This window comes from Anaerosporobacter mobilis DSM 15930 (assembly GCF_900142955.1).
In the GTDB taxonomy this organism is placed as follows: Bacteria; Bacillota; Clostridia; order Lachnospirales; family Lachnospiraceae; genus Anaerosporobacter; species Anaerosporobacter mobilis.
The window spans coordinates 173,014-230,684 of sequence record NZ_FRCP01000006.1 but is presented as its reverse complement, the minus strand read 5'-3'; the positions used below and the strand labels follow the sequence as shown (position 1 = coordinate 230,684).

The following is a 57,671-nucleotide window of genomic DNA, read 5'->3' as shown; positions in this document are numbered from 1 at the left end:
TCAAGAAAGAAACAATTGATACCACCATTAATGATGACATTACAGCAAGATAACAACTAAGCTTGGAGGAGAATTCTTTAATGAACAATAAGATACTACGTAATACAGCCTATTGTGTCATGATGGTTGTATTTGTCGGGATTATTTTAAGGATAGGGTTTCTACAGGTAACAGAATCAAAGGTTCCGAAGAAATTCACAGAGTCCACGATCTCGCTTGCGGACGTAGAAGAGAATGTAGCTTCACTAAACATGGTATTAACACATGTTAAGAATATCGGGAATACCATTCACAGTGCTGGAACAGCTGAGAATGGAGTAGTAAAAGATTATATTACGTCTGTGCTTGATAAGCAGCAGATTCCTTATGAAGTGCAACCCTTTACATTTGATGTAGAGAGTTATGCAAGGGAATCTAAGAAAACTTATGATGAAGCAATGAGTCAATATCCAGAGATAGTGGAGAAAAACAATGCCTTCTTAGCGGAGAAGGGATATGATGATTTTATTGATTACGCCAAAGATATTATCGGGTTACGTGATGAAACTACGGTAACAATGAATAATATTTTGGTTGAATTTGATGCACCTGATACCGAGGATGCTATAGTTTTCGTAACACATTATGATAGTAGACCAGATGTGGCTGGTTCGACTGGTTCTGCATTAGGGGTATCAGCATTCTTAGAGGCGGCCCGCTTATTGTCAAGTAGTGGTGAGTTGACAAATGATATCTATTTCCTATTCACAGATGGAAAAGAGATTGATTTGTTAGGAACAAAAGAGTTTGTAAGTAAACAAGAAGAGTTGATGAAGCATGTGAAAGTGGTCCTCAACTTTGATTCCCAAGGAACGGAAGGGGCACTTACGCTATATGAAACTTCTAACAATGATTATAACGTAGTTAAGCAATATAAGGAGGCTGTATCAAAGAATTCGGGATACTCTTTCTTAGCAAGTACTTGTAAGTTGTTACCTCATGATACTGATTTTAGGGTGTTTTCAGAAGCTGGGGTTTCAGCAATGAATTTCTCGGTATTAGAGGGAGCGAATGAGTATAGTCGTTCCATTGATACTTCTGAAAACGTAAATCGTGGTAGTGCATATGAATATATGAATACGATTAATGAGTTGATTTCTTATTATTCAACGAATAAGATACCGGTTGTAGAGAAGGAGCAAAGTGCTGTATTCTTTACCTTCTTACGTGGTAATATTGTTGTTCTACCAAGTGGTGTTGTTGGTTTTGTAACTTATATAACAAGTATGTTGGCGATTGGCGTACTTGTGTTCTTTAAGCTTAGAAAGAAGATTCGGTTCCGTTTTGTAGCGAGAAGTACAATCTTCTCAATCCTTGCTATGATTGTAACAGGGTTAGGTTCCGCAGTGGTATTAGCACCATCATTAAAGGCGCTTTCCTCAATAGATACGAAGGCAGAATGGAATGAATCGCGATTAATATTTTTAATTAGTATTGGAATGGCATTCTTATTTGTGGGTATATTTACATTTGTATCCATGAAGAGAAACAAGCATCAATTGTCTACGCTTATGGGGCAACTGCCTATACTATTAACAATGGGATTAATTATGGGGAATGATTTTATATCCCTATCCTATGTGTTTACGGTAGCGATTTGGATGGTGTTCCTCGCTATTATTGTGTGCATTGCACTAGAGAAGAAACCTGATATTCAAAAATGGTGTTATGTAGGAATGCTAGTTGTATTTGGAGTAATTCTGTCTATTTTATTCACACCAATTATTTATATGGCATATGTAAGTTTATCGATTCAGATAATCATAATTATGGCAATGATTAGTTGCATACCAATCTCATTATTATTTGTTTTGATAATTACTATATGGAAGGAATTGGTTGGTAAATAAAGTCAATAAGGTCAAGGCGCTAATGCGTATCTGTTTGGATTTTTATTAGTGCCGTTAGCCTGTTTAAAATGCATAAATTGGTAGGTTTTCAAATCTAAAAATATGTGATATATTGATATAAAGAGCCTATTCTTTTTTAGCTTAGAATTTTACAAAATATAGCAAGTGTGATGGTTTTATCAGTGCTTTATGATAAATAGTTGACTAAAATGGTAGGGTTTGTTATAATGCATCCGGTTGGGCACTTGTTAAATATTTAAAGGAGAATACAATGGAAAAACGAATTGTAGTTGTTGGTGCAGGATACGCAGGAATTCTGACCGCGAAAAAATTAGCGAAGAAATTTAAAAAACATGAGGATGTTAGTGTTACCATTATTGACAAGAATCCTTTTCATACCATGCTTACTGAGCTTCATGAAGTTGCAGCAAATCGTGTTGATGAGGATAGTATCAAGATTAGCTTAAAAAAAGTATTTGCAGGTAGAAAAGTAGACATAAAGCTTGATACCGTTACTACAATTGACTATGATAAAAAAGCGGTTGTAGGTAATCAAGAAACATACCAATATGATATTCTAGTTATGTCAGCAGGTTCTAAACCTACTTTTTATGGAGTTCCTGGTGCAGAAGAGTATTCACATCAGCTTTGGTCCTATGAGGATGCTGTTGAGTTAAGAGAACATATACATAATATGTTTAGAAAAGCGTCTTGCGAACCTGATGCTACAAACCGTAAAAAAATGTTGACTTTTTATGTAGTTGGTGCTGGTTTTACTGGTGTAGAGATGGTTGGTGAATTGGCGGAATATGTTCCTTTTCTTTGTGAAAAATATGACATAGAAAAATCAGAAGTAACTATGTATAACGTAGATGGACTTAGTAGACCAATCCCTAATCTACCAGAAAAATTATCAAATAAGGTAACGAGAAGATTGGAAAAAATGGGTGTTAAACTTTTGTTAAACACAACCGTTTCTGCTATAGGTGCTGATTTTATTGAACTTAAGAATGGAGACAAGATAGATCACCATGAGGCTTCAACAATAATTTGGGCAGCGGGTATTCAAAGTTCAGATATTACCCAAGCATCTGGCGAAAAGTTGGAATTAAATCGTGGTGGACGAATTCAAGTAGATACGTACCTTCGTTCTACAAAAGACGAAAATGTCTATGTTGTTGGGGATAATATGTATTATATACCTGAAGGAGAAGAACGTCCGGTTCCTCAGATGGTAGAGAATGCAGAACAATCTGCTGCTACAGCTGCAAATAATATATTCTGTGCTATAACAGGAATAGGTGAGATGAAAGAATATAAGCCTTCTTTCCATGGAGTTATGGTTTGCATCGGTGGTCGCTATGGTGTAGCACATGTAGGTTTACCAAACCACATGTTCAGTTTGCCTTCTTTCTTAGCAATGTTTGCAAAGCATTTCATTAATATTGTTTATTTTATTCAAGTATTAGGCTGGAATAAGATATTTAGTTATATAAAACATGAGTTCTTCACTATTAGAAATTGTAGAAGTTTTGTGGGTGGACATTTTTCAAACAGAACTCCAAGCTTTTTATTAGTGCCATTAAGAGTATGGCTTGGTGCAATCTGGTTATTTGAAGGAATTATGAAGATCGTTGAAGGATGGTTTACATCTCCAAAATTAACAGGCTTCTTTGGTGGAGCTAACGCTTGGTATGACAGTATTCTTAATGCTACAGCTGGTGGAGCTTCAGACGCAGTTACTGCGGCAACAGGAGCGGCAGCAACTGCCCCTGTAGCAGATGCTGTTTCATCAGCTACAGGAGTTGTAGCAGATGCAGCGAACACGGTTGCAGGAGCTATTGGACACGTGTTAATTAATTTTGATTTCCTAGGTATCTTTAGAGTAATTTTTGTTTCTGGTAAGGAACTTGCTGAGTCAACAATTAGTGACTTTGCGTTTAAACTTGATGTACCATTTATGAACTGGTTTATTGATAAGTTGATTTTACCAAGTGACACTGTTCAACTTGTTATGCAGATTTTCATTGTAGTAGCAGAGATTTTAATAGGCCTTGCCTTGATAGGTGGATTATTTACTACTCCTGCTTCCGGTGTATCTTTAGCATTACAATTTATGTTTGTATGTTCAACAGGTTTGTATCTAAGTACGTTCTGGATGATTTTCGCTGGAATAGCAGTGCTAATTGGTGCTGGTAGAACGATAGGACTTGATTACTATGCAATGCCTGCACTTAAAAAAGGTTGGAAACGATTACTAATAGTTAGAAAGTTGTATATTTATAATGATTAATAACAAAAAGAAAATAAAAGATAATACCAAACTTGTAAAGTTTGATGAGGCATTAGAACTTGTTAGAAGTGAAGTGGATAATTCATTATCCGCTTCACCACTTATTATTCGAGGTTATACAAAACATTTAACGGAATCTAAGGGCAAATTTATACGCGCAGTATCTGTATTAATATGTGCCGAGGATAAAGATGGACTTATTCACCCGAATGCTATAAAAGTAGCTGCATCGATTGAGATTCTACATTTAGCTACGTTGGTTCATGATGATGTAATTGATAATGCCGACCTGCGTAGGGGTGATGTTACACTACAAAAGAAATATGGAAGAAAGACTGCAGTTATATGTGGAGATTATCTGTTTTGTGTAGCTCTTAATTTAGCTACGAATATTACAGATAAAGAAGACTACTTAGATGTAGATATGCCAAACTACATGGGTAAGATTTGTTTAGGCGAGTTAAATCAACACCTGAATAATGGCAATTTGAATTTAAGTATGTACCAGTATCTTAAGATTATTTCTGGAAAAACAGCAGCATTGTTTGAAGCTTCCTTTTTTGCAGGAGCTATATTCGCTGGATGTAAAGAAGCTGAATGTAAAAAATACAAACAACTGGGACATTATATAGGAATGATATTCCAATTGATTGATGACTGTATTGATTTTGAAAATACAGTTGATGAAGCCAAAAAACCTGTTCAATCGGATTATGAACAAGGAGTTATTACATTACCGCTAATTAAAGCATTTGAAGATGTGTCTGATTTAAAAGAAAAAGCAAGTAGTGATCAGATGACGCGAGAGGATATTAATGAAGCAGTTGCTAAAGCAGGGGGATTGTCCTTTACCCATAGACTAGTAAAGAAATATCATTCGAAATCTATGAAAATTATTAGGGAATTAGAATTAACAGAAAATAAAAAAGCCAACTTAATTGAGATTTTGAATAAGGCTTCTCATTTATCTTAGGCGTTTATGACTCGTATATATGATAGAGTATAGAAAAATTGTAATAGAAAGAAAGATCAAGATATGGTTAAGCGATTTTTAGACTATGTAGAAATTAGGACTAAGATTACAAGCACGTTTGCATTTATAATGACAATTGCACTACTTGTTTATCATAAACAGAGCATTGATTGGAAACTAACATTAGTATTTTTTGCATCTATGTTCTTGTTTGATTTAACGACTACAGCTATTAACAATTATATTGATACGAAAACGAATAATCAAACGCTACAATTTAAGCGAAAGACAGCACTTATTATTATCTTAGTTTTATTTGGTATAAGTACTGTATTAGGTTTATATTTGGCTTATATGTCGGATATTGTAATATTCTTGATTGGTGGATTGTGTTTTTTATGTGGGGTATTTTACACCTTTGGACCATTACCAATCTCTAGAATGCCTTTAGGTGAATTTTTCTCTGGATTGTTTTATGGTTTCTTCATACCATTTATTATCTTGTATTTGAATACACCAAAAGGAACATTTTTATCGTTTGATATTAATAGCCAGTCAGTTTCTGTGGAACTAATGATTTGGCCAATAGCATCGTTATTGCTATTTGCAATTATACCTTTTTGTACAACAGCTAATATTATGCTTGCTAACAATATGTGTGATCTTAAGAAAGATATTCTTGTTAAAAGACATACATTACCTTATTATGTAGGAAAAAAATCAATTTACCTCTATGCGGGTATCTATTATATGACTTACTTGGCGACGATTGTTATGGTAGTGGTAGGAATATTATCACCGATATGTTTGTTATCATTATTCACAATCTTAATTGTACAGAAGAATATTAAACAATTTATGAAAAAACAAGATAAGGCCACTACGTTTATATTGTCAATAAAGAATTATGTTATCATCATGGGTGTTAACACGTTATTGATTTTTATTAGTGCTTTATTTAATTAATAGCTTCTATATTGACATAGGTTAACATGAGTGACAATACCGTAGAAAACATCATGTGGCAAGTTGGGTGTAGGTAGAAGTCATTGAGGGATACATTACCGAACTAGAAAGGCAATGGTTTAAATGAAGTTTGTTAAAAAAACGGATATGATTATTATAGGCGTAATTTTAGTCTTTGCTGTTTTATTCATGGTACTTTACCGTACCAAGTTTTCGGATCAGCCAGCAGTGGCAGAGATCTATTATTACTCAGATTTAGTTGAAACAGTAAAGTTAGATAAAAAAGTGGATAAGATTTTTTCAATTCCGCAAAATAGCCACGTAGTTTTTCATCTATATGAAGACGGAACCCTACGATTTGAAGAATCAGATTGCCCTGATAAGGTGTGTATCAATACTGGAAAGATTGGCATGGTGGGGCAAAGTGCAGCATGCCTGCCTAATGGAATAGTAGTAAAAATCGTTCAAAAATCAGGACGTACAGAGGATACTGTTGATATTATAGTTGGAAAATAGAAAGGTCTGTTATGGACAACAAGTTATATGAAGATCAGGCAACACGGAATTTAAAAAAAACACAAGGATTAGTTTTAACTGGATTATTATTTGCCATTGCCATGGTACTTTCTGTAGTTGAAAGCTCCTTTCCACCTATAATGGCAGCAGTGCCTGGAGTAAAGATGGGGCTATCTAACATTGCAGTGATGTACGCCTTGTTCTTTTTGAATAAACGGCAGGCTTATACGATTGCAATCTTAAAAGCTGGTTTTGTATTTCTTACAAGAGGTGCAGCATCAAGTTTATTAAGCCTATGTGGCGGATTATTATCCCTAACCATCATGGCGATTTTAATGATTGTCTTTAAGAAAAGGATATCTTATTTGATTTTAAGTATATTTGGTGCGGTTTTCCATAATGTTGGACAGCTGATTGCCATTTCCTTTATCTTTACATCAGTTTATATATGGGCGTACCTCCCAGTACTCTTATTTAGTGGGATATTGGCTGGTATTGCAACATCGATATTACTTAGGTTTATTCTACCAGCCTTACAAAGGGTTGGTTTGAAATAAAAAAAATTATTTAGTGGAGGAAAGTTATGAAAAAGAAAATAGCTTTAGTACTTAGTTTAGCATTAGTTCTTACAATGGCTACTGCATGTGGCAAGAAAAACACAAACACAAATGGTGGAGAAACTAAACAAGAAGAAACAACTCAAGAGGGTACAACTCAAGAAGAAACTACTCAAGAAGAAACTACTCAAGCAGGAGCAAAAACAGGTCTTGCAGTAATCACTTCAATTGGATCATCAGCAGATGCGACAGCTGACGCAGAAGGTTTAGCTCAAGTTGATTCAACAATCGTTGCAGTTTTAGTTGGAGAAGATGGTAAAATCTTAGATTGTGCTATTGATGCAGCTCAAACTAAAATCAACTTTTCTACAGAAGGTAAAATCACAACAGATTTAGCTACAGAATTCAAGTCAAAACAAGAATTAGGAACTGATTATGGAATGGCTAAAGCATCTTCAATCGGTAAAGAATGGTCTGAACAAGCAAATGCATTTGCTGACTATGTAGTTGGTAAAACTGTTGAAGAAGTAAAAGGTATTGCATTAACAGAAGGAGTACCTTCCGATGCAGATTTAACATCTTCAGTTACACTTCACGTTTCAGATTTCATCAATGGTGTTGAAAAAGCTGTTAATAATGCAAAAGCATTAGGCGCTAATGCTGATGACAAGCTTGGTCTTGGTGTAGCAACTAACATCGCTAAATCTACTGATGCTGGTGAAGAAGATGGTGTTGCTCAAGCATACACTAACTATTCAGTAGTTACAACAGATAAAGATGGTAAGATCACAAGCTCTATAATTGATGCTTCTCAAAGTGATGTAAAATTCTCAGCTGCTGGTGCTATCACTTCTGACTTAGCTGTTGCACCACAAACAAAGCAAGAATTAGGTGCTGATTATGGAATGGCAAAAGCATCTTCAATCGGTAAAGAATGGTTTGAACAAGCAGATGCACTTGCTCAATATGTTGTAGGAAAAACAGTTGACGAAGTAAAAGGAATTGCAGTTACAGAAGAAGGAGTACCTTCCGATGCTGATTTAGCAAGTTCAGTAACAATTCATATTGGTGATTATACTTCAGTTATTGATAAAGCTGTAGCAAATGCCAAATAATAACTACGTAAGTAGATTAGTCGTTTAGTAATCAAAGGATGATACTCTATTCATCATTTTGGTATATTGAGGGAGGTAGATTGCTACCTCCCTATTTTAAAGAGGTAATAAGAGTGAAAAAAAGAATACTAGCAGTTATACTAATGATAGTAACAATGTGTGTTAATCTCTCGGCTTGTAGCTTTAACAAAGAGAAACGATATGAGGCGGAATTTTTACTTCTCTTTGATACAGTAACTCAGATTGTTGGATATGCTAATACCAAAGAAGATTTTTCTGAATATGCCCAGGTGGTATATGATAATTTGAAAGAATATCACGAACTTTACGATATCTATAATGATTACGATGGAAAAAATAATATTAAAACAATTAATGATAATGCAGGAATCAAACCAGTTAAAGTGGATAAGAAAATTATAGATTTATTACTTTTCTCTAAAGATGCCTATGAATTAACAGACGGTAAAGTGAATGTTGCCTTTGGGGCAGTATTAGAAGTTTGGCATCAATATCGAGAAGAAGGAACAGAAAATCCTGACAAGGCTGCTTTACCGCCTATGGATATATTAGAAGAAAAAGCGATGCATACCGACATTAATAAAGTTATTATTAATGAGGCAGATTCTACGGTGTATCTAGAAGATCCGGAGATGTTACTTGACGTTGGTGCCATTGCAAAAGGCTATGCTACAGAGATGGTAAGCAACATTGCTTATGAACAAGGATATAAAAATGGAATGATAAGTGTTGGCGGAAACGTACGTACAACGGGTAGCAAAGGAAATAACAAACAAGATTGGAAGGTTGGTATTCAGAATCCCGATTTAGAGGATGAGAATAATCAGCTATATATCTTAAGTTTCAAAGACGATTCTCTTGTTACAAGTGGAGTTTATCAAAGATATTATACGGTAGATGGAAAACAGTATCATCATATCATTGATCCAGTGACCTTAATGCCATCCGATTATTTTACTGCTGTAACCATCCTGTGCAAGAATTCAGGAATGGCTGATGCACTATCTACAGCCGTATTTAATATGCCTTATGAAAAAGGAAAAGAATTTGTTGAGAGCTTACCAGATACAGAGGCACTATGGGTTTTTAAGGATGGTGAAGAAAAGTCTAGTTCAGGTTTTCAGGATTACATTGCAAAATGATAGAAAAAACCAAATTATATAGAATTGACCCTGTGGGTTAGGCACTTATGAAAAAGTGTCTAATCTGCAGGGTTATTTTTTATAGTTAAGGATTATTTAATAATTGTGATGTTAGAATTACCTCATGAAATGAGAGGAGTGAGGTATGTGTTCTTTAAGATATTGAAGAAAGATATGAAAAGAAAGAAAGTCATGAATATCATCTTGTTGTTATTTCTGATATTAGCATCTGCATTAATTGGTTCAAGCCTAAGTGTATTCTATTCAACGGTTTCAGCGATTGATTATACGATGGATAAATCAAATGTTGCGGACCTAATACAGCTAAACAGTGATTTCAATGAGGGAGAGGAGTTTATTAATAATATAAATCAATTAGAGAATCCACTTTTTGATGAGGTGATAGAGGAACCATATATAGTAGTATATGATTCAGATATTATAACCAATAAGAAGGAAAGAACGCTAGATCAAAGTGGCATATGGCTGTCAAACTGGTTACAGAAGATTCCCACAAGATATAATAAAGTATTTGATGAGAGGGATAGGCCACTTGTATTGAAGCAAGGGGAAATTGCAATACCTAGAACTGCTCATGATCGTAGAGATATTAAAATAGGGGATAATATACAAATTAGTTTAAATGGTCAAAAGTATGATTTTGTGGTAGCTCATATTGTTAAAGATGTTGCCTTTGGGTCAGATATGTTAAGTGTGAAGAGATATTTTATATCAGATGAGGATTATGAAGGTATTGATGGTAAAACGGAAAATGCGAATAGAGGATACCTATCTAGTTTGATAGCGAAAGAGGGATATAGTGATAATGATCTTTTGCAGCAAATAACGAATATGGATCTTGTAGCTACGCAAGGTTTTAATTTTACAAAATCGCTAGTGAGTTTAGAATATATCTTCAATATGTTGATTGCTGGAATTATGGTAATGGTTAGTATTATATTGATTGCCATAGCGTTCATGATTCTTAGATTTACAATATTATTTACATTACAAGAAGAGTATAAGGAAATCGGAATCATGAAAGCGATTGGTATTAAGAACAGGGCTATTCGTAAGATTTACCTTGTGAAGTACTTCTTTCTTGCATTACTTGGAGGTGGTATTGGTCTAGTGCTTAGTGTACCATTATCGTCGCTTATGTCCACCACAATAGAAGGGTATCTGATATTAGGGGATGGAAGGTTGAGGTTATTACTATCGACATTAGGGGTAATATTGGTGATTTTCTTGACAATAATATTCTGCTATCGTTGTACAGGTAAGATACGTAAGTTTTCTGCAATGGATGCCATACGTCAAGGAAGTACAGGAGAACGATTTAAAGGAATTAAGAGATTTCCGAGTCTTCGGAAAACAAAGATGCGTATACCAATATTCTTGGGAGTAAGTGATATATTTGCAGACATTAGGAAATTTCTTGTACTTACTATAACCTTTATTCTTGGAACTGTAATTATGATTATACCAATTAATGCAACTAACACTTTGAAATCAGATAATATGATGGAGATGTTAGGCCTTGCACGAATGGATAGTTGCATTAAGTTAAGTGATTATGATGAATCTGATGTGGAAGGATTTATAAAAGATATGAAAAATCAGATTAATGAAGTAGTACCGAATACAGACTTCTGGGCTGATTACAGTATTAACGTCAAACTAGCAAATGTATCCGATACGAAATCAAAAAGAGTAACAGGGTATCGAAGTGTCGGGAAAAAGGCTAGTGAATATAACTACTTAGAGGGAGTTGCTCCAGATCTTGAGAATGAAATTGCAATTACAAGGAGGTTAGCAACGTACCTTAATGTTGGGATTGGAGATACCGTTATAGTAAGTATCGATGGTAAGGAACATGAATTCATTGTAAGTGCATTGTATCAGACTGTAATGAATATGGGGGATGGATTCCGCCTATCTGAAAAGATGAGTATGAATATGCCTATTTCAAAAGCCTTTCTTTGGGCATGTAAATTCAATGCTAGTAATGACAACATTAGTGATAACATAGAGAAGTTAAAAGAAGCATTTCCTGCAATAGAATTCCAAACAACGCAGAAATTCTTATCCTCTATGTTAGGGAGTATACTAGATTCCATAGATGATATGATTTTAATATGCATAGTGATTATTGGTGGTGTAGTTTTCTTAATTACTTGCCTTTTGGTTAAGATGTTACTAACAAAAGAAATTCCGGAGGTTGCATTATTAAAAAGTTTAGGTTTCCGTAACTGTTCCATCAAGACATGGCAAATTAGTAGAATCCTAATCGTCTTGCTGGTATCCGTTATACTAGGAACTATAATAGCCAATACAGGCGGTAATTATCTGATAGGGCTAGTATTCAAGATGATGGGTGCGGATAAAGTAATGATGGAAACGAAAGTGTTGCAAGTCTATGTCGTTGTACCATTATTCTTGCTTGTTATTACAACGATAGCGGCACTATGCAGTATTGGACAGATTAAGAAAACAAAGATTTGGGAAATTAATAATCAGGATTAGTATAGAAAGTGAGGGAGTGAATTCATATGGATACAGTTATGAAAGTTAAAAATATTTGTAAAACATATATAACGAATAAGACACAGAATAACGTACTTACAAATGTAAACTTTGATTTGAACAATGGCGAGTTTATTGCTGTTATGGGACCTTCTGGATCAGGGAAGTCAACTTTGTTATATACGATAAGTGGTATGGACCGAATGACTGCTGGGAAAGTTGAGTTTAGTGGTAGAGATGTAAGTAATTTCAAAGATAATGAATTAGCAGACTTAAGATTGAATGACATGGGATTTGTGTTCCAACAGATGCATATGCTTAGAAATCTTTCCATCTTAGATAATATACTGGTCTCGGCATATAACTCGAAGAATGGTAGAACGAAGGAACAGAGAAAGAAAATCAAAGAGACAGCAATTGCATTAATGAAGAAGCTAGATATCATTGATATTGCAGATCACGATATTACAGAGGTATCAGGTGGAGAGCTACAAAGAGCTTGTATATGCAGAGCGTTAATTAATAATCCTAAGGTTCTCTTTGCTGATGAACCGACAGGAGCATTGAATTCCAAATCTGCGAAGGAAGTAATGAGACAGTTTAATCAAATCAATCAGTTAGGAACAACAATTCTGTTAGTTACCCATGATGTGAAAGTGGCAGCTAAGACGAATAAGGTGTTATATATGGAAGATGGGAATATACAGGGGGAATATGAACTGGGTAGATTCACCGATGAGTCAACCAGTAAAGAACGAGAACGTATGTTAACTAGTTGGCTCATGGATAGGGGTTGGTAGAAGAAGTTATATCGATTAGTATGTAAAGCCTATATATTATATTAATCCTAATATTCGTAATAAGTACACCCACATAGTTAGTGTAACCGATGAGAATAGAGTTGCAGTTACGACTATACTAGAGGATAATACCGCATCATTATGCATGTTCTTAGCCATTATGTAACAGGTAACGGTGGTTGGAGAGGCAAGCATGACTAAGATAGCAACCATCTTACTATCTCTAAAACCAAAGAGGTAAGCAAGCGGAAGGAACAAAACAGGTAGAAGAATCAATTTGATAAACGTAGCAAGTGCCGTTGGTTTGATTTTACTAATCGCTTTTTTTCCTTCAAAGGTTGCACCAACAACAAGTAGGGCAAGTGGAGTTGCAGTTGCAGCAACATTACTAACCGTTTTTAGCGCCATATCAGGAATAGGAATCTCTAGTAGAGCCACCACTAATGCCGCGAATATAGCGATAATAATAGGATTCTTTAAGATATTAATACATGCGGTTTTAATCATGTTTGTGTCCTTCGTAGCTTCGTTCGAATGGAAGGTAAGGATGATAACAGAGAAGATATTATATAGAGGAACAGATGCAACAATCATCATAGGGGCCATGCCGGAACTACCATAGATATTCTGAACGAATGCAATTCCAAGAACAGCGCTACTACCACGTACACTTGCTTGTATGAAAGCACCTACCATGGATTTATCTTTCATGAAGAGAGCGGTTAATAACCAGGTTGTAAGAAATATGATAGTGGTTACAATCATGCAAAAGAGCACGAATGTTAGATCAAAGGTTTCTTTTATGTTTGCAGTAGCAATATCTTTAAAAAGTAAGCAGGGGAGTGCAATTTTAAATACAAATTTATCAGAGACAGAGGCGAATTCTTTAGTTAACATATGTCTTTGCCTGAGAATCCAACCTAATAAAATAACAAGAAAAATAGGAACAGTTGCGTTCAAACTAAAAATAAAATTATTCATTCGTACCTCCAGTATGGTATATTGTATATATTAGTACCACGAAATAGTAATAAAGTCAAATTAAGGATTATCATGGAGGGGCATATGACACACTACATGGGCAATAAGGATTGGTGGGATAACCGATTTGTGGGACGTGAGAAGAAATTGCTGAAACCAGAAGCTAAGCTAGTTGAATGGGAGCGTTCATTTATCAAGGGAAATGTGCTTGATATAGCTTGTGGAGAGGGAAGGAATGCGTTATATCTGGCTAGTTTAGGATATGAGGTTACGGCTGTTGATTTTAGCGAAGTAGCGCTAACACATCTGAAAGAGTTCGCAGAGGAGTATCAATTGGATATTACAACAAAGCAGCTGGATTGCAAGAAAGCAGATGTATTTAGAGAGTTTGGATTGTTTCATACAATTATCGTGAATCACTATCTCTTGTCTTCTGAGGTGTTGGAAGAGTTGTTATTACATCTAAATCCACAAGGATACATATGGTTGAATGGATTTGTTACATGTCCAGAGAACAATCCGAATATAACTAAGAGCGATTTGTTACAACTGAATCAGTATAGAGAGTTAAGAGAGAGAGGATATGAAGTGGTGGCTGCGGAATATGAGACAGAGTTAGGTGCATTTGCGTGTGTCGTTATTTGTCAACGTGAAGATGCTACGAATGAAAGTAGATTAACCGACAAAAGTATATATGTCAAATAGGAGGAATTTCATGGTTGACATACTAATTATTGAAGACAACATAGAATTAGGAACGTTATTGAAAGATTTCCTTAAGAGAGAGGGATATACCACCTATCATGCACAATCTGGTGAAGAGGGGATGCGATCTCTCTCTCTCGAGTCGGTTAAACTTGTTTTGCTCGATATTATGCTACCGAACCTAGATGGGTTCGGCGTGTGCCGGATGATTCGAGAGAAGGGAAATACACCAATTATTATAATGAGCGCTAAAATAGATAAAGAAGATAAGTTAGCAGGGTTAGAATTAGGCGCAGACGACTATATAGATAAGCCATTTGATATCGACATTCTCCTAGCAAAGATTAGGGGATTGTTATGGAGAAGTTATGGCGCGAAAGAGCAACAGCAGATCTTAAACGATGGTAATATTGAGATAAACAAGGCTGCCATGTCGGTGAAAAAAGATGGTGAGAAGCTTACAATGACATTAAAAGAGTATGAACTGTTGGTTTTGTTTCTTGAGAATGCGGGTAAAACATTACAAAAAGATTGGCTGTTTAATAAAGTTTGGGGTCTTGATAGCTTTAGTGAACCCTCCACGTTAACGGTTCATATCAACAAATTAAGAGATAAAATCGAAGTAAATCCTAAAAAACCAGAACGTATCGTTACCGTATGGGGAGTGGGGTACAAGTATGAGAAGGTATCATAGAATTGTATTCTGGGTAATTGGTATTTGGTTGTTATTAACGGTAGCAGGAACGGTGTTCTTAGGTAATTATTATCAAGCATCACAAGGAAAACCATATCAAGTTGAGATGAATCGAATTAATTATACCTTTGCGAATACTGATTTAAAGAAGATACAGTCACAAGAGATAGATCTAGAGAAGTATCAATATGTTACAGACGTAAGATATCTCTCTGTAGATGTCCCAGAAAGTGAATTAGCTGCATTCTTAGGGGCTACGACAGGGAAGAGAGAGACAGAGTACATAATTAGACCCATTATTGGGGGAGGAAAAATTGTAGGATATTTACGTTATGAAGTCCTTATGTGGAAGGAATATAGTAATAGGTTTATCATTCGATTATGGTTAATAACAATTACACTAATCATGTTTGCAATAGATGTTTTGTTATGCTATATCAAGCGAGAAATTATACAACCTTTTAAGAATCTAACGGACATGCCCTATGATTTAGCAAAAGGACGTCTTAAGTCGGAGGTTAAGGAAAGTAAATATCGTTACTTTGGTAAATTCTTATGGGGTATTAATATGCTGAGAGAAACGCTTGAAAAGCATAAGCAAAGAGAGATGCAACTAGAGAAGGAGAAGAAAACCCTATTAGTATCCTTAGCCCATGATATTAAGACCCCACTTAGTATGATTATGTTATATGCACAAGCATTAAGAGAAAAGTTATATGATACAGAAGAGAAGAAGGAAGAGGCTATAGACCAAATTCTAGGTAAGGCGAATGCAATAGAAAACTATGTATCAGAGATTATTCATGTCTCTAAGAATGATATTTTCAATCTAGAAGTAAAAGAAGAAACATTTTACCTTAATGAGATTATGGATTCTATACGAGATAGTTATACGGAGAAATGTAAGCGACTCTATATTGATTTTACCATAGAAGCATACGAGAACAAATTGTTGGCTGGTGATTGCGGTAAGTTAATTGAAGTATTAGAAAATATTATGGAGAATGCTGTAAAGTACGGAGATAAGGGCTTTATTAAAATTACATGTTACGAAGAGGACTATTGTCAATTAATTAAGATTACAAATAGTGGAGAACCGATACCAAGCACCGATTTTGTACATATGTTTGAGAGTTTTTGGCGTGGTGAGAATGCGCATGAAAAACAAGGTTATGGCCTTGGTTTATATATCTGTAAGGGTATTATGCATCAGATGAAGGGAGAAATATTCGTAGAGAACACAGATGCTTCTATGAGTCTTGTGATTGTAGTGAGGGAAGTATAGATATGCAAGGACCTAGTAAATACATATACTAGGTCCTTGCCCATCCATATTCATAATAATCTACTCACTAGTATCAAACCATAATCCATTAAAATCACGTTCAAGAAAAACAATTTTCGGATTTTTATCCTTCTTGTTTACAATAAAGTAGGCATATCCTTCTTGTTTATTGTTAGGATACATGGTTGTTAATTTAGGTTCTAATCCGGAAACTGTAATAAAAGTATCATATTTGATTCCATCTTCGCTAACTAATTCAAAGTTAGCTGCGCTAATTTCAATCTTAGAATCATCGAGGGATTCTAGAGCGTCTACTTCAAACTTAGCAAGCAGGTATTCCTGATCCTCCTTGGGTATCTGGTTTAGGTTATTTGCATTTGCAATAATATTCAATGCAGTATCTCCACGAATTACTTCTTTTAACGTAATGTTTGCTTTGTACGTATCGAATAAAGTTTCCATACCATCAAAAGTTACGGTTGTTCCCACTGGATGAGGGTTTAATCTGGAGCCTAAAGCTGCATTCGTGGTATCTGGACTAGGAATGTTTTCTGCAGGAACATAAACGGTGCTACCATCCTCTAATTTAGCATTTGGGTCTGTTGAGAACCAGAGTCCATTATTATTACGTTCTAGGAAAACAATAGAAGGTTTTTTATCATCTTTATCTACCTCAAAACAAGCGTATCCTTCTTGAGAACCACCTGCATACATTTCTCTTAGAGTAGGTTGAATTCCACTAATCGTAGTAAAAGAATCATATGTCTTACCCTTTTCACTGACAAGCGTGAAAGAAGAGTTATTGATATCAATCTTTACATCATTTTCAGAGGACAAAGCTCGGATTCTAAATCTGGCTAAGAGGTACTCTTTTCCTTCGGCTGGTTCGGTATTGAATTGATTAGCATCTACTGCTATAGCGAGTGCATCAGAACCCCGAATGACATCTAATAAAGTAATCTCTACCTTATACGTATCATACATGGTGCTACCAGTACCATTGGTACCACCAGTACCATCATAGAGGATTGTGGTGTTGAAAGGGAGAGGATTATCCCTTGTGCCTATAGAGACAGAGTCCTCCTCTTTAGGAAGTGTTTCTGTAGGCGTGATATTGTTGGTAGAATTTAACTGATTATTATTATCTGTATTGGGGGTTATATTCGTTTTTCCATCGTTATTATTTATTCCATTGTCTTTATCTGTATTAGAACAAGAGCAAAGGGAGAATAATAAGAACATAAAAAAAAGGATACAATAACATTTCTTCCGAATCTTCATAGATTTCCTCCTCAAACTTTATCGTTTGTTATAGTCATCTACGGTTATTGTATCCATATATAGTTTGAATTATCAAAGAAATTGTGTTTAAAGACTATCCCATTTTAAATTTAATTTGAATAGGTGTACGAAGATTTTTTCCACCCTTTGATTGTACTTTTGTCGTCACATTAAGGGTATATGTTTCGGTTGATGAATAAGGCTCTAATGGTTCAACTTCAATGGTATTATTGGCTGCGTCATAACGTATCGAAGAACGTAACATCATTTGACTTTGGTTAGTAACGAAAAGGTTTACATTATTCACGGTTTTGGGATTTAAAGGGGAGTTAAACTTTACTTTCCATACAAACATATTGGTACGGAAACGAATGTCCTGACGAATTTTTCTCTGAAGATCTTCAGAGTTTGTCTCGATTTCTAAATAATTGGAAGCCATGGCATCACCTCTTTATATAAAAATTTATGTAAAAATGTATTATTGTGTGTTAAAATAGTTAATAAAATTGTAAGCTTTTTGAATTGAAAAGTCAATCGAATATAAGATTTAAAAGTAATTCATGAGTTTTAGTAAAAGATGAGAATTGGTTGAAAAATATTTTTTTCAACTGGAAATATGTATAAGCATACAACTCTTGTCTTAAGGAAGGAGCATGTTAGGGAATATGTCAAAAGAAGTTTGGAAAGCGGGAAATATGCTTTATCCACTCCCAGTAGTAATGGTAAGTTGTAAAGATGGGGAGGAAAAACCGAATATTATTACAGTTGCTTGGGCAGGTACCGTATGTACGAATCCACCTATGGTATCTATATCAGTACGCCCTGAGCGTCATTCGTATGCAATTATAGAACAGTCAAAGGAATTTGTTATTAATCTAACAACTAAGGACTTAGTAAGAGCCACAGACTACTGTGGTGTACGCTCTGGTAGAGAGGTAGATAAGTTTAAAGAAATGGGATTAACACCTCAGGAAAGTAGTAAGGTTCGTGCACCTGGAATTAAAGAAAGCCCAGTTAACATAGAATGTAGATTGAAGGAGATAATCAAATTAGGATCTCACGATATGTTTTTAGCTAATGTTGAGGCAATCCAAATTGATTCTTCATTATTGAATGAAAAAGGAAAGCTAGAACTTAGCAAATCAAATCCAATCGTATATTCCCATGGGGAGTATTATGATTTAGGTAATTTACTTGGGACCTTTGGCTACTCTGTAAGGAAGTCCAGTCCTGCTAAAACGAAGAAAAAACCAAGGAAGAATAAAAAAGCGTAAATAAAATAGAATAGGAGTGTTAGGTTATGAAAATAAGCTATCTTAGAATCCGTAATTTTAAAGTAATCAAAGATATGACCATTAATGAAGTTGAAAATGCCTTAATCTTAGTAGGTAAGAATAATGCTGGTAAAACGGTAGTCCTAGATGCAATACGTGCAATTACAGGGGATTATGTGGTTACGAAGCCGAATTTTGCACAACCTGACAAACCAATTCTAATTGATATAAAATTTGAATTCACAGAAGAGGACTTGCTAATTTTTCACGAAAAGGGACTAGTAAGTCGCTACAAACGTTATGATTTATGGGAGAAAGAATTCAAAACAAAACTACCTTCCTTTGCGGAAGGGGTCTTGTCTTTCCAGTGCGTTATAACACCAAATGGTGTTATGAAATACAACGATGGTGTAAAAAAGAACAATACATATATAAAATCGGTATTACCTAAGATTTATCATATTGATCATAGTAGGAATACAGATTTGATTCAAAATGATGTATTTAGTTTTTATGACAAGAAAGAATTAGCCAATCTAAGAGACAATATCTGTATGTTTGATACAGCAAAGCCTTGTAATAATTGTTTTCAGTGCATCGGAGTGATTTCCAAGAAAACGCCTACGGAATTAACGATACATGAAACTGCTAGGTTGCTAGAATACAAGTTATATAATATGAATCTTAGTCAATTTTCTGATAAAGTAAATAGGTATTTCTATCAAAATGGTAGCGTATCTCAGAAGATTCGTTATACAATTAATTTTAATGTAGAAGACATGTTAAAGATTGAAACGCAAATCTTTAATGAAGAACATGGAACACAGGGGAATCTAGGCATGCTTGGGGAAGGCCTTAAGAGCATCTATGCCTTATCCCTCCTACAAGCTTATATAGATGAGCCAACAACGCTTCCTTGTATTATCATGATAGAAGATCCAGAGATTTATCTTCATCCTCAATTACAAAAACAAGCCAGTGAGATTTTATATCAATTATCGAAGAAGAATCAGGTCATGTTCTCTACACACTCACCAAATTTAATTTTTAATTTTTCGCAAAAACAGATTAAGCAAGTTATTCTTGATGAGGAACATTATACCACTATACGTGAAGACGCAGATATTGATGAGATATTAGACGATCTTGGTTATACGGCCAATGATTTGATGAATGTAAGTTTTGTTTTCATCGTAGAAGGAAAACAAGATAGTAGCAGATTACCATTACTTCTAGAAAAGTACTATTCTGAAATCTATGATGATACAGGAAAATTGCAAAGAATATCAATTATAGCAACGAATAGTTGTACGAATATTAAAACATATGCTAATCTAAAATATATTAATCAATTATACCTAAAGGATCAATTCCTTATGATCAGAGATAGCGATGGTAAGAATCCAAAACATCTAGTGAAACAACTCTGTAGTTATTATAGTCAAAGGGCAGCAGAAGATGTAGATAAGTTGCCTCGTGTGACACCTAGGAACGTATTAATTCTAAAATATTATTCCTTCGAAAATTATTTCCTTGACCCTAAGATCATGGCGAAAATAGGTGTTGTGAAGAGTGAAGAAGAGTTTTATAATATACTCTATACCAAGTGGAGGGATTACTTATACAAACTAGGAAGTACGAAGCGATTGATTAAGAATTACAATCTTCGTATAAATAATAAAAATGATTTGAAACAGAACATGGAATTAATTAAGACATATGTCCGAGGACATAATTTGTTTGATATCTTTTATGGTCGTTATCGTGGTGATGCTCAAATCGAAATTTTGAAAAAATATATTGATTTTGCACCTAGAGATACCTTCAAAGATATCATGGATGCCATTGATTCTTTCGTATACTTTGAAAATAGAAAAAAATAGGATTTTTAACAAAAGAAAATAGCAATAGCTAGTTTTGTTTATGGTTATACTAGTATTACAATACAGAAGATTATAAGAATTAATAGAAACAATATTTGGAGGAAAATATGAAAAACATCATATTGGTAGGGATGCCAGGAGCGGGAAAAAGTACTGCTGGTGTTATACTAGCAAAGGTTTTAGGATATCAGTTTATAGATTCAGATTTACTGATACAAAAGAGAGAAAAGAAGTTATTGCATGAAATTATTGCCACAGAAGGATTGGAGGCCTTTATTGAAATTGAAAACCAAGTAAATGCCTCTATAGAATCCGAAGATTCTGTAATTGCTACTGGTGGAAGTGTAATTTATGGAAAAGAAGCAATGGAACACCTCAGGGAGATTGGAACTGTTATATACATAAAGCTAAGCTATGAAACATTATCAAAAAGGCTTGGTAATATAAAACAGAGGGGAGTGGTGCTCAAAAAGGGACAGGATTTAAAAGGGTTATATGAAGAGAGATGCCCATTATATGAGGAATATTGTCATTATGCAGTTGATGCTGAAGGTATGGATGCAGAAGGATTAGTAGAAGCAATTCGCAATCTTATATTTACAAATCAAGAGTTTATGGTATAATCATATATGTTGAAAAAACTAAGAATGGGAAACTGTGCCGAAAAATTACCTTTTATCGGTATTTTATAGGAAACAATAGAGGTGTGCGATGGAGCAATATATTATCAAAGGTGGGAAACCGCTTCATGGGGAAGTGACAATTGGTGGTGCTAAGAATGCTGCTTTAGGAATTTTATCAGCAGCTATAATGACAGATGAGACAGTTACAATAGAGAATCTACCTAATGTACGTGACATAAATGTTTTATTGCAAGCGATGGAAGGAATTGGGGCTAAAATCGAACGCGTTAATGAACATGTTGTTAAGATTAACGGAAGTAATATAAGCAGAATTAACATTGATTATGAATTTATACGTAAAATTAGAGCTTCTTATTATTTATTAGGAGCATTGCTTGGAAAATACAGTCAGGCACAAGTTGCTTTACCTGGTGGCTGTAATATTGGTAGCAGACCAATTGATCAACATATCAAGGGATTTGAAGCTCTTGGCGCATCTGTAAAGATTGAATATGGAATGATTCATGCACGGGCTGAAAAATTAGTTGGTAGTCATATCTATCTTGATATGGTTAGTGTTGGTGCAACAATTAACATTATGCTTGCTGCTTGTATGGCTGAAGGACAAACAACCATTGAGAATGCAGCAAAAGAACCACATATCGTTGATGTAGCAAACTTTCTTAATAGCATGGGAGCTAACATCAAAGGTGCTGGTACGGATATTATTCGAATCAAAGGTGTTGAGAAATTACACGGAACAGAATATTCGATTATTCCTGACCAGATTGAAGCAGGAACATTTATGGTAGCAGCAGCTGCCACTAAAGGTGAAGTCCTTATTAAGAATGTTATTCCTAAACATCTTGAAGCAATTACTGCAAAGCTTGTAGAAATAGGTGCTACAGTAGAAGAGTTCGACGATGCTGTATTAGTAAAGTCTAATTCTCGTTTAGGTAATACACATGTAAAAACTTTACCATATCCTGGATTCCCTACAGATATGCAACCTCAGATTGCAACATTGTTAGCGCTATCTAATGGAACGAGTATTGTTACAGAAAGTATCTTTGAAAATCGTTTAAAATACGTTGATGAACTTGCACGTATGGGTGCAACCGTCAAAGTAGAAGGTAATAGTGCGATTATAACTGGTGTAGAAGGATTCACTGGTGCTATTGTTAGTGCGCCTGATTTACGTGCGGGGGCAGCATTAGTAACCGCTGGATTAGTTGCGGACGGATTTACAATAGTTGATCAGATTGAATATATCGAACGCGGCTACGAGAATTTCGAGCAAAAGATGCAAAGCCTTGGAGCTAAGATGGAAAAAGTTGATGTAGAAGATGACAAAGCAATACAAAAATTCAAACTTAAAGTAGGTTAATTAAGTAGGTTAACCAATATTGAAAAGCTGTTATCTTGAGTAATTTCCCTAGGGAAATACTTAAGATAACAGCTTTTTTTTAGATAATTGCTTGAATAAATAGTGATTTGTTTTTGGAAAGATCTATGAATGTATTGCCTACCTGGACAACTGGTTCTGCTAAAGCATGCTTGTTTAACATAATAATTTTTCCCTCAGAACCATCGCTTAAGCGTACGGTATTGGTTACATATGTTTGAAACATCTGTTCAAAGAAAACAATTAAGTAGCTGGGATCATATTTAGTGTAGCCGTCTTTTTCGAATACGAGTAATACTTCAAAAGGGGACAGGGGATCGCGGTAAACACGTTTTGAAGTTAAGGCATCGTAAACGTCTACAATTGCAACAATCTTAGAGAAATCCTCAATCTCATCACCTGTTAACTGGTTAGGATAACCGGAACCATCTTTTCTCTCATGGTGCATAAGTGAAGCGTACTTAATACGATCATCAATCGCCCTGTCTTTTAATAAGTCATACCCTATTAGGGTATGTTGTTTTATTGTTTGATACTCATCTTCGGTAAGTTTATCTGGCTTCATAATAATGGATTGTGGGATCTCTAATTTGCCAATATCATGAAACAATCCACATAAGGTAAGAATACCTATCTCGGATTGAGGGAGATGAATCCATTGTCCAAATACGTGACAAATTAAAGAAACATTTACACAATGTGTATAAGTATTGTCATCATAATTTCTCATGCTGTTTATCATGTCAAATAGATGAATTGCATTTCTCGAATTATCTAAAACATCATGTATGGAACGAAGTAGGTTTGTTGTATCAAGAGGTTCATTAGTAGTAATTACCTCCTCCATGTAACTCTGGAAATTCTCCACACAACAGTTGAAATCCTTTTGGAACGTAAGGAACTCTTCCGTCTTACGAATCTTTGATAGATGTGATTCGTGTAGTGTTTGTTCTGAAGTAGCTGATTGGGTGTTTTCCTTAATAAGTTCACCATTCTTATTAACACAGATCATAAGGCTTTTAATAGAATGAAATTGTAATTTGGAAATAATTTTGTCTGTTAAGGTGGTACCTTTAGATACTAATATTTGACCTGAAAAATCTATAACATCTTTTGCAAGAATCATACCAGGCACGGTTTTGTTTATTAATACGTTCTTGGATTTCATTATTTGTCACCCCCATAATAAAGACATATTAGTTAATTCGAAATTTATGGCTGTCTACTATAGTTTGCTTGTAAATATCTATATGCACGATAAAAATGCTGAAATTTTTTATGAAGAAATTTTTTAAAATAATTAGGGAACACTATAACGTATAAACAAGATTTTGGTGATATGTGTAGATAAGTCAAATAGTACGTAGAAGATCAGTTTATGTATTAATTTGTTATATATAGTATAAAAATAATAAAAGAAAAAGTCAATATAAGGTAATTATAATCGAATTATAAAGTATAGGAAATTTATACTATTGCAAGTAGTGAATATTTGAACTTTTGCATGTAATGAATATTTGTAGTTGACGAATGATAAAAATTGAGGTATTATGAATATACCCCCAAGGGGTATACAAAATAAAAGAAAGGATTTATGCAAAAGCATAGGTGACATTATGAGAGAGATAACACTTCAAGTTGATGGAATGACTTGTGCTGCTTGTAGTAGCGGTGTGGAACGTACCGTTAATAAACAGCAGGGTGTAGAGACGTGTGAGGTAAATCTGACAACAGGCAGAGCTCGTATTATATATGATGAAAACCAAGTATCAATTGATGCGATTAAGGAGAAAATCGTTAAAGCAGGTTTTCAACCCAAAGATATAGAAAACAACAGTGAGGAAAAGGCTTTTGAACAAGAAGAAGAGCAATTACATGTTGCGAAGAAACGTTTAATAGGTGCAATTATATTTGCAATACCGTTACTCTATCTTGCTATGGGACACATGGTGCCATTTGAATTATACGTTCCTGAGATGATTAGTATGGAAAGACCATTAAACTTTGCCATAGTGCAGTTAATACTTACAGTGCCTATTCTTTATCTTGGACGTAATTTCTATATAGTAGGTTTTCGTACTTTGGTTAAAGGTAATCCTAATATGGATTCACTTGTTGCCATTGGAACATCTAGTGCATTCCTATATAGTTTAGTTATGACATTTTTGCTACCAACAGATGAACATGCAGTACACAACCTATATTATGAATCTGCAGCTGTTGTAGTAACTTTAATTATGTTAGGTAAGTATATGGAAAAGAGAAGTCGTAGTAAGACTTCTGGAGCAATTAAGAAATTGTTAGAGTTGACTCCAGATACGGCTTGTCGAATCGTAAATGGTGTAGAAGAAATTATACCAGTTGAACAGTTAAGAGTAGATGATATTGTTGTAATTAAGCCAGGTAGCAAAGTACCTATGGATGGTATTGTTACATCTGGAAGTAGTAGTGTAGATGAGTCCATGTTAACAGGTGAAAGTATTCCAGTAGAAAAGCAAGAATCTAATGAAGTAATTGGTGGAAGTATCAATTATAATGGTGTATTGTATGTAAAGATTACAAGAACGGGTGAAGACACTACGTTATCTAAGATCATTAAATTAATAGAAGATGCGCAAGGTAAGAAAGCTCCTATTGCTAAGATTGCAGATAAAGTTGCAGGGTATTTTGTTCCAGTAGTTATTGCCATAGCGGTTGTAGCAGCTATCGTATGGTTAATTCTTGGGTATGAATTTGCATTTGTATTAAAGATTTTTGTATCTATATTAGTAATCGCTTGCCCATGTGCCTTAGGTCTTGCAACACCAACAGCAATTATGGTTGGAACAGGTCTTGGAGCAAGTAATGGAATATTAATTAAAAGTGGGGAAGCATTAGAGACAACACATAAAGTAAATGTAGTTGTACTAGACAAGACGGGAACGATTACGAACGGAAAACCACAGGTTACAGATATAATTAGTAATTCCTATAAATCAAATGAATTGTTGGCAATTGCTGCGCAAGTAGAAGCTGCTTCTGATCATCCATTAGGAAAAGCAATTGTACAAAGAGCGAATGAAATAAAACAGGAGAACCCACAGCTGCAATCATTTTTAGAATCAGAAAACTTTATCGTAAAGGATTTCCAGAATATAAGTGGTAAAGGTTTAGAAGCAAGTTTTGCCAATGATTCGAAGATTATTATTGGTAATGAAAGAATTCTAACAGACTACAGTGTTAAAGTTGGTGATTATAAGAAGGAAGCGGATCGTTTAGCAAATGAAGCGAAAACTCCGATGTTTGTAGCGATTGACGGAATCCTAGTTGGAATTATCGGTGTCGCTGATACGATTAAAGATACAAGTGTTGAAGCAATTAAGCAAATTAAAAAATTAGGTATTAAAGTGTATATGCTAACAGGTGATAATAAGTTAACAGCCGAGCATATAGGAAAACAAGTTAAGGTAGATAAGGTAGTTGCAGAAGTATTACCAGGTGATAAGGCAGACGTGGTTACGAACTTGCAAAAAGAAGGCAATGTTGTTATGATGGTAGGCGATGGAATTAATGATGCACCAGCGTTAGTTCAAGCAGATATTGGTGTCGCTATTGGTAGCGGTAGTGATGTTGCTATTGAATCTGGAGATATCGTATTAATGAAATCGGATTTACGAGATGTATATAAGTCTATTCGCCTAAGCAAACTAACAATACGTAATATTAAGCAAAACTTATTCTGGGCATTCTTCTACAACCTAATTGGTATTCCGATTGCTGCAGGTGTGTTCTATGGATTAAATGAGACTCTATTAAGTCCTATGTTTGCCGGTTTTGCGATGTCTTTAAGTTCTGTCTGTGTAGTTGGTAATGCACTTAGACTTAGAATGAATAAACTATAAAGGAGATATGGAATGGACGAAAGCTGTTCATGTAATAAAGAATGTAGTTGTTGTAAGACAAAGCACAGAGACGAAGTTGAATATAAAAATCTAATGAATCGGCTAAATCGAATTGAAGGACAGATTCGTGGAATTAAAGGTATGGTTGAAAAGGAATCATATTGTGTAGATATCCTTACGCAGGTAACAGCCATACAGGCAGCCCTCAATAGTTTTAATAAAGTATTATTAAGCAATCATATTAAAAGCTGTGTTGTAGATAATATTCGTGAAGGTAATGATGATGTTATAGATGAGTTATTATCTACCATACAAAAAGTAATGAAATAATGATAAATAGCGATTGCGAAACCCTTTTCCACGTTGACAACATATCTGTGTTTTAAGGCTGCCTACTACAATTTCCCTAAAATTGTGTTGCTTACACATACAATAAAAAGCATTGTATGTGACGTCGACACAATTCGGGAAATAGTAACGGCAGACATAAAACACATTGATATGTTTATCAACATTACAAAGAGTTTTGCAATCACCCATTAATAAAAGGTAATGAAAGGAAGATAAAGATGACAACATTAAAAGTAAAAGAAATGAGCTGTAACCATTGTGTAGGTAGAATTGGTAAGGTGTTAACCGATGCAGGGATTGCACATACCATTCAATTGGAAGATAAAACAGTAACCATTGAAGATTCTAGCAATGTAGCAAAAGCAATTGAAGAGATGGACGATATTGGATTTACAGCGGAAGAAGAATAATTAATATTGAAAAGAAGATACACCAGTAATATGCCTAGATACACTAAGGTTTTTACTGGTGTATTTTTTTGATACTCTTATATCAGGGAATAATACCATATAACCATATAAATTGTTACAGAAGCCGATATGGCTTGACAAATTAAAAAAACTCTTTTACAATCAAAGTTACACAAAGTCAATGAATTTCTTGACCAAGTCAATGAATTTCTTGACTAAGTCAATGAATTTCTTGACTTTAAGACCGTGAAGAGGAATAGTATATTGGAATGAATATCGCAGAGAGAGAAAGGGTTGGTGTGACTTTCTTATATTCTATCAATAGAACCTACCTTGGAGTTCCATATGAAAGTATGGCGTATTCGCTGCGTTAAAGAGTGTAAAAGAGAACAACAATGGTAATAGATAATTACCAGCGTGGTTGTTAATTAGGGTGGTACCGCCGAAGTCTTTCGGTCCCTTGTGGACTTAAGGGCTTTTTTCTTTGCCCGAAAAGCCACTATCTATGATATTATTTTCTGATCGGGCTGGTTAGGTAATATTGAGTTAGTGGATATTGGTTTGGCAAAGGAAAATATGTTAATAGTATAGACATAAGTCCTTGAGTAATGTTGCAGTAGTCTGGCAAGTTAAATAATTGTAGTGACTTAAACACCTAGTGTTAAGAATGCTATAAACACAAAAAAGGAGAAAGAAAAATGGCAAAAGAAAAGAAATTAGTGGAAGCAATTACTTCTATGGAAGTAGATTTTGCGCAATGGTATACGGATGTTGTTAAGAAAGCAGAACTGATTGATTATTCAAGTGTTCGTGGATGTATGATTTTACGTCCAGCAGGTTATGCAATCTGGGAGAATATCCAAAAACAATTAGATGCAAGCTTTAAAGAAACAGGCGTTGAGAATGTATATATGCCAATGTTTATTCCAGAAAGCTTATTACAAAAAGAAAAAGATCACGTAGAAGGTTTTGCACCTGAAGTTGCTTGGGTAACTCATGGTGGATTAGAACCATTACAAGAGAGATTGTGTGTAAGACCTACATCAGAAACTTTATTCTGTGATTTCTATGCAAACATCATTCAGTCATACCGTGACCTTCCTAAATTATATAACCAATGGTGTTCTGTAGTACGTTGGGAAAAAACAACAAGACCTTTCCTTCGTTCTCTTGAATTCTTGTGGCAGGAAGGCCATACAGCACATGCAACTGCAGAAGAAGCAGAAGAAAGAACAGTACAAATGCTTAATTTATATGCCGATTTCTGTGAGAATGTATTAGCAATTCCTATGGTTAAAGGTCGCAAAACAGATAAAGAAAAATTCGCTGGAGCAGAAGCTACTTATACAATTGAAGCCTTAATGCATGATGGTAAAGCACTTCAATCAGGTACTAGCCACAATTTTGGTGATGGTTTTGCTAAGGCATTCGGCATTCAATATACTGATAAAGAGAATAAATTACAATATGTACATCAAACTTCTTGGGGTATGACAACTCGTTTAATTGGAGCTGTAATCATGGTACATGGTGATGATAGTGGTCTTGTATTACCTCCAAGAATTGCACCAGTACAAGTTATGATTATACCAATTGCTCAACACAAAGAAGGCGTGTTAGAAAAAGCAGCAGAATTAAAAGAACAATTAAGCAGTTTCTCTGTTAAAGTTGATGATTCTGATAAGGGACCAGGTTGGAAGTTTAGTGAACAAGAGATGCGTGGTATTCCTATTCGTATTGAACTTGGACCAAAAGATATCGAAGCGAATCAAGCTGTTATCGTAAGAAGAGATACAAGAGAAAAAATTGTTGTATCATTAGACGAAATCCATAGCAAAGTAGCTGAAGTATTAGAAGCAATTCAAAACGACATGTTAGAACGTGCTAGAAATCATCGCGATGCTCATACCTATGAAGCTCATTCTATGGAAGAATTTACAGATACCGTTGCTAACAAACCAGGTTTTGTGAAAGCTATGTGGTGTGGTGAACAAGCTTGCGAAGACGAAATTAAAGAAAAGACAGGTGCTACATCACGTTGTATGCCTTTCCATCAAGAACACATTAGTGATACTTGTGTTTGCTGTGGTAAGAAAGCTAAATCATTAGTTTACTGGGGTAAAGCATACTAATTTCTGAGGCAAAACTGTTGAAGCGAAACTCATTTAGGTTTTCTACTAAGTTTCTTATCCTCCATACTATGATACGAAACACGCTACGCAACTAAGTTCGGTCTAAGTGTGCGGGAGGAGGATTAAAAAGGATACGGACACGCCTTCAACATGACGCCTGTCATGTTCAGGCTGGCTCGGCATCCGTGCCTCGCCGACCTAGGTTATTCACCACACACTAAGATGAACTATAGTTGCTTTGCTATCGTTTCTTAGTCATTGTATGAAGGATAAGAATCTTATGCTAGGTTTCTAAGAGTTTCGCTATGGAAGGTTGTTTAACCACTTGAGCATGTAATTTTCTGACACGAAACTCAATTAGATTTTCTAGTAAGCTTCTTATCCTGTATACTATGACACGAAACACGCTACGCACCTGAGTTCGATCTAAGTGTGTGGGAGAGTGAGTTTAAAAGGATACGGACACGCCTTCAACATGACATCCTGTCATGTTCAGGCTGGCTCGGCGTCCATGCCTCACCGACCTAGCTTATTAAGCACACACTAAGAAAAACAATATAGATGTTACGCTATTGTTTTTTAGTCATAGTGTAAAGGCTAATAAGCTGTGATTAGTTATCAAGAGTTTTGCATTGAAATGTAACGATGTACAAGTGCATATAGTTTTAAAAATAGTTAATATTTTGGGGACTATAAGCATAATGGGTAGTAATAATATTGAGGAAAGGAAGCGTGCAAACTGTCCTACTTACTAGCTGAAGGTGAAGCGATTTAAACTATGCCAAAAGTAAGCTTGTAGGCAGTAGAATGACTATATTTTAATAAGTAGATGATAAATGATTTTATTAACTGATTCAGGCGTCAAAAGCCCTCTAAAAAACTTGCCTTCACCAATTTGCACATTCACAGACCTAACTAATGTGATGCAGAACATAGTTTGGTGAGCAACTGTATGAAGTCGTTGGTAATTTGGCTCTGTATTTTGGAGCCTTACGTACCATTACGAACTTCAGCAGGGCGAGAGCGGGTTGCGAAGTAAACTATGGTTTGCATCACATATTGATATGTAAATTGTGCAAATTGATGAGACAAAAATTTAATTGGGTTTTGACACGCTAATCAATTATTAAAATATAGTTATGACATGCAAGGATAAGATATGGTAATTCAGATGCCAGATAAGGTGAAAGAGATTATTCAGACTCTTGTGGATCATGGTTATGAAGCATATGCGGTAGGCGGTTGTGTTCGTGATTGTATATTAGGGCGCACACCTGGAGATTGGGATATAACAACCTCTGCGAAGCCTGAGCAAGTAAAGCAGTTGTTTCGAAGAACCATTGATACAGGAATTGAGCATGGGACTGTAACGATCATGCTTGATAAAGATGGTTTTGAGGTAACAACGTATCGAATTGACGGAGAATATGAGGATAATCGCCATCCTAAGAATGTTGAATTTACCTCAAATTTAGTGGAAGATTTGAAACGTAGAGATTTTACCATTAACGCCATGGCGTATAATGATAAGGAAGGAATCGTAGATGAATTCCGTGGCTTAGAGGATATTGAACGTAAGATAATTCGTTGTGTTGGTAATCCAGATGAACGTTTCGATGAGGATGCACTACGGATATTACGGGCGATTCGGTTTGCTGCCCAACTTGATTTCGCTATTGATTCAGAGACAGAAGCAGCTATTGAGAAGAAGACAGGCTTCTTGAGCAATATAAGCGCGGAGCGAATCCGCGTTGAATTAGAGAAACTTTTGATGTCAAAGCATCCCGAAAAGTTAATTCATGCTTACAGGCTTGGTATAACAGAAATCGTACTGCCTGAGTTTGATAAAATGATGGATACCCCACAGAATATGCCATCTCATATCTATGGTGTTGGAGACCATTCAATTGCAGCAGTACAAGCAGTACAAAAATTGTTTGTGAACATTCCTTATGTAGAAGATGCGAAGGAGCAAATCATATTTAGTTTGGACCATAAACTACAAGCCATCCTTTGTTTTACCATGTTACTTCACGATTGCGGAAAACCAAGTAAAAGACAGACGGATGAAGAAGGTAACGATCATTTCTATGGTCATGCACAGGAGAGTGCAGTTCTAGCAAAGAAGGTACTTCGTAGGCTCAAGTATGATAACTATACGATTGATACGGTTACTTCACTGATTCAATATCATGATTATCCACTAACAACAGATAAGACGGGGCTTCGTAGAGCAGCGAACAAGATAGGGGTAGACTTGATGGAATTACTGTTTCTAGTAAAAGAAGCAGATGCTTTGGCACATGCAAAGGACGCTTGTGAGTCACGTCTACAATCTTTATATCAAGCAAAAGAAGTTTACCAAGAAATCTGCAAAGCTAATGATTGCCTGCAATTAAAGGATTTAGCTGTTACAGGGAAAGACTTAATCGAGGCAGGATTCGAACAAGGTAAGTTATTAGGTGTAATATTAAATCAGTTATTGCAACATGTTCTTGAAAACCCACAAGATAATAAAAAGGAACTCTTGCTTGATATTGCCAAGGGTTTAACTAACTAGAAAATCCTGCGATTATAGTCGCAGGATTTTCTGGTTAATCATGTCTAAAATCTTTCGGATTTATTTCAAATTCAACTTCTAGAATAATCATTTGGTTCATAAGATTAACAAGAAAGACATCCACTAGCGGATGTTTTAGTTAAGTGGTTAGGAGGGCTAAATGTGGAGGATAGACATGAGGAGATCTGGAAGCAATATAATATGGCAATCCGTAATGTATATCGTGTAAGGGGTGCATATATATTAGAAACCGACCAAGGTTTGAAATTATATAGGAACTATGAAGGTTCAGAGAATAAAGTAGAATTTGAACAATCAGTCAAGGAGCATCTATACAAAGCAGGATATTCAAAAGTTGATTTATATCTAAGAAATCAAAATGGGGAGCTTATTACAGCTGATTCAATGGGAACGAAGTACATAATTAAGAGTTGGTTTAACGGAGAAGAATGTAATCTTCGCGAAGAGAGTGACATTGTAGAAGCTTCTAGAAACCTAGCCAACTTACATAATTATATGCAAAGTGTTGAAACAGGATTAACAGATCAGAATGCTAAGTATATCAGTAATTTGGGGACACAGTTTGACAAGCATAATAGAGAACTTAAAAGAGTGAGAGGTTATATTCGTGATAAGAAGCAGAAGAATGAATTTGAAGTCTGCTTTCTTAATGTATATAACCAATTTTATGAGCAGGGGTTACTTTCTTTAGAGATTCTGAAAGAGTCCAATTATGAAAATCTACTGGAGCAATGTGTTGCGAACAATACGATGTGCCATGGTAATTATATTTATCATAATATACTAATGTTACCGGGCGGTATTGCCACGACTAATTTTGATAAGGTATGCATTGGCGTTCAGATGTTTGATTTATATTGTTTCATTCGCAAGGTTATGGAGAAGAACAATTGGAATGTTGAATACGGTAATTTGATTATTGAAGAGTATGATAAGATAAGAACAATATCTAAGGAAGAATTAAAGATATTGTATGTATTGTTGTTATATCCAGAGAAATTCTGGAAGGTAACTAATTTTTATTATAATGCACGTAAGTCGTGGGTTCCAAGACGCAACATACAAAAGTTAATAAGCTTATCAGAGCAGATGAATGATAAAGATGCATTTTTAATGCAATTAGAAAAGTTAATATAAACATTTTTAAAGCTATCGTATATTGTGGGTGGGTAACAATATGCAATAGCTTTTTTTGTAATATAGAACACTTTTACTATGTCAATATATTAAATATTAGGTTTACATAAGGAAAATAATGATTTATTATGTAAGATAGATTGGAGGTGTGTGCCTTGAAACATGACAAACAAGGTAATGATTATGATAAATATAGAAAGTACATACCGTTTGTTATTCTAATAGCTATGGTGGCCTTAGTAGTTTCTGTTATCACTGGCGAAGCTGATACGAATGGAGGGCATAAAACACAGATAAATACGGTTACAGCACCGGGATTATCACCGCAAGAACCGGTTACATATGATAGGCAGATACTTGGAGTAGTCAAATCCATCGATACGGATAAAAAGAGTATTACATTATATAACATAGCTGAAAACGATGAGTTGGTATTATATTACGATGGAGCAACGAGTGTTAAAGATAAATACGACCAAGAAATTACTATGTCACAACTGACAGTGGGTGAGATGGTAGATGCCTATTACTTACTTAATAATAATATAGTAGAGATTACTATGTCAAAGGATGCATGGGAATACAAAAAGGTTAGTAATTTAGTTATTAACAACGATAAGAAGATGCTTAGTATTTCATCAAGAAATTATCAGTTTACAGAAAATCTTATTATCGCAAGTGAAAACGAATTAATTAATCTTATTGATTTAAGTGATAAGGACGAGCTGACACTTAAAGGGGTTGGTAGTAAAGTATATTCCATTATGGTAACGAAAGGGCATGGTTATGTTAGATTCTCTAATTACGAAGACTTTATAGGTGGAAACCTAGAGATTGGTAATGATAATATGATAGCCATATCTAAGGATATGCTCGTGGTAGTTAGAGAAGGTGACTACAAACTTACCATGGAGAACGCTGGCTTAACTGGGAGTAAGTTAATTCGTGTACTAAGAGATCAGGAACTCTTAGTGGATATGGGTGAGTTTAGAAAAGAAGCTCCACGAGTAGGAAAAGTAGAATTTACAGTACTTCCAAATGGTGCAGACTTATATGTTGATGGTAAAGAAGTGGATTACTCTGAACCATTTGAACTAAAATATGGAGAACATACGGTTACCGTTTCCCTAAGTGGATATGAGGACTATACAGGTACAATTACAATAGATGAATCAAGTATGCAATTCTTTATAACATTAGCGGAACCTACAGTTACGGAGGAAGAATCGGATTCCGATGACTCATCAAGCACAAACAGTAATAACAATAATAGTTCTAATACTAATTCGTCAAATTCATCTAATAATGATGCGAGTTTAGAAGAGGAAGTTAATAATGCAGATACAAGTAAAAATTCTGTAGATTCAGATCATAAGATCTATGTGCAAACGCCAATAGGTGCTTCTGTTTACTGGAATGGACAACTTATGGGTACTGCACCAGTTAATTTTACAAAGCAAGTAGGAAGCTACACAATTTCACTAGCTGCAGATGGATATGAAACCGTAAGTTATCCTGTGATTATTGCAGATGACGGGGATGATATTTATTTGAATTTCCCAAATCTAACACAGAAGTAGTTTGAAAAATACAGATTTACGTCTAGAAAACTGTGGGTAAACATGATATAATCAAAACGGTTCGAAAATTTTACGAAAATACGGAGAAAATGTCATTAAATAAAATATATACTTGTTGATACTGACGATACTCACGCCACTATACCATCGTTAGTTACTAGCAGGTTGCATAACGAATTATGAGGTTTTCATAAATTATAGGAGGATGGATATGGACTACAAGAAGTTATATGAAGAATGGTTAAACAACCCTTACTTTGATGCAAAGACAAAAGAAGAGTTACTTTCAATCAAAGAGGATGAGAAAGAAATTAAGGAAAGATTCTATACGGAGCTAGAATTCGGTACTGCAGGTTTAAGAGGTATTATTGGTGCAGGTACAAACCGAATGAATATGTATACAGTACGTAAAGCAACACAGGGGTTGGCAAATTACATAATCAAAGCTGGCTTCGCTAATAAGGGTGTGGCAATTGCATACGATTCAAGACGTATGTCACCAGAATTCGCAGATGAGGCTGCACTTTGCTTATGTGCAAATGGAATTAAAGCATATGTTTTCGAATCACTAAGACCTACGCCTGAATTATCCTTTGCAGTTAGAAAATTAAACTGTATTGCAGGTATTAACATCACAGCAAGTCATAATCCACCAGAATATAATGGCTATAAAGTATATTGGGAAGATGGCGCACAAATTACACCTCCACATGATAACGGTATTATGGATGAAGTTAAAGCGGTAACTGATTACAATACTGTAAAAACTATGGATAAGAATGATGCAAAGGAAGCAGGATTATATGAAGTAATCGGTGCGGAGATTGATGATGCTTATATTGCGGAATTAAAGAAACAAGTTATTCACGAAGATTGTATTAAACAAGTAGCAGATCAAATCAAAATCGTATATACACCTTTACATGGAACAGGTAACATTCCTGCAAGACGTGTATTAAAAGAAATTGGTTTTGATAACGTATATGTAGTACCAGAACAAGAGTTACCAGACGGAGAATTTCCAACAGTAAGCTATCCAAACCCAGAAGCGGAAGAAGCATTTACCTTAGCATTAAAGCTTGCGAAAGAAAAAGATGCTGATCTTGTGCTTGCAACAGATCCAGATGCAGACCGTTTAGGTGTATATGTGAAGGATACAAAATCAGGTGAGTACATTCCTATGACAGGTAATATGTCAGGCTGTTTACTTGCTGATTATGAAATCAGTCAAAGAAAAGAGAAAGATGGTTCGCTTCCAGCTGATGGTGCACTAATCAAGACGATTGTAACTTCCAACATGGCAGATGCAATTGCAAAATACTATGGTATTAATTTAATTGAAGTATTAACCGGCTTCAAATTCATCGGACAACAAATTCTTGGATTTGAAAACAACAATAACGGAACTTATTTATTTGGTTTCGAAGAAAGCTATGGTTGTCTAATTGGAACACATGCAAGAGATAAAGATGCGATTGTAGCAACAATGGCACTTTGTGAAGCAGCAGCATACTACAAGACAAAAGGTATGACACTTTGGGATGCCTTAGTTGAATTATATGACCGTTATGGTTACTATAAAGATGACGTGCAAGCTGTAACTATGAAGGGAATCGAAGGTTTAGAGAAGATTCAGCAAATAATGAATACATTAAGAACAAATCCACCTACACAAGTTGGTGAATATAAAGTATTATCAGCAAGAGATTACAAACTTGATACGATTAGAGATTTAACTACAGGAGAAGTAAAACCAACAGGACTTCCTTCTTCAAACGTATTATATTATGACTTAAGTGACAACGCTTGGCTTTGTGTAAGACCATCTGGTACGGAACCAAAAGTTAAGTTCTACTATGGTATTGTTGGCACATCATTAGAGGATGCCAATGCAAAATCAGCAGCACTTGGTAAAGAAGTATTAGCGATGATTGATCGCATGTAATAAGTACGCTACATCGAGGAAAACGGTATGTTCTTCGAGATTGGCTCAGAACAGTCATTAAAATATTTTACTATAAATTAAAGACATTCTTTAGGTTATATGTGGATGCACTCACGGATAGGTTCGTGAGTGAATCTACGTAAATCATTAAAGAGTGTCTTTTTTTAGTACAGAGTTTCAATACAGAGCAAAAATTATACATGTTTTTGATAAACCATACATAAGATATAATAACTGATAAACCTAGGAGATAATTTATGAGGACATGGTTGAAAGGAAACCAGTGCCAAGGTATATTGATGAAAAGACTAAGTTTACTTTTGATATGCCTAATTACGATTATATTAACAGGTTGTAAATCTGAGAAAGCGGATGTTAAGAAGATTAAAGATCTGGAATTTACAGTAGTGGAAGATGCTGACGTGCCAGAAGAATTGATGTCATTGATCACTGAGAAGAAAGCAGAAGCATTTAAGATGACGTTCAAGAGTGAAGATTATCTCTATATAATTGTTGGATATGGAGCAAAACCAACAGGAGGATATAGTATTGCAGTGAATGAAGTATTCCTAACTAGTAATGCAATTTACTTTGATACAGACTTAATTGGTCCAGAAGAAGCAGAATCAGTATCAGAGGTAGTAACCCATCCCTATATAGTAGTTAAGACTGAGAAAATAGATAAGAGAGTAGTATTCAAATAACAAAGGTTAATTCCAAATTACATAAGTTAATAGGTCATATTATAAATGTTGATAACATATGTTAGTGATAGAAGACAAGGAGGGATTTTTTGTGGAGCTACTAAAAAAGAATATCCATATGAATAAATTAAAATGTAAAAGCAGTGTACAGTTAACACTCGATGATGATTTTAATGTTCCGGATGTAAAACCAGATATTTCAAGCATGATTAAAGAGCAAGGCAATATAATAATTTATGAAATTAAACCCATGAATGGTAAGCTAATGGTTAAAGGTGCCCTACAGTTCAATATTCTCTATATTAGTGAAGAGGATACAAGACCAGTCCATCATCTTTCGGGAGAGATACCATTTGAAGAAAGTATCAATATGGATGAGGCTTGTGCAGAAGATAATATCATCGTGAAATGGGAATTAGAAGATTTGAATACAGGTCTTATTAATTCTAGAAAAGTAAGCGTTAAGGCAATCGTATCCTTCGTATTCGCAGCAGAAGATGTGTACGATGAGGAAACCGCAATCGCTGTTGAAGGTGATAGCAATCTACAGAGTAAAACGAAACAGATGAACATAACGCAAATTGCAGTAAATAAAAAAGATACATTCCGCATCAAGGATGAGATTTCAATCCCATCGAATAAGCCAAATATATTCGAAATCTTATATAGTGAAGTTGATCTAAGAAACACAGACATTCGCATGCAAGATGAAAAGATTAGTTTAAAAGGTGAGTTGATGTTATTCGTTCTATATGCTTCTGAGGACGAGGAACACCCAATCCAATACATAGAAACAGATGTGCCATTCAGTGGTAGTATCGATTGCAATGGTTGCTTAGAGGAGATGATACCTGATATTGATATTACCATCAGTAGTAAGGATATCGAAGTTAAACCAGATGCAGATGGAGAAGAAAGAGTCATAGATCTTGAAGTGGTGCTTAATCTAGATATTAAGGCTTACGAAGAAGACGAACTTGAGATATTATGTGATGTCTATTCAACTGCCAAAGATGTAGTGCCTACCTTCAAAGATGCTTTCTATGAGAACCTCCTTGTTAAGAATAACAGCAAAGCTAGAATAACAGATCGCATTAAGAAGTCAGATGTACAGCCAGGTATTATGCAAATCTGCAATGCTTACGGTAGTGTGAAGGTGGATGAGATGCAAGTCGTAGATGGAGGAATTGAAGTAGATGGTGTGATTGAAGTTCAAGTTATGTATATTTCTGATGAGGACCGCAAACCACTAAGCTCTATCAAGGGGATGATTCCATTTACACAAACCATCGAAGTAAAACAAATGGGTAACAACAGTTACTTTGATGTGAAACCGAATCTTGAGTCAATCAGTGTTATTCTTCTTGATAGTGATGAGGTTGAAGTGAAAGCTGGTGTTAATTTAGCTACAATTGTCTTTGATCGTATTGCAGAACCTATCATTACTGAGGTAGCAGAGCATGATATTGACTTTGCTAAGCTACAGGAGATGCCAAGCGTAGTTGGATATATTGCTAAGGCCAATGATTCCTTATGGTCAATTGCTAAGAAATACTATACTACAGTTGATACAATTAAAGAAATCAATCAATTAGAGCAAGAGAGTATCAAAGTAGGAGATAAGATTTTGATTGTGAAGGCGGTAGACGCTATTTTATAGTAAGACATAACAAAGGCTTTTAGAGGAGGTTAATCAACCTATCTAAAAGCCTTTGTTCTTTACTTAATTGTAGATTGTGAAGCTTGATTTAATACTTCTGATGAAGTCTGAGATTCCATAGAGGAGCCTTCACTACCGTTCTTCCACTTGTTCAATTTATCAATTGTTGCATCGTATGTGCGTTGACTGATATCAGGAAGTTTATCTCCCCATGCCTTAGTGGCATCCTTAAATCCTTTGATAAATGCGGTGATCATCTCATCTGCTTTATTAGGATCTCCACCAGATAATGCTTTGGCGAAGGAGACAATTCTATCTGAGGTTTGTTCAACTCCCCAGTACCCGTCCTCTGAAACATCTTTCTTAGCTTGTGCAGCTGTCTTTGCATCTACTTCAAGATTACCTTCACGTAATAGCTTATACATATCTTCATCACTTGCGATAGTATAGCTACTACCTTGTTTTAACAATAATTTTTCTACAAGTGAGCGTAGCTGCATGGTACGTCTCTCAGCATCAGCTTTGAGTTTTGAAACCATTTCAGTGTCAGTAGTGTAGGTTTTTTGTTGGCCTGATGTAGATTTTTCATATACAGCACCAGAGTTATTGTTTTGGCTGGTTTTATTGTCGTTTGTTTTTTTGTTTGCAGTTGCCGTTGAAGAGGTAGAAGCAGATGCAGCAGTATAAGTTTGTGATGATGTAATTCCATTTACACTCATGTTAGATTCCTCCTTGAATAAATATTTTTCATTTTGAAAAGCTAATTAATAGTTATATAATATTAATATCGGCATAAATTTCTATTATTTGAGGGGAATTTGATGGAGCTTGCAATTTTATATACTGATGTGTATAATGTTATGTATACAAGATACAAGTGTGAGATAAGTGTGAATAAAGTGAACTAAACTGCTGAGGAGTAGAAATGAATACGATAATGTTAAAGGCTTATGCTAAGATAAATTTGGGTCTTGATGTCCTTGGAAAACGAGAGGATGGCTACCATGAAGTACGTATGATTATGCAGACTATTCGCTTGTATGACAAGCTTAATATGAAGAAATTAAACAAAGATGAAATTATTATCAAGACGAATCTTTCTTATCTGCCAACCAATGAGAATAATTTAGTGTATCGCGCAATCCAAATGCTTAAAGAAGAATTTAATATAAAACAGGGAATCTATGTAGAACTGCAAAAGCATATTCCTGTAGCAGCAGGGTTAGCTGGAGGTAGTTCAGATGCAGCAGCAGCTCTTACGGGCATGAATCGATTATTCCAACTTAAATTAACTACTACGGACTTGATGCAACGTGCAGTGAAGTTGGGGGCGGATATACCATATTGTATACTTGGAGGAACTGCGTTATCAGAAGGAATCGGAGAGGTACTTACGCCATTGGCTCCTATGCCAAAAGCCTATGTTCTAATAGCAAAGCCACCAATTAACGTATCAACGAAGTATGTTTATGAGAATCTAATACTTGATGAACGGACGAATCATCCGGATATTGATGGAATTATGGAAGCAATTAATTCAAAGGATTTATGTGGAGTTACGAATCGGTTAAGTAACGTTTTAGAAAGTGTCACAATAGATAAATATCCGGTAATACAGGAAATTAAAGATACAATGATCGAATTTGGTGCAATGAATGCACTTATGAGTGGAAGTGGACCGACTGTGTTTGGTATTTTTGAGGATTTGAATTTAGCAAAGAAAGCATTTTATCAGTTAAAGATACAGGGAAAAGCGAAACAGATTTATTTGACGGATATATTCAATAGAAAAAGGGGGTAAATCCAGATGAATGATTTAAAAGTCACGATGAATGAATATCTACCACTAAGAGATGTGGTATTTAATACATTAAGACAAGCTATATTAAAAGGTGAATTAGAACCGGGTGAGAGATTAATGGAGATTCAACTTGCGGATCGTCTTGGGGTTAGTAGAACACCAATTCGTGAGGCAATCCGTAAGCTTGAGTTAGAAGGGCTTGTAATTATGGTACCTAGAAAGGGTGCAGAAGTTGCAAGAATTACTGAAAAGGACCTAAACGATGTACTTGAGGTGCGTTGTGCGCTTGAAGAACTTGCAGTTGAACTTGCTTGTAAGAAAATAACGAAAGCGCAAGCTGATGAATTAGAAGCAACATTAGCGACATTTAAAGTAGCGATTCATGGAAAGAATCTAACAGAGATGGCTGAGATGGATGAAAAATTCCATATGGTGATTTATGAAGCAACAGGGAATACTAGGTTGATTCAAACATTGAATAATCTACGTGAACAGATGTATCGTTATCGTGTGGAATATCTTAAGGATAAAGACGTATATGGTAAACTAGTGGTAGAACATGAATCAATAGCAAAGAATATACTAGAATCAAATATAGAATTGGCAAAGAATAATGTGAAAGATCATATCTACAATCAAGCGATGACAATCGGTAAAATTATAAGTGCTTCTAATCAACTTTCATAGATAAAAATGGTAAAATATGTATATTGGTTTTCTAGAAGGTAATACTCTGACTATAGAAATTTATTGGAGGAGTATTATGAGTAGAAAACAAAAACAAAAAAATCAAAAACAGGAACATACATGGAAAAGATATGCGCTACTAATTATCTTGTGCTATTTAGTATTCGTTGTGATCGATTTCTCAATACATACAACGAGTGCCAAGGAGATTACAGAAGGAATCTCAGAAAAGATTATTCGATTACATGTATTAGCCAATAGTGATGATGAGGCTGATCAGAAATTGAAGTTGAAAGTTAAAGATGAAGTGGTGAAGAAGTTTAGTACTACATTCGCAAGTGCAAAGAATAAAGTTGATGCAGAAAAATTAATAGAAGAGAAATTGAATGACATACGTAAAGTAGCATTGGAGGTCATTGAGAAAGAAGGATATGATTACGATGTACATGTGTATCTTGCAGATTGTATGTTTCCTACCAAAGTATATAAGGATTTAACATTCCCAGCAGGGATGTATGAAGCGTTACGTATTGACATTGGAGCGGCAGAAGGAAAGAATTGGTGGTGTGTGATGTATCCGCCACTTTGTTTTGTAGACCAGACATATTCGGTTGTCCCAGATAACTCTAAGAAACAGCTTGAAGATTTGTTAACTACAAGAGAATATGAATCCTTGTATACTGACCAATCAACGAAAATTTCGTATCGTTTTAAAATAGTAGAAATAATCGAAGATATTTTTAATATAAACAAGTAGAAACACTATATATCTGTAATAAGATAGTGTATAATACTAGTTGTAGTAGTTTGTTGTGAAAAGGTTCGTGATCTACTAGATTTTATATGGGAATTTGACAACGGGTATTTTAAGTTTAGAAAAGAAAAGAGAAGGGATAAGGCATATGAGTAAGAAAAGCATAGCAGTAATTTTTGGCGGAAAATCCTCAGAACATGAAGTATCTTGTGTATCGGCAGTAACAGTCATTGAAAATATTGATACAGATGCCTATAATCTTGTATTGATAGGTATAACAAAAGAAGGTAAATGGTTAAGAGTTGATTCTACTAAGCAGATAACATCTGGTGAATGGTATAACAGTAAAGATAATGCAGTATTATCTCCAGATGCTTCACATAAAGGTATCCTAGTTATTAAAGATAATAAAGTAGAGAGAATAGCTATTGATGTTGTATTCCCAGTTTTACACGGTCTTAATGGGGAAGATGGTACGATACAAGGTTTACTTGAATTATCAGGTATTCCATATGTAGGTTGCGGCGTCTTAGCATCTAGTATTTCTATGGATAAATTATATACGAAAATAGTTGTTGATACATTGAATATTCGTCAGGCGGAATATGTTGCAGTATTAAAGAGTGACATGAAGAATATTGATAAGGTAATAGCAAATGTTGAAGAGAAACTTAAGTATCCTGTGTTTGTAAAACCTTCTAATGCAGGTTCTTCACAGGGAGTGTCAAAGGCACATGACCGTGACGAGTTAGTTACTGGTTTACAAGAAGCAATAAAACATGATCGTAAAGTATTAGTAGAGAAAACAATCATTGGTAGAGAAATAGAATGTGCGATTCTTGGTGGTAGTGAACCAAAAGCTTCTGGTGTAGGAGAGATTCTTGCAGCAGCAGACTTCTATGATTATGAAGCCAAATATCATAATGCGGAATCCAAAACAATAATTTCACCTGAAATCCCAAAAGATGTAGAAGAAAAGATACGTGAATCAGCAGTTCGCATATTCAAGGCAGTTGATGGATATGGATTATCTAGAGTCGATTTCTTCGTTGAAAAAGATACGAATGATGTTGTGTTCAATGAGATTAATACCTTACCAGGCTTTACTGGAATTAGTATGTATCCAATGTTATGGGAAGCAAGAGGTATTAGTAAGAAAACATTAATTGAGAAAATGATTCAATCTGCTTATTCGAGAAAAGGAGACTAGTGTGAAAGATAAATCTTTCATACGCAAATTTGTGCCTACGGCCCAAAGTTTGCAGGCTGTGGTAAAGGCTGGTTATTAGGAGGAAAGATCATGGATAAGAATGCTCCAATAGGCGTATTTGATTCTGGTGTGGGCGGATTGACTGTTGTACGTGAGATAATGAAACAATTACCGAATGAGAGGATCGTTTATTTTGGTGACACAGCTCGCGTCCCTTATGGCAGTAAGTCAAAGGAAACGGTTATAACATATGCAAGACAGATTGTTAAATTCCTTAAGACAAAAGAAGTGAAAGCTATTGTTATAGCATGTAATACTGCTTGTGCATTAGCGTTTGATATTGTGAAAGAAGAGAGTGATATACCTGTAATCGGTGTAGTGAAACCGGGTGCGAAAGCAGCAGCAGCTTCAACGAAGAATGGAAAAATCGGCATTATTGCGACAGAAGCTACCATACGAAGTGGAATCTATGAAGAGTTTTTAAGTCAAAGGAATCCAGAGGTACAAGTACATGGTAAGGCGTGTCCTCTATTCGTACCTTTAGTAGAGGAAGGGCTGTTAGAGGATAGTGTTACCGTAGAGATAGCAGGTAGATATCTACAATCCCTAAAAGAATATAATATAGATACGTTAGTACTTGGTTGTACACACTATCCTTTGATTCGAGATACGCTACAAAAAGTAGCTGGTGAAGGGGTCACCTTAGTAAACCCAGCTTTCGAAACAGCAAAATCGTTAAAGGAAATGTTAGAGAAAAACGGTATTGAAAGTGATAGAACAGAAACAGTAACGGATCATAAGTTCTTCGTAAGTGATGGTGCTGAGAAATTCAAAGTATTTGCCAATACGATTTTACCTTGTGATGTAGAACAAACAAAAGATATTAATATAGAACAATATTAGAAGAATAATATACAAGGAGTAAATATGACAAAGGATGTTTTAGTAGCAATAGCGGGACTTCAATATGAGCTTGAAAGTGAAGAACCTATTGAAGTTATAACTGCAGGTCAATACTTCTGTAAGAATGAAAAACACTATGTTCTCTATGATGAGATTTTGGATGAGATGAATGAAGTCTGCAAGAACAAAATTAAGATTGGCACCGACATGGTTGAGATCTTGAAATCAGGTGCTAGTAATGTTCACATGGTATTTGAACTTGGAAAGAAGAATTTGACATATTATAATACGCCTTTTGGCAGTCTGCTAATTGGTATAGATACAACGAAAATTGAATGCAGTGAATCTGAGGAAGCAATTGAACTTAACATCGAATACGGATTAGAAGTGAATTACTCACATGTATCAGATTGCAGTATAACAGTTAAAATTACACCGAAGAAATCAACAATGAAAGTAAATGTGTAACAAGATAGTCGCAGTTACCTTATAAGAAAAACCCTTAGTTTTTGTGAGAATTCAAAAACTAAGGGTTTTTCTATATTAAGAGAAGTGCTTATTTGCTTGTATTCGTAATTTTATTTTTCATTTTCTTAAAGAATCCAACTTTTTCTTGTTTGACTTCAAGAGTTCCACGAAGACCTTTTACATCCATGATGTAGATGCCGTTCATAACAGCTTTTACTTCCTTCTTAACTGGTACATGATCAAAGATCTTTTCATCACAAATTAACGTCATGATTTTTGGACCAATTTTGGCTTTGATAATTGGCACTCTAGAACGTCTAAGATATTTAGGTGTTTGGTCAACTACTATTTTAGGAAGACCAGCTTCTTTTAGTTTCATACGTTTCTTGTCTATTACTAATAAAGAGACTGTCTGAGCACCCTCTTTCATCTGTGCTTGAGAAACCTCTGATTTTTTCTGCATCTTGCTACCGAATATATAAAGTGCGATTAACGCGACAATAACAACAGCAAGTACGATTATCAATACAATAAGCCATGTTTGCATTTTATGTACCTCCTTCTTTCTTAATCTAGTTTTTAAAATGCCTTGTTTTATCTTCATCTTTGTAAAGCTAATTGTATGAGGACTAGTCATACCGTCCTATTATATCATTATTTATTACAAATGAAAATAGATTTCTGGAAAACCAAAAAAGTAATTTTATAGACTAAACGAGAGATTCATTCTTTTCTAACATTTCCTTAATAATACCTTGTACATAAGGGGCAAGGTGTTTTTTGTCTTCTGTTTGAAGCTCTTTAATATAGATTGGCTTTCCAAATTCAATGATTACATGGCCTTTTCGAATCCAAGGTAGATGTTGTTCGAATATAGCATCTGTATTATTCATAGCAACAGGGATGATGGGGCAACCCGATTTCTCAGCAATTTTAAAGCTACCCTCCTTGAATGGAAGCATCTCTTTTTCTTGATTCCTTGTACCCTCTGGAGCAATAAATATAGAATGTCCATTTTTAACTAACTCTATACCTTCAAGGATTGTTTTCATACCTTCGCGAATATTGTCACGGTCAAGGAAAAGGCAGTTAAGATTTTTCATCCAACTGCTGATAAAAGGAAGTTTATGCATCTCTTTCTTAGCTACGAAGCCAGTAAGTGTTGGAACAGAAGTATAGCCGACTAATATGTCAAAATAACTTCTATGATTAGCAACGTATAGAACTGGCTGGTCGCTTGGAATATTCTCTAAGCCAAGTACGGTTTTTTTAACACCGCATCCAGCTAAAATCACTTTGAAAGCAGTAACAACGATTTTTTGTGAACTTCGTACTTTGAGTTGTTTATTAAACTTTCCTATTATGAATTCAATAAATAGTAAAGGGATACTTAGTATAAAATAAATAAGCAAAAATAAAGCAACAAATAGTGTTTTCATTATAGTACCATGCCTTTCGTGTAAAAATAATAAGAGTATTCGAGATATCTTTACTATAAGATATACTCGCAATACTCTTATTATATCATAAAAAAATAATATTAACCATACAAAACTAGCTCGCAAACCCTATCCCAGTAGGATTTGCAGTTTCCTTAATTAGTACCGCCAGTACTGGAATTAAGTGAATTCGCAGTGCCACCTGATGTAGAATTTGTATCTGGATTAGAATTACCCGATTCAGAAGACTCTGTATCTCCATCAGTTGGGGCGTCTGGATTTGTTACTTGGTCACCAGAATTAGAGCCATCTGTGTTTGGATCGTTAGTACCTGTATCAGGTTTTTGGTTGTTCGATCCATTGTTATTGTTTGAATTACTGTCACCAGAATCCGGTTTCTTATCCGTGTTGGAATCCTTATCCGAATCCCCCTTGTTTGAACTGTTATTGTTTTTATCTTTATCTTTTGAAGTATCTTTATCCTTTGAAGTATCTTTATCTTTCGAAGTATCTTTATCCTTTGAAGTGTCTTTATCCTTCGAAGTATCTTTATCTTTCGAAGTGTTTTTATCCTTTGAAGTGTCTTTATCCTTCGAAGTATCTTTGTCCTTTGAAGTGTCCTTATCCTTCGAAGTATCTTTGTCCTTTGAAGTGTCTTTGTCATTCGTTGAATCTTTATCCGTTGTTTCTTCTTTATCGGAATCAGTATCTTGGGTGGAAGTATTGGATTCTGGAATCTCGTTAAGGATATCTTCCGGATCGTCTACATCAATAGCGTTATCATAATTATCAGTTGAATTCTCGTCTCTTGCAGGTGGAGTATAATTGTAATACTCTTCTAAAGTTAACTTGTTCTCATAAAGGTATGTAGCTACTTCTACACCGATATAACGAATGTGCCAAGGTTCATATGCATAACCTGTAATATCAGCTTTATTTTGAGGATAACGAATGATGTAGCCATATTCATGGGCATGCTCGGCAAGCCATTTGCCTTCTTCGGTATTTCCAAATGATTCGCTAAGACGATTTCCAATCGAAGGAGAGGAAACATCAATTGATAAGCCTGTCTGATGTTCGCTGTAACCTGGTTTAGCAGAATAACGGTTTGTGTAATCAGCACCTTTGGTTCTTAGATTTCTATTGTATATGGAACTTTGTCTTTCGTAAGAACGGTAGCCAGATACGCCAGATAATGTGTAACCATCTTCTAATGCTGCACCAAATAAGTTCTCAAGGGCTTGTGCAGCAGCTTTTCTTAATAAACGTTTCTCATCAGAGTAACTAAAACTGAATTTAACATCTGGTTCAGTTAAATCAGGTGGGATATAATCCGCTGGTAATGCATATTCTTTGTTTACGAATACACCCAAACTTTCGGGAGTAGTATCTATTGGTGCATTAGCTTTTACTTGGATTGTAGTAGTATCATCCGTGTTGTGAGAAAGAACCGGAACGGTATCAGTACTCACGGGTTCCTCTTTGTTACTTGTATCTTCCTCATTATAATAGTATTCATAGTCTTTGGGTTTATCGTTAGATTTAGACATAGAGGTAATTGATGAATATACAATAACGGAAAGAAGAAGTGTGGTTCCTACTATAACAAGTTTATTCTTACTCATAGTATCAGCCTTTCCTATAATTATTTATGAAAATTGACGTAAGTGTTAGAAAGTAAACAGTTTTTGATTACATCTACACAACACTCTCATTATAGCATAATAAATCGTAAATACTAGATTTATAGCAAATATTAATAAAATAGTAAGAAAAATGGAGTTTAATCTCCTGTTAAACTCCATTTTTTTCTGGAAGTACCTATTTATGGCTGTGTGAACGTGTGTTGTAATTGTCTAACAATTGATTCTTTAGGTGCCATAGTTCATTAGATAAGTCAACATAAACTCGATGAGGATTTACAAGACGTCTTGTCTCATCCCAAAGTGTAGATAATTCTTTTTGACAATATGAGCGAATGTCCATAACTTTTGGAGATTCGTAGACACATTTACCGTCAATGAATACAGGTACTAGAAGTTCACGTAAGGTATAATCGCCAGCTTCTAGATAGGTCTTCTTCCAAGTGGAGATAGGATCAAAGAGCAATAAAGGATTCTCTTCTGAGAATTTCTCGCCAACTAAAGCGATTAAATCAGCTTTTAATTTTCCGTTTTCTTTTTCGTATACACGATATACTGTTTTGTTTCCTGGATTTGTAATCTTCCATTCATTTTCAGATAATTTAATCTTCGGAATGAAAACACCGTCTTTCTTAATGGCAGCAAGTTTATATACACCACCAAAAGCAGGGCAATCTTTACTGGTGATTAGATTCGTACCTACACCCCAGGATGTAATAGCCGCTCCTTGGGTCTTAAGAGAGTCGATAAGGTATTCATCAAGGTCACTTGAAGCGCAGATAATGGCATCGGGATATCCGGCATTATCGAGCATTTTACGAGCTTTCTTAGACAAGTAAGCAAGGTCACCGCTGTCAAGACGGATACCGTATTTCTTAGGCATCTTACCAGCGCCTTTTAGCTCATCGAATACTTTGATTGCATTTGGTACACCACTACGCAACGTATCATAGGTATCTACTAAGAGCGTTGCATTGTTTGGATATAATTCAGCGTATTTACGAAAAGCAGTGAGCTCATCTTCAAAGCTCATAATCCAGCTGTGTGCATGTGTTCCAAGAGCAGGTACGTCGAATTCTTTCGCGCATAATACATTACTTGTACCAATACAACCACCAATTACAGCCGCACGTGCCCCTAATGTCCCAGCATCTGGACCTTGCGCACGACGAAGTCCAAATTCCATAACCCCATCGTCACCAGCTGCGTAAGCAACACGAGAAGCCTTTGTAGCTATTAAGCTTTGATGATTAATAATATTAAGTAATGCAGTTTCAATAAGCTGGGCTTCCATAATAGGAGCTATTACTTTCACAAGCGGTTCCATTGGGAATACAACGGTTCCTTCTTCCATAGCATAGATACTACCAGTGAATTTAAAATCGGATAAGTAAGCTAGAAAATCTTCTTCAAATATGTTCAAAGAGCGAAGATAATCGATATCTTCCTCATTAAAATGTAAGTTCTTAATATAATCAATTACTTGATCTAAACCTGCGGCAATGGCATAACCACTTCCCGATGGATTTGTTCTATAGAAAGCATCAAAAATAACGGTATCATTCGTATTATTTTTGAAATAGCCTTGCATCATTGTTAATTCATAAAAATCAGTTAATAATGTTAAATTTTGTTTCCCCATGCTCTTACTCCTTTGTCAGTACACAACTATTACTGAGTGATTAATGGTATATATATTCAAAATAATATCTAATATATTATAGCACGTTTCATTAAATGTACAATACAAATAGTTGACAAAAATTTGGGGTTAAGATACGTTAATGTAAGAAGATGTATAAAAACGGTAAATATAAAGGAGGGTGTTATGAGAAAGTCGAAAAGTTTTATGTTGATGTTGATACTTATGTCGATTCTGCTAATTGGCTGTCGGTCAAATTATCATACCGGGGCCAATACTGTAGATACGAAGGAGCAAACGCCGGATACAACTGAGGAAACACCAGAAACAACTGAGGAAACATCAGATACAACAGAAAAACCGTCAAATACTACGGAGCAAACGAAACGGGAGATTCCATATACAAGATTTGAGAATTGCCTCTATGTATGGGAGGATAAAGCTAATCCGGCACTATTACGTGGATATGTAACCTTAAGTGAGAATATAGAAAATAAAACTTACTATTATGGAGAAACCGATAGTAAGCTCTTAGAGAAGAAAGCAAACTATCCAGATGTTGTAGATGAATCACACAGTAAGATTAAGAAGGCGGTAGAGGAGGAAACTAAGAGGCTAAGGGAGATGTTTGAGGCTCGGGTTAAGGAGGCTTTAGATTCGGCAAATAGCATTGCACAAGGTGGTAGTATTGCCCCATATGAGTTTGATAACACTTGGCAGGTAATAAGAAATGATGAGAAGATGCTAACCATAGTAAGTTCTATATATTCATATGCTGGAGGGGCACATCCTAATCTGTATAAGGAAGTAACTTCCTACGATCCAATTAAGGGGAATAAATTAACCATTGAGTCAATAACAACGAATGAGAAGGAGTTCAGACAATTTGTAGAAGATGCTTTGAATGCATATGTAGTCGATAATAATTGTAGTGACTATTTGTTTGGTGAGAACGGATATAAAGAAGCGTTTAAAAACTGGGATAAGAATTGGTGGATTATTAATGGGTACCTATTCGTCGGTTTTAACACATATGATATAGCACCTTATGTAGCAGGTCCATTAGTGATACCTGTGGATCTAACGAAAGCGATGGATCTACTCAATGATTATGGGAAATCCTTGGTGAATGTAGCTGATTAATATTATATTGCAGGATCATATGCAATAAATGCTTCTATAAAATAATATATTATATAAAGAAATGCAGTGAAAAAGTAACAAAAATATCTAGAAATTTAATACATATTTTATAAAAATATTATAAATACTTGATTTTGTGGTAAATAAAGGTATAATTTTAGGTGAATAAAAATATAATTGTCTGATGATGCAGACAGAATGGGGATAATATGGAGAAAGCAAAAATTGGTATTTCGGTTGGTCTTTTAGGGGCAATCATGTTTTTTATGGGGACGATTAATATTCTTGGTGCAATTGTTATTGCTGGGTATATTCTCATAAAAGAAGAGAATGCTTGGTTAAAAAAAGCTGCAGTAAAGATGCTAATTGTAGTAGCTACTTTTGGAGTATTACTTACTTGTATGGGATTGGTAGATGATGTAGTAGATGTAATCAATGTGGTGATTAACTGGTTCACGTATAAGAGTATAAAACTTCCACTTGGAATTGATAATATTTATCGCTATGTTTGCTATTTCTGTCAAGATGCGTTGTTGGTATTACTAGGTTTTAAGGCTCTTTCTATGGGAACTGTAAAACTAGGATTCTTTGATAAAATTATAAATAAGCATATGTAAAAGAAAGACTAGGAGGGTTAGAATGGCGTTTTTTAGTAAGGTAGGAGAAAGCCTTTCATCAGCTAGTAAATCGGTTGCTGAGAAAGCAAAACAGCTTGCAGAGATATCAAGTTTAAATGGACGTATTAGTACGCAAGAGGAAATTATAGAACATGCCTATCTGGAAATAGGAAAACGATACTATGAAATACATAAGGAAAATCCTGATGAAAATTTTGAAGAGTTTTGTACCTTAATTAAAGAAGCCCTTGTACAAATTAATGTTTTAAAAGAAGAGATAAAGAAAGTTAAGGGAATACAGGTTTGCAATGCTTGTGGAGAGGAAGTTTCACAAGTTGATGCATTTTGTCAAAAGTGCGGGAATAAAATGAGTATGCCCGTTGCAGATGTTGAAATTACTCAAGAAGTAATTTTAGAAGCAATTACTGAAGAAAGGGTAGATGGCAAGGTATGCCAAACCTGTGGGAAAGCACAAGAAATAGGGGTTTCATTCTGCTGTGATTGTGGTACAAAAATAGAATAATTACACATCTTTAATATGCAAAAGCCCTGTAAGACTGTTAGGAGGTCATACAGGGCTTTTGGCTTATAGAACTAATTTCTTTAATGGAGTGAAGTAACTATTATCCAAGTGTAATTGTAACGTTGTACTCTTTCTTTCCGTCAACGAATGGAATAATATTACCGCTCATTTCTTGTCCGTCTACAACTAATTTAGCAACACCTTTTTGTGCGCCATTTGGATTTTCAACAGTGATATTGTATGTTGCATCACGGAAGATACGAGTAGCTTTGAATCCTGGCATATCACTTGGGATACAAGGGTCAACTACAAGACCATCGAACTCTGGACGGATACCAATAATATATTGTGAAACATTAACGAATGTCCAAGCTGCAGTACCAGTTAACCAGCTGTTCTTAGCTTCGCCATGACGAGGAGCATCAGCACCAGCAACCATTTGTGAATATACATATGGCTCTGTACGGTGGATTTCGCTAATATCTTCCACATAAGCAGGACAAGTCTTTTTGTAAATCTCGAATGCACGGTCACCACGTCCTATTACAGTTTCAGCGATAGAAACCCATGGATTGTTGTGGCAGAATATACCAGCATTTTCTTTGTATCCAGGTGGGTATGAAGATACCTCACCAAGATTTAAGTGATAGTCTTTATATGCAGGTTGTAATAACATTACACCGTATTTGGTATCTAGTCTTTCTTTAACTGAATTTAATGCTTTTTCAGCAAGACCTTCTTTCACACCGATTCCAGCAAGAACACAGAATCCCTGTGGCTCGATGAAGATCTGACCGTCTTCACATTCTTTAGAACCAATCTTTTCACTGAATGCATCGTATGCACGAAGGAACCATTCGCCGTCCCAACCGTTTTCAAGAACAGCATCATACATCTTGTCTACAGCTGCAAGTACAAGTTCAGCTTCTGCTTGGTTGCCTGTTCTCTTACATAATTCGGCATATTCTTTACCGTATCGTACGAACATACCAGCGATGAATACGGATTCAGCTTTACCACTTTCGAAGTTTGAACAAGTTTGGAAGGACTCGCCTGGTGTTTTAGAAAAACAGTTAAGATTTAAGCAATCATTCCAGTCGGCTCTACCAATTAGAGGTAAACCATGTGGTCCAAGGTTTGTTCGTGTGAAGTTAAAAGAACGTCTTAAATGTTCCATTAATGGCTGCGCTTTTGATTCATCATTATCAAATGGTACTGATTCCTCTAAGATACCAAAATCACCAGTTTCCTTAATGTATGCGGATACACCAGCGATTAACCATAATGGATCATCGTTGAAACCACTACCGATATCCATGTTACCCTTTTTGGTAAGTGGTTGATATTGGTGATATGCACTACCATCTTCGAATTGAGTGGAAGCGATATCGATGATTCTTTCGCGTGCACGGTCTGGAATTAAGTGTACGAAACCAAGTAAATCTTGGCAGGAATCACGGAATCCCATACCACGTCCAGTACCTGACTCGTAGTAAGAAGCAGAACGTGACATGTTGAAGGTAACCATACATTGATATTGATTCCAAGTATTCACCATTCTAGTAAGTTTATCATCGTTTGTTTCTACTGTGTATTTTGATAATAGAGTTGTCCAGTGCTCTTTTAATTCATCAAGAGCTGTTTCAACTTGTTCGTTTGTTTCAAACTTAGCTAACATTTCTTTAGCTGGAGCTTTATTAATTACACCAGGGGCTTCCCATTTGTTATCTTCATCAATTTCAAGGTACCCTAATACGAAGACATAAGACATCTCTTCACCAGGTTGTAGGGTTACATTAATGTTGTGAGAACCAATTGGAGCCCAACCACTTGCTTTGGAATTAGTAGATTTACCTTGTTCTACAACGATTGGACGATTAACACCGCGGTATGCACCAAGGAACGAATCACGATCGGTATCATAACCATCAATAGCAGTGTTTACAGCATAGACTGCGTAGTGATTTCTTCTTTCTCTATATTCTGTTTTATGGTAGATAGCAGAACCCTCAATTTCAACTTCACCAATACTGAAATTTCGTTGGAAGTTTGTCATATCATCAACAGCGTTCCATAAACAGAATTCTATGTATGAGAATAAAGAAATATCTTTGGCTTGGTTGCTAGTATTCTTAAGTGTTAAGCGGTTGATTTCACAATTATTATTTAGTGGAACGAATGCAGTTAATTCAGCAGTCAATTCATTCTTAGTTGATGTGAATACACTGTATCCAAGGCCGTGACGGCAGCTATAGGAATCAAGTTCTGTCTGAACTGGTTGCCAACCTGGATTCCAGATGGTATCGCCATCTTTAATGTAGTAATAACGACCATTCGTATCAGTTGGTATATTATTATAACGATAACGTGTTAAACGTAATAATTTTGCATCTTTGTAGAAACTATATCCACCACATGTATTAGAAATTAAAGAGAAGAAGTTCTCGCATCCTAAATAGTTGATCCATGGAAGTGGAGTAGTAGGTGAGGTAATAACGTATTCTTGTCTAGCGTCATCAAAATAACCAAATTTCATCTTATTCATTCTCCATTCTTAAAATAAATAAATTCACAATTCGATATCGAAAAGATACCATATTTACAGTCTTGATAGGATACGTAAGTGTTAGTATAAACCAAAGTTATGAAAACGATTAAGTAACTAATTAAACTTATATCCTTTATAGAATCAGTATATATTACAATTGGAATAAAAGCAATATACAACCCAATCTTTGTAGTAAATCAACAAAAAACTCACTTTTATATATGCGAAATATACAATTGAACAGTAAATTCGAATAAAAAAGCAGACATTCTTAATAAAAAGATTAATAGATTATAGTATGTGTAAATATGCAATTATATTAGAATAAATTGTAAAATTAAGTGGAAAAATAATAAATACGAAAAAACAAAAAGATGTTATATAAGGACTTACTAAAGTATAAACATTTTATTGTACATATTGTACAAAAATAAAATAAGAAACTTGTATATATATTGTAATAGTACAAATAATGTGCTATAGTTAAGGACGAAATCGTTTAAGCAAATAAAGATAGGTTGCAGATATTTTTATCAAGATTCTCTAACATTTTTTTGCTTATTTGTAGAAAATGTTGTATAATGTCAAAAGTATAGTCGTTATTTGGGGGAAATATATATGGTATCGATGAAGGATATTGCATTAAAGTGTAAGGTTTCTGTTGCAACAGTCAGTAAAGCCTTAAATGATCACAGTGATATTAGTCAAGAAAAAAAGTTAATAATTAAAGAAACGGCAAAAGAAATGGGGTATTTCCCTAATTCGGCAGCGCGTGCTTTGAAGACAAATCGTACCTATAATATAGGTGTGTTATTTGTTGATGACGCCAATAGTGGACTTACACATGAGTATTTTGCAAGGGTATTAGAGGGGTTTAAAGTTGAAGCGGAGAAGAATGGTTATGATATCACATTTATTAATCACCGCATTGGGGTTCGAACGATGTCTTATTATGAGCACTGTATGTATCGTGGTGTCGATGGTGTTGTAATTGCATGTGTGAATTTTAATCATGAAGAAGTACTAGAATTAATTAATAGTGACCTACCCGTTGTCACAATTGATCATATTTTTAACAATAGAATTGCTGTTATTTCGGATAACGTTAAAGGTATGCATGACTTAGTTGAGTATGTTTATCAAGCAGGACATAGAAAGATTGCGTATATACATGGTGCTGATTCTTCTGTTACAACGGACCGACTAGCAAGTTTTTATCGTACACTAGAAGAGTTGAATGTAGAAGTGCCGGATGAATATATAAGAGAAGGTGCTTATCATGACTCGCAGAAGGCGGAAGAACTTACAAGGGAATTATTACAGTTAAAAGAACGTCCAACTTGTATCTTCTATCCAGATGATTTTGCTTGCATTGGTGGTATTAATGTAATCAAAGGATTAGGGTACCGGATTCCAGAGGATATTTCAGTGGTTGGTTACGATGGTCTTACGATCTCCGATGTATTAGAACCAAAGCTAACAACATTAAAACAGGATACCTCTCGATTAGGAAGAGAAGCGGCAATACATTTGGTTAACTTAATTGAAAAACCAAGAACTGCATTAATTGAACGTGTTGTAATAGCGGGAAAGATTCAGCTTGGTAAGTCTGTTAAAGAGATTTAAGTAACGAGTTTTTGGATTAACGGAATGTTAGTGCAATTAAAATCTTAGCATCTACATAGATAAAGAAGAATCAAAAGTTGCTACATGAATCTGTGAAAGGGTACTTGAGTAGCAACTTTTTTGTGTATAGTTCTATGGAATAGTATGATTTTAACAAGATAAATGTTTGAGATTTTGCAATTGATTATTTATACAAATATCAAAATTATTTTTATACAAATTAAAGTAAGCTTTCTTGACATTTACATAGGTACATGTTATACTTCACAAGAACGAAATGTGAAAGTTAGGCAAAATGCCTAAAGATGGTATTAGGATTGGTTGTTTATTTCGTTGTACGTAATTGTTTTCTTTTATTAGAAAAATTTGAGAAATTATGGATTGTTTCTTCAATATAGAAGTTATAAAATAGTTACAGATAAGAAATAATATAAATGCGATGCTTCACTAAATTAAGGTACTCTTAGTCCCGGGTTGTTAGGCTAAGGGTTTTTTTGTGGAAATCTACTTCGACGCTGATTCTTATATCAAGTAAGAACAGAAAGGATTAATTATAGAAATGGAAACAGTTAGATTTGATGAGTTAAATTTATCCGCTCCCTTATTAAAAGGGATTATTGAGATGGGATTTGAGCAGGCAAGCCCAATACAAGCAAAAGCTATACCTGTAGTATTAGAAGGAGGAGACATCATTGGTCAAGCACAGACTGGTACAGGAAAGACAGCTGCTTTCGGTATCCCACTACTTGAATCAGTTGATCCAAAGAGCAAGCACCTTCAAGCTGTAGTTCTTTGCCCTACTAGAGAGTTAGCGATCCAGGTTGCTGAAGAGATCCGTAAATTAGCGAAATTCCTTCACGGAATTAAAGTATTACCAATCTATGGTGGCCAAGATATTACAAAACAGATTCGCTCTCTTAAAGCCGGAACACAAGTTGTTATCGGTACTCCAGGACGTGTTATGGATCATATGAGAAGAAAAACTGTTAAGTTTAGTGAAGTAAAGATGATTGTACTTGATGAAGCAGATGAGATGCTTAACATGGGATTCCGCGAGGATATTGAAACGATCCTTAAGGAAATGCCAGAAGAACGCCAAACAGTATTATTCTCAGCTACAATGCCTAAGCCAATTATGGATATCGCTCGTACGTATCAAAAAGATGCGACTATAATCAAGGTTGTTAAGAAAGAATTAACAGTACCAAAGATCGAACAGTATTACTATGAATGTAAACCAAAGAACAAAGAAGAAGTTCTATCAAGATTGCTTGATATGTATGACCCTAAATTATCATTAGTATTCTGTAATACGAAGAAGATGGTAGATGAATTAGTTACTTCCCTAAAAGGAAGA

49 protein-coding genes and 1 other annotated feature (2 of these 50 only partly in view) are annotated in these 57,671 nt (G+C 35.1%); of the genes, 39 read left to right on the top strand and 10 right to left on the bottom strand.

What is annotated here, in order from left to right:
* The 11 genes from BUB90_RS03820 to BUB90_RS03770 form a co-directional block, all read left to right on the top strand.
* Positions 1-60, top strand: the end of a protein-coding gene (locus BUB90_RS03820) for a putative manganese-dependent inorganic diphosphatase (protein WP_073283070.1). Its footprint begins 1,608 nt before the window's first position; only the last 60 of its 1,668 coding nucleotides appear in the window; the start codon falls outside the window, past its left edge; its stop codon occupies positions 58-60.
* 20 nt (positions 61-80) lie between these two features.
* Complete coding sequence (locus BUB90_RS03815; RefSeq protein WP_073283067.1) at positions 81-1,889, top strand: M28 family peptidase; 1,809 nt, start codon at positions 81-83, stop codon at positions 1,887-1,889.
* 271 nt (positions 1,890-2,160) lie between these two features.
* A complete protein-coding gene (locus BUB90_RS03810; RefSeq protein WP_073283065.1) occupies positions 2,161-4,182 on the top strand; it encodes an NAD(P)/FAD-dependent oxidoreductase in 2,022 nt (673 codons plus the stop codon).
* Positions 4,175-5,155: a polyprenyl synthetase family protein gene (locus tag BUB90_RS03805; RefSeq protein WP_073283062.1), complete on the top strand. Its 981-nt coding sequence runs from the start codon at positions 4,175-4,177 to the stop codon at positions 5,153-5,155. The genes BUB90_RS03810 and BUB90_RS03805 overlap by 8 nt, the downstream gene beginning before the upstream one ends.
* 63 nt (positions 5,156-5,218) lie before the next feature.
* Positions 5,219-6,121 (top strand): UbiA family prenyltransferase, encoded by a 903-nt coding sequence (locus BUB90_RS03800; protein ID WP_073283059.1) that lies wholly within the window; start codon positions 5,219-5,221, stop codon positions 6,119-6,121.
* A 123-nt stretch (positions 6,122-6,244) separates the two neighbouring features.
* Complete coding sequence (locus BUB90_RS03795) at positions 6,245-6,637, top strand: NusG domain II-containing protein (protein ID WP_073283056.1); 393 nt, start codon at positions 6,245-6,247, stop codon at positions 6,635-6,637.
* Positions 6,638-6,648: 11 nt separating this feature from the next.
* Entirely contained in the window at positions 6,649-7,194 is a 546-nt protein-coding gene (locus BUB90_RS03790; protein ID WP_073283053.1) for a Gx transporter family protein, read from the top strand.
* Between the two features lie 26 nt (positions 7,195-7,220).
* The gene (locus BUB90_RS03785) at positions 7,221-8,309 is read left to right on the top strand and encodes a hypothetical protein (protein ID WP_073283050.1); all 1,089 of its coding nucleotides are present in this window, start codon (positions 7,221-7,223) and stop codon (positions 8,307-8,309) included.
* Positions 8,310-8,422: 113 nt separating this feature from the next.
* Entirely contained in the window at positions 8,423-9,472 is a 1,050-nt protein-coding gene (locus BUB90_RS03780) for an FAD:protein FMN transferase (RefSeq protein WP_330393738.1), read from the top strand.
* Between the two features lie 147 nt (positions 9,473-9,619).
* Positions 9,620-11,998: an ABC transporter permease gene (locus tag BUB90_RS03775; RefSeq protein ID WP_073283047.1), complete on the top strand. Its 2,379-nt coding sequence runs from the start codon at positions 9,620-9,622 to the stop codon at positions 11,996-11,998.
* Between the two features lie 26 nt (positions 11,999-12,024).
* On the top strand, positions 12,025-12,798 hold the full coding sequence (locus BUB90_RS03770; RefSeq protein ID WP_073283044.1) for an ABC transporter ATP-binding protein: 774 nt from the start codon (positions 12,025-12,027) through the stop codon (positions 12,796-12,798).
* Between the two features lie 36 nt (positions 12,799-12,834).
* On the opposite strand, the gene BUB90_RS03765 is transcribed toward BUB90_RS03770, so the two are convergent.
* Positions 12,835-13,779, bottom strand: coding sequence for an AEC family transporter (locus tag BUB90_RS03765; protein WP_073283041.1), 945 nt, complete (start codon positions 13,777-13,779; stop codon positions 12,835-12,837).
* 84 nt (positions 13,780-13,863) lie between these two features.
* On the opposite strand from BUB90_RS03765, the gene BUB90_RS03760 reads away from it, so the two are divergent.
* The 3 genes from BUB90_RS03760 to BUB90_RS03750 are packed head-to-tail and all read left to right on the top strand — an operon-like array spanning position 13,864 to position 16,463.
* The gene (locus BUB90_RS03760) at positions 13,864-14,484 is read left to right on the top strand and encodes a class I SAM-dependent methyltransferase (RefSeq protein WP_073283037.1); all 621 of its coding nucleotides are present in this window, start codon (positions 13,864-13,866) and stop codon (positions 14,482-14,484) included.
* 10 nt (positions 14,485-14,494) lie between these two features.
* Complete coding sequence (locus tag BUB90_RS03755; RefSeq protein WP_073283034.1) at positions 14,495-15,178, top strand: response regulator transcription factor; 684 nt, start codon at positions 14,495-14,497, stop codon at positions 15,176-15,178.
* The gene (locus BUB90_RS03750) at positions 15,162-16,463 is read left to right on the top strand and encodes a sensor histidine kinase (protein ID WP_084139069.1); all 1,302 of its coding nucleotides are present in this window, start codon (positions 15,162-15,164) and stop codon (positions 16,461-16,463) included. Before BUB90_RS03755 ends, BUB90_RS03750 begins: the two co-directional genes overlap by 17 nt.
* 60 nt (positions 16,464-16,523) lie before the next feature.
* Here BUB90_RS03750 and BUB90_RS03745 read toward each other — a convergent pair whose 3' ends face one another.
* Complete coding sequence (locus tag BUB90_RS03745; RefSeq protein WP_073283032.1) at positions 16,524-17,744, bottom strand: DUF4352 domain-containing protein; 1,221 nt, start codon at positions 17,742-17,744, stop codon at positions 16,524-16,526.
* 94 nt (positions 17,745-17,838) lie between these two features.
* Positions 17,839-18,183, bottom strand: a complete 345-nt coding sequence (locus BUB90_RS03740) for an Ig-like domain-containing protein (protein WP_073283028.1) — start codon at positions 18,181-18,183, stop codon at positions 17,839-17,841.
* 226 nt (positions 18,184-18,409) lie between these two features.
* On the opposite strand from BUB90_RS03740, the gene BUB90_RS03735 reads away from it, so the two are divergent.
* From BUB90_RS03735 to BUB90_RS03720, 4 genes are all read left to right on the top strand, one after another.
* A complete protein-coding gene (locus BUB90_RS03735; protein ID WP_073283778.1) occupies positions 18,410-19,018 on the top strand; it encodes a flavin reductase family protein in 609 nt (202 codons plus the stop codon).
* Between the two features lie 26 nt (positions 19,019-19,044).
* Positions 19,045-20,901 carry an ATP-dependent nuclease gene (locus BUB90_RS03730; RefSeq protein ID WP_073283025.1) on the top strand — a complete coding sequence of 619 codons (1,857 nt, stop codon included), beginning with the start codon at positions 19,045-19,047 and terminating at the stop codon, positions 20,899-20,901.
* Positions 20,902-21,008: 107 nt separating this feature from the next.
* Positions 21,009-21,524 (top strand): shikimate kinase, encoded by a 516-nt coding sequence (locus tag BUB90_RS03725; RefSeq protein ID WP_073283022.1) that lies wholly within the window; start codon positions 21,009-21,011, stop codon positions 21,522-21,524.
* A gap of 88 nt (positions 21,525-21,612) precedes the next feature.
* Entirely contained in the window at positions 21,613-22,911 is a 1,299-nt protein-coding gene (locus BUB90_RS03720) for a UDP-N-acetylglucosamine 1-carboxyvinyltransferase (protein WP_073283018.1), read from the top strand.
* 79 nt (positions 22,912-22,990) lie between these two features.
* On the opposite strand, the gene BUB90_RS03715 is transcribed toward BUB90_RS03720, so the two are convergent.
* Complete coding sequence (locus tag BUB90_RS03715; protein WP_073283014.1) at positions 22,991-24,097, bottom strand: HD-GYP domain-containing protein; 1,107 nt, start codon at positions 24,095-24,097, stop codon at positions 22,991-22,993.
* 448 nt (positions 24,098-24,545) lie between these two features.
* On the opposite strand from BUB90_RS03715, the gene BUB90_RS03710 reads away from it, so the two are divergent.
* The 10 genes from BUB90_RS03710 to BUB90_RS03665 all read left to right on the top strand — a co-directional run bounded on the left by BUB90_RS03710 (position 24,546) and on the right by BUB90_RS03665 (position 39,310).
* Positions 24,546-26,810: a heavy metal translocating P-type ATPase gene (locus tag BUB90_RS03710; protein ID WP_073283010.1), complete on the top strand. Its 2,265-nt coding sequence runs from the start codon at positions 24,546-24,548 to the stop codon at positions 26,808-26,810.
* A gap of 12 nt (positions 26,811-26,822) precedes the next feature.
* Positions 26,823-27,140: a metal-sensing transcriptional repressor gene (locus BUB90_RS03705; RefSeq protein ID WP_073283007.1), complete on the top strand. Its 318-nt coding sequence runs from the start codon at positions 26,823-26,825 to the stop codon at positions 27,138-27,140.
* 239 nt (positions 27,141-27,379) lie between these two features.
* Positions 27,380-27,571, top strand: coding sequence for a heavy-metal-associated domain-containing protein (locus BUB90_RS03700; RefSeq protein ID WP_073283004.1), 192 nt, complete (start codon positions 27,380-27,382; stop codon positions 27,569-27,571).
* Between the two features lie 237 nt (positions 27,572-27,808).
* Positions 27,809-28,035, top strand: a binding site (T-box leader).
* Between the two features lie 234 nt (positions 28,036-28,269).
* Entirely contained in the window at positions 28,270-29,703 is a 1,434-nt protein-coding gene (gene proS, locus BUB90_RS03695; RefSeq protein WP_073283001.1) for a proline--tRNA ligase, read from the top strand.
* Between the two features lie 1,159 nt (positions 29,704-30,862).
* Positions 30,863-32,263, top strand: a complete 1,401-nt coding sequence (locus BUB90_RS03690) for a CCA tRNA nucleotidyltransferase (protein WP_073282997.1) — start codon at positions 30,863-30,865, stop codon at positions 32,261-32,263.
* Between the two features lie 162 nt (positions 32,264-32,425).
* Positions 32,426-33,421 carry a CotS family spore coat protein gene (locus BUB90_RS03685; RefSeq protein ID WP_073282994.1) on the top strand — a complete coding sequence of 332 codons (996 nt, stop codon included), beginning with the start codon at positions 32,426-32,428 and terminating at the stop codon, positions 33,419-33,421.
* Between the two features lie 155 nt (positions 33,422-33,576).
* On the top strand, positions 33,577-35,001 hold the full coding sequence (locus BUB90_RS03680) for a PEGA domain-containing protein (RefSeq protein ID WP_073282991.1): 1,425 nt from the start codon (positions 33,577-33,579) through the stop codon (positions 34,999-35,001).
* A 211-nt stretch (positions 35,002-35,212) separates the two neighbouring features.
* Positions 35,213-36,946, top strand: coding sequence for a phospho-sugar mutase (locus BUB90_RS03675; RefSeq protein WP_073282988.1), 1,734 nt, complete (start codon positions 35,213-35,215; stop codon positions 36,944-36,946).
* A gap of 257 nt (positions 36,947-37,203) precedes the next feature.
* Complete coding sequence (locus tag BUB90_RS03670; RefSeq protein WP_073282985.1) at positions 37,204-37,650, top strand: protease complex subunit PrcB family protein; 447 nt, start codon at positions 37,204-37,206, stop codon at positions 37,648-37,650.
* 91 nt (positions 37,651-37,741) lie between these two features.
* The gene (locus BUB90_RS03665) at positions 37,742-39,310 is read left to right on the top strand and encodes a DUF3794 and LysM peptidoglycan-binding domain-containing protein (RefSeq protein WP_073282982.1); all 1,569 of its coding nucleotides are present in this window, start codon (positions 37,742-37,744) and stop codon (positions 39,308-39,310) included.
* 59 nt (positions 39,311-39,369) lie between these two features.
* Here BUB90_RS03665 and BUB90_RS03660 read toward each other — a convergent pair whose 3' ends face one another.
* Positions 39,370-40,029: a hypothetical protein gene (locus BUB90_RS03660; RefSeq protein ID WP_073282978.1), complete on the bottom strand. Its 660-nt coding sequence runs from the start codon at positions 40,027-40,029 to the stop codon at positions 39,370-39,372.
* Positions 40,030-40,235: 206 nt separating this feature from the next.
* On the opposite strand from BUB90_RS03660, the gene ispE reads away from it, so the two are divergent.
* From ispE to BUB90_RS03630, 6 genes are all read left to right on the top strand, one after another.
* Complete coding sequence (gene ispE / locus BUB90_RS03655; protein WP_073282973.1) at positions 40,236-41,111, top strand: 4-(cytidine 5'-diphospho)-2-C-methyl-D-erythritol kinase; 876 nt, start codon at positions 40,236-40,238, stop codon at positions 41,109-41,111.
* A gap of 6 nt (positions 41,112-41,117) precedes the next feature.
* The gene (locus BUB90_RS03650; protein ID WP_073282970.1) at positions 41,118-41,798 is read left to right on the top strand and encodes a GntR family transcriptional regulator; all 681 of its coding nucleotides are present in this window, start codon (positions 41,118-41,120) and stop codon (positions 41,796-41,798) included.
* Positions 41,799-41,874: 76 nt separating this feature from the next.
* Positions 41,875-42,555: a stage II sporulation protein R gene (spoIIR, locus tag BUB90_RS03645; RefSeq protein WP_073282967.1), complete on the top strand. Its 681-nt coding sequence runs from the start codon at positions 41,875-41,877 to the stop codon at positions 42,553-42,555.
* Positions 42,556-42,700: 145 nt separating this feature from the next.
* Entirely contained in the window at positions 42,701-43,762 is a 1,062-nt protein-coding gene (locus BUB90_RS03640; protein ID WP_073282964.1) for a D-alanine--D-alanine ligase family protein, read from the top strand.
* Positions 43,763-43,852: 90 nt separating this feature from the next.
* A complete protein-coding gene (gene murI, locus BUB90_RS03635; RefSeq protein WP_073282959.1) occupies positions 43,853-44,665 on the top strand; it encodes a glutamate racemase in 813 nt (270 codons plus the stop codon).
* Positions 44,666-44,689: 24 nt separating this feature from the next.
* Complete coding sequence (locus BUB90_RS03630; RefSeq protein WP_073282956.1) at positions 44,690-45,133, top strand: DUF1934 domain-containing protein; 444 nt, start codon at positions 44,690-44,692, stop codon at positions 45,131-45,133.
* A gap of 88 nt (positions 45,134-45,221) precedes the next feature.
* Here BUB90_RS03630 and BUB90_RS03625 read toward each other — a convergent pair whose 3' ends face one another.
* From BUB90_RS03625 to BUB90_RS03610, 4 genes are all read right to left on the bottom strand, one after another.
* A complete protein-coding gene (locus BUB90_RS03625) occupies positions 45,222-45,680 on the bottom strand; it encodes a hypothetical protein (RefSeq protein WP_073282952.1) in 459 nt (152 codons plus the stop codon).
* 163 nt (positions 45,681-45,843) lie between these two features.
* Positions 45,844-46,575, bottom strand: coding sequence for a lysophospholipid acyltransferase family protein (locus tag BUB90_RS03620; RefSeq protein ID WP_073283775.1), 732 nt, complete (start codon positions 46,573-46,575; stop codon positions 45,844-45,846).
* A gap of 152 nt (positions 46,576-46,727) precedes the next feature.
* Complete coding sequence (locus tag BUB90_RS23780) at positions 46,728-48,197, bottom strand: M15 family metallopeptidase (RefSeq protein WP_073282948.1); 1,470 nt, start codon at positions 48,195-48,197, stop codon at positions 46,728-46,730.
* 196 nt (positions 48,198-48,393) lie between these two features.
* Complete coding sequence (locus BUB90_RS03610) at positions 48,394-49,857, bottom strand: nicotinate phosphoribosyltransferase (RefSeq protein WP_073282945.1); 1,464 nt, start codon at positions 49,855-49,857, stop codon at positions 48,394-48,396.
* A 186-nt stretch (positions 49,858-50,043) separates the two neighbouring features.
* Here BUB90_RS03610 and BUB90_RS03605 point away from each other — a divergent pair, with 186 nt between their 5' ends.
* From BUB90_RS03605 to BUB90_RS03595, 3 genes are all read left to right on the top strand, one after another.
* Positions 50,044-51,000 (top strand): DUF3298 and DUF4163 domain-containing protein, encoded by a 957-nt coding sequence (locus BUB90_RS03605; RefSeq protein ID WP_073282941.1) that lies wholly within the window; start codon positions 50,044-50,046, stop codon positions 50,998-51,000.
* A 209-nt stretch (positions 51,001-51,209) separates the two neighbouring features.
* Positions 51,210-51,617 carry a hypothetical protein gene (locus tag BUB90_RS03600; protein WP_073282938.1) on the top strand — a complete coding sequence of 136 codons (408 nt, stop codon included), beginning with the start codon at positions 51,210-51,212 and terminating at the stop codon, positions 51,615-51,617.
* A 22-nt stretch (positions 51,618-51,639) separates the two neighbouring features.
* Complete coding sequence (locus BUB90_RS03595) at positions 51,640-52,140, top strand: double zinc ribbon domain-containing protein (RefSeq protein WP_073282935.1); 501 nt, start codon at positions 51,640-51,642, stop codon at positions 52,138-52,140.
* Between the two features lie 100 nt (positions 52,141-52,240).
* Here the strand turns inward: BUB90_RS03595 and BUB90_RS03590 are convergent, their stop codons facing one another.
* Positions 52,241-54,676, bottom strand: coding sequence for a GH36-type glycosyl hydrolase domain-containing protein (locus tag BUB90_RS03590; protein ID WP_073282931.1), 2,436 nt, complete (start codon positions 54,674-54,676; stop codon positions 52,241-52,243).
* A 630-nt stretch (positions 54,677-55,306) separates the two neighbouring features.
* On the opposite strand from BUB90_RS03590, the gene BUB90_RS03585 reads away from it, so the two are divergent.
* Positions 55,307-56,314, top strand: coding sequence for a LacI family DNA-binding transcriptional regulator (locus tag BUB90_RS03585; RefSeq protein WP_073282928.1), 1,008 nt, complete (start codon positions 55,307-55,309; stop codon positions 56,312-56,314).
* Positions 56,315-56,873: 559 nt separating this feature from the next.
* A protein-coding gene (locus BUB90_RS03580; protein WP_073282924.1) for a DEAD/DEAH box helicase crosses the window boundary here: on the top strand, positions 56,874-57,671 show its 5' portion. It continues 795 nt past the right edge of the window; the window shows 798 of its 1,593 coding nt (coding positions 1-798); its start codon is at positions 56,874-56,876; its stop codon lies off the right edge, out of view.

Excerpts from the sequence above, each read along its gene's own strand:
- BUB90_RS03815 (WP_073283067.1), top strand. The coding sequence starts at position 81 with ATGAACAATAAGATACTACGTAATACAGCCTATTGTGTCATGATGGTT.
- BUB90_RS03810 (WP_073283065.1), top strand. The coding sequence starts at position 2,161 with ATGGAAAAACGAATTGTAGTTGTTGGTGCAGGATACGCAGGAATTCTG.
- BUB90_RS03805 (WP_073283062.1), top strand. The coding sequence starts at position 4,175 with ATGATTAATAACAAAAAGAAAATAAAAGATAATACCAAACTTGTAAAG.
- BUB90_RS03800 (WP_073283059.1), top strand. The coding sequence starts at position 5,219 with ATGGTTAAGCGATTTTTAGACTATGTAGAAATTAGGACTAAGATTACA.
- BUB90_RS03795 (WP_073283056.1), top strand. The coding sequence starts at position 6,245 with ATGAAGTTTGTTAAAAAAACGGATATGATTATTATAGGCGTAATTTTA.
- BUB90_RS03790 (WP_073283053.1), top strand. The coding sequence starts at position 6,649 with ATGGACAACAAGTTATATGAAGATCAGGCAACACGGAATTTAAAAAAA.
- BUB90_RS03785 (WP_073283050.1), top strand. The coding sequence starts at position 7,221 with ATGAAAAAGAAAATAGCTTTAGTACTTAGTTTAGCATTAGTTCTTACA.
- BUB90_RS03770 (WP_073283044.1), top strand. The coding sequence starts at position 12,025 with ATGGATACAGTTATGAAAGTTAAAAATATTTGTAAAACATATATAACG.
- BUB90_RS03765 (WP_073283041.1), bottom strand. The coding sequence starts at position 13,779 with ATGAATAATTTTATTTTTAGTTTGAACGCAACTGTTCCTATTTTTCTT.
- BUB90_RS03760 (WP_073283037.1), top strand. The coding sequence starts at position 13,864 with ATGACACACTACATGGGCAATAAGGATTGGTGGGATAACCGATTTGTG.
- BUB90_RS03755 (WP_073283034.1), top strand. The coding sequence starts at position 14,495 with ATGGTTGACATACTAATTATTGAAGACAACATAGAATTAGGAACGTTA.
- BUB90_RS03750 (WP_084139069.1), top strand. The coding sequence starts at position 15,162 with ATGAGAAGGTATCATAGAATTGTATTCTGGGTAATTGGTATTTGGTTG.
- BUB90_RS03745 (WP_073283032.1), bottom strand. The coding sequence starts at position 17,744 with ATGAAGATTCGGAAGAAATGTTATTGTATCCTTTTTTTTATGTTCTTA.
- BUB90_RS03740 (WP_073283028.1), bottom strand. The coding sequence starts at position 18,183 with ATGGCTTCCAATTATTTAGAAATCGAGACAAACTCTGAAGATCTTCAG.
- BUB90_RS03735 (WP_073283778.1), top strand. The coding sequence starts at position 18,410 with ATGTCAAAAGAAGTTTGGAAAGCGGGAAATATGCTTTATCCACTCCCA.
- BUB90_RS03730 (WP_073283025.1), top strand. The coding sequence starts at position 19,045 with ATGAAAATAAGCTATCTTAGAATCCGTAATTTTAAAGTAATCAAAGAT.
- BUB90_RS03725 (WP_073283022.1), top strand. The coding sequence starts at position 21,009 with ATGAAAAACATCATATTGGTAGGGATGCCAGGAGCGGGAAAAAGTACT.
- BUB90_RS03720 (WP_073283018.1), top strand. The coding sequence starts at position 21,613 with ATGGAGCAATATATTATCAAAGGTGGGAAACCGCTTCATGGGGAAGTG.
- BUB90_RS03715 (WP_073283014.1), bottom strand. The coding sequence starts at position 24,097 with ATGAAATCCAAGAACGTATTAATAAACAAAACCGTGCCTGGTATGATT.
- BUB90_RS03710 (WP_073283010.1), top strand. The coding sequence starts at position 24,546 with ATGAGAGAGATAACACTTCAAGTTGATGGAATGACTTGTGCTGCTTGT.
- BUB90_RS03705 (WP_073283007.1), top strand. The coding sequence starts at position 26,823 with ATGGACGAAAGCTGTTCATGTAATAAAGAATGTAGTTGTTGTAAGACA.
- BUB90_RS03700 (WP_073283004.1), top strand. The coding sequence starts at position 27,380 with ATGACAACATTAAAAGTAAAAGAAATGAGCTGTAACCATTGTGTAGGT.
- proS (WP_073283001.1), top strand. The coding sequence starts at position 28,270 with ATGGCAAAAGAAAAGAAATTAGTGGAAGCAATTACTTCTATGGAAGTA.
- BUB90_RS03690 (WP_073282997.1), top strand. The coding sequence starts at position 30,863 with ATGGTAATTCAGATGCCAGATAAGGTGAAAGAGATTATTCAGACTCTT.
- BUB90_RS03675 (WP_073282988.1), top strand. The coding sequence starts at position 35,213 with ATGGACTACAAGAAGTTATATGAAGAATGGTTAAACAACCCTTACTTT.
- BUB90_RS03670 (WP_073282985.1), top strand. The coding sequence starts at position 37,204 with ATGAGGACATGGTTGAAAGGAAACCAGTGCCAAGGTATATTGATGAAA.
- BUB90_RS03660 (WP_073282978.1), bottom strand. The coding sequence starts at position 40,029 with ATGAGTGTAAATGGAATTACATCATCACAAACTTATACTGCTGCATCT.
- ispE (WP_073282973.1), top strand. The coding sequence starts at position 40,236 with ATGAATACGATAATGTTAAAGGCTTATGCTAAGATAAATTTGGGTCTT.
- BUB90_RS03650 (WP_073282970.1), top strand. The coding sequence starts at position 41,118 with ATGAATGATTTAAAAGTCACGATGAATGAATATCTACCACTAAGAGAT.
- spoIIR (WP_073282967.1), top strand. The coding sequence starts at position 41,875 with ATGAGTAGAAAACAAAAACAAAAAAATCAAAAACAGGAACATACATGG.
- BUB90_RS03640 (WP_073282964.1), top strand. The coding sequence starts at position 42,701 with ATGAGTAAGAAAAGCATAGCAGTAATTTTTGGCGGAAAATCCTCAGAA.
- murI (WP_073282959.1), top strand. The coding sequence starts at position 43,853 with ATGGATAAGAATGCTCCAATAGGCGTATTTGATTCTGGTGTGGGCGGA.
- BUB90_RS03630 (WP_073282956.1), top strand. The coding sequence starts at position 44,690 with ATGACAAAGGATGTTTTAGTAGCAATAGCGGGACTTCAATATGAGCTT.
- BUB90_RS03625 (WP_073282952.1), bottom strand. The coding sequence starts at position 45,680 with ATGCAAACATGGCTTATTGTATTGATAATCGTACTTGCTGTTGTTATT.
- BUB90_RS23780 (WP_073282948.1), bottom strand. The coding sequence starts at position 48,197 with ATGAGTAAGAATAAACTTGTTATAGTAGGAACCACACTTCTTCTTTCC.
- BUB90_RS03610 (WP_073282945.1), bottom strand. The coding sequence starts at position 49,857 with ATGGGGAAACAAAATTTAACATTATTAACTGATTTTTATGAATTAACA.
- BUB90_RS03605 (WP_073282941.1), top strand. The coding sequence starts at position 50,044 with ATGAGAAAGTCGAAAAGTTTTATGTTGATGTTGATACTTATGTCGATT.
- BUB90_RS03600 (WP_073282938.1), top strand. The coding sequence starts at position 51,210 with ATGGAGAAAGCAAAAATTGGTATTTCGGTTGGTCTTTTAGGGGCAATC.
- BUB90_RS03595 (WP_073282935.1), top strand. The coding sequence starts at position 51,640 with ATGGCGTTTTTTAGTAAGGTAGGAGAAAGCCTTTCATCAGCTAGTAAA.
- BUB90_RS03590 (WP_073282931.1), bottom strand. The coding sequence starts at position 54,676 with ATGAAATTTGGTTATTTTGATGACGCTAGACAAGAATACGTTATTACC.
- BUB90_RS03585 (WP_073282928.1), top strand. The coding sequence starts at position 55,307 with ATGGTATCGATGAAGGATATTGCATTAAAGTGTAAGGTTTCTGTTGCA.